This window comes from Lysinibacillus sp. FW301-JW8 (genome assembly GCF_058788755.1).
In genome coordinates this window covers 1-45747 of record NZ_JBYTBB010000046.1, presented here as the reverse complement: position 1 = coordinate 45747, position 45747 = coordinate 1, and the positions used below count along the sequence as shown (strand labels likewise).

At 37.9% G+C, this 45747-nt stretch carries 42 protein-coding genes, 1 pseudogene, 1 riboswitch and 1 other annotated feature; of the genes and pseudogenes, 34 read left to right on the top strand and 9 right to left on the bottom strand.

Annotated elements, in window-relative coordinates; translation table 11 throughout:
- Positions 1-373 precede the first annotated feature (373 nt).
- From AC3WOM_RS17805 to AC3WOM_RS17785, 5 genes are read left to right on the top strand one after another with little or no spacing between them, the layout of a single operon-like run.
- On the top strand, positions 374-1432 hold the full coding sequence (locus tag AC3WOM_RS17805; RefSeq protein WP_492447806.1) for an LLM class flavin-dependent oxidoreductase: 1059 nt from the start codon (positions 374-376) through the stop codon (positions 1430-1432).
- Between the two features lie 46 nt (positions 1433-1478).
- The gene (locus AC3WOM_RS17800; protein WP_492447805.1) at positions 1479-2303 is read left to right on the top strand and encodes a transporter substrate-binding domain-containing protein; all 825 of its coding nucleotides are present in this window, start codon (positions 1479-1481) and stop codon (positions 2301-2303) included.
- 25 nt (positions 2304-2328) lie between these two features.
- Positions 2329-3027: an amino acid ABC transporter permease gene (locus tag AC3WOM_RS17795; RefSeq protein WP_492447804.1), complete on the top strand. Its 699-nt coding sequence runs from the start codon at positions 2329-2331 to the stop codon at positions 3025-3027.
- A 16-nt stretch (positions 3028-3043) separates the two neighbouring features.
- Positions 3044-3751, top strand: coding sequence for an amino acid ABC transporter permease (locus AC3WOM_RS17790; RefSeq protein WP_492447803.1), 708 nt, complete (start codon positions 3044-3046; stop codon positions 3749-3751).
- 45 nt (positions 3752-3796) lie between these two features.
- Complete coding sequence (locus AC3WOM_RS17785; RefSeq protein ID WP_492447802.1) at positions 3797-4309, top strand: GNAT family N-acetyltransferase; 513 nt, start codon at positions 3797-3799, stop codon at positions 4307-4309.
- A gap of 231 nt (positions 4310-4540) precedes the next feature.
- On the opposite strand, the gene AC3WOM_RS17780 is transcribed toward AC3WOM_RS17785, so the two are convergent.
- Both AC3WOM_RS17780 and AC3WOM_RS17775 read right to left on the bottom strand, forming a co-directional pair.
- Positions 4541-5161, bottom strand: coding sequence for a hypothetical protein (locus tag AC3WOM_RS17780; protein WP_427548217.1), 621 nt, complete (start codon positions 5159-5161; stop codon positions 4541-4543).
- Positions 5158-5793 (bottom strand): hypothetical protein, encoded by a 636-nt coding sequence (locus tag AC3WOM_RS17775; RefSeq protein WP_492447800.1) that lies wholly within the window; start codon positions 5791-5793, stop codon positions 5158-5160. The genes AC3WOM_RS17780 and AC3WOM_RS17775 overlap by 4 nt, the downstream gene beginning before the upstream one ends.
- A 228-nt stretch (positions 5794-6021) precedes the next feature.
- Here AC3WOM_RS17775 and AC3WOM_RS17770 point away from each other — a divergent pair, with 228 nt between their 5' ends.
- The 5 genes from AC3WOM_RS17770 to AC3WOM_RS17750 are packed head-to-tail and all read left to right on the top strand — an operon-like array spanning position 6022 to position 10225.
- On the top strand, positions 6022-6654 hold the full coding sequence (locus AC3WOM_RS17770; protein ID WP_492447799.1) for a hypothetical protein: 633 nt from the start codon (positions 6022-6024) through the stop codon (positions 6652-6654).
- Positions 6651-7250 (top strand): hypothetical protein, encoded by a 600-nt coding sequence (locus AC3WOM_RS17765; RefSeq protein ID WP_492447798.1) that lies wholly within the window; start codon positions 6651-6653, stop codon positions 7248-7250. The genes AC3WOM_RS17770 and AC3WOM_RS17765 overlap by 4 nt, the downstream gene beginning before the upstream one ends.
- Positions 7250-8392: an ABC transporter substrate-binding protein gene (locus AC3WOM_RS17760; protein WP_492447797.1), complete on the top strand. Its 1143-nt coding sequence runs from the start codon at positions 7250-7252 to the stop codon at positions 8390-8392. Before AC3WOM_RS17765 ends, AC3WOM_RS17760 begins: the two co-directional genes overlap by 1 nt.
- Positions 8393-8405: 13 nt before the next feature.
- Entirely contained in the window at positions 8406-9407 is a 1002-nt protein-coding gene (locus AC3WOM_RS17755; protein WP_492447796.1) for a FecCD family ABC transporter permease, read from the top strand.
- Positions 9404-10225 carry an ABC transporter ATP-binding protein gene (locus tag AC3WOM_RS17750; protein ID WP_427548205.1) on the top strand — a complete coding sequence of 274 codons (822 nt, stop codon included), beginning with the start codon at positions 9404-9406 and terminating at the stop codon, positions 10223-10225. Before AC3WOM_RS17755 ends, AC3WOM_RS17750 begins: the two co-directional genes overlap by 4 nt.
- Before the next feature lie 48 nt (positions 10226-10273).
- Here AC3WOM_RS17750 and AC3WOM_RS17745 read toward each other — a convergent pair whose 3' ends face one another.
- Together AC3WOM_RS17745 and sspI are read right to left on the bottom strand one after the other, a co-directional pair.
- Positions 10274-11653, bottom strand: a complete 1380-nt coding sequence (locus tag AC3WOM_RS17745; RefSeq protein WP_492447795.1) for an FAD-binding oxidoreductase — start codon at positions 11651-11653, stop codon at positions 10274-10276.
- Between the two features lie 266 nt (positions 11654-11919).
- A complete protein-coding gene (gene sspI, locus AC3WOM_RS17740; protein ID WP_427548201.1) occupies positions 11920-12129 on the bottom strand; it encodes a small acid-soluble spore protein SspI in 210 nt (69 codons plus the stop codon).
- A gap of 235 nt (positions 12130-12364) precedes the next feature.
- On the opposite strand from sspI, the gene AC3WOM_RS17735 reads away from it, so the two are divergent.
- Together AC3WOM_RS17735 and AC3WOM_RS17730 are read left to right on the top strand one after the other, a co-directional pair.
- The gene (locus AC3WOM_RS17735; RefSeq protein WP_492447794.1) at positions 12365-12880 is read left to right on the top strand and encodes an RNA polymerase sigma factor; all 516 of its coding nucleotides are present in this window, start codon (positions 12365-12367) and stop codon (positions 12878-12880) included.
- Between the two features lie 253 nt (positions 12881-13133).
- A complete protein-coding gene (locus AC3WOM_RS17730; protein ID WP_492447807.1) occupies positions 13134-15242 on the top strand; it encodes a bifunctional diguanylate cyclase/phosphodiesterase in 2109 nt (702 codons plus the stop codon).
- A 596-nt stretch (positions 15243-15838) separates the two neighbouring features.
- Here the strand turns inward: AC3WOM_RS17730 and AC3WOM_RS17725 are convergent.
- The 3 genes from AC3WOM_RS17725 to AC3WOM_RS17715 form a co-directional block, all read right to left on the bottom strand.
- The gene (locus AC3WOM_RS17725) at positions 15839-16030 is read right to left on the bottom strand and encodes a small, acid-soluble spore protein, H family (RefSeq protein ID WP_492447793.1); all 192 of its coding nucleotides are present in this window, start codon (positions 16028-16030) and stop codon (positions 15839-15841) included.
- A 12-nt stretch (positions 16031-16042) separates the two neighbouring features.
- Positions 16043-16204 carry a YfhD family protein gene (locus AC3WOM_RS17720; RefSeq protein ID WP_427548195.1) on the bottom strand — a complete coding sequence of 54 codons (162 nt, stop codon included), beginning with the start codon at positions 16202-16204 and terminating at the stop codon, positions 16043-16045.
- Positions 16205-16584: 380 nt separating this feature from the next.
- On the bottom strand, positions 16585-18000 hold the full coding sequence (locus tag AC3WOM_RS17715; protein WP_492447792.1) for a LysM peptidoglycan-binding domain-containing protein: 1416 nt from the start codon (positions 17998-18000) through the stop codon (positions 16585-16587).
- A 222-nt stretch (positions 18001-18222) separates the two neighbouring features.
- On the opposite strand from AC3WOM_RS17715, the gene AC3WOM_RS17710 reads away from it, so the two are divergent.
- Both AC3WOM_RS17710 and AC3WOM_RS17705 read left to right on the top strand, forming a co-directional pair.
- The gene (locus AC3WOM_RS17710) at positions 18223-19572 is read left to right on the top strand and encodes an FAD-binding oxidoreductase (protein ID WP_492447791.1); all 1350 of its coding nucleotides are present in this window, start codon (positions 18223-18225) and stop codon (positions 19570-19572) included.
- Between the two features lie 141 nt (positions 19573-19713).
- Positions 19714-19977, top strand: a pseudogene (locus AC3WOM_RS17705) (GGDEF domain-containing protein); the annotation flags it as partial.
- Positions 19978-20024: 47 nt separating this feature from the next.
- Here the strand turns inward: AC3WOM_RS17705 and AC3WOM_RS17700 are convergent.
- A complete protein-coding gene (locus AC3WOM_RS17700; RefSeq protein ID WP_427548185.1) occupies positions 20025-20417 on the bottom strand; it encodes a (deoxy)nucleoside triphosphate pyrophosphohydrolase in 393 nt (130 codons plus the stop codon).
- Positions 20418-20606: 189 nt separating this feature from the next.
- On the opposite strand from AC3WOM_RS17700, the gene AC3WOM_RS17695 reads away from it, so the two are divergent.
- From AC3WOM_RS17695 to AC3WOM_RS17680, 4 genes are all read left to right on the top strand, one after another.
- Complete coding sequence (locus AC3WOM_RS17695) at positions 20607-21371, top strand: TrmH family RNA methyltransferase (RefSeq protein ID WP_492447790.1); 765 nt, start codon at positions 20607-20609, stop codon at positions 21369-21371.
- A 626-nt stretch (positions 21372-21997) separates the two neighbouring features.
- Complete coding sequence (pheS, locus tag AC3WOM_RS17690; RefSeq protein ID WP_427548181.1) at positions 21998-23035, top strand: phenylalanine--tRNA ligase subunit alpha; 1038 nt, start codon at positions 21998-22000, stop codon at positions 23033-23035.
- Between the two features lie 13 nt (positions 23036-23048).
- The gene (gene pheT / locus AC3WOM_RS17685) at positions 23049-25466 is read left to right on the top strand and encodes a phenylalanine--tRNA ligase subunit beta (RefSeq protein ID WP_492447789.1); all 2418 of its coding nucleotides are present in this window, start codon (positions 23049-23051) and stop codon (positions 25464-25466) included.
- Between the two features lie 106 nt (positions 25467-25572).
- Positions 25573-25743: a hypothetical protein gene (locus tag AC3WOM_RS17680; RefSeq protein WP_492447788.1), complete on the top strand. Its 171-nt coding sequence runs from the start codon at positions 25573-25575 to the stop codon at positions 25741-25743.
- A 231-nt stretch (positions 25744-25974) separates the two neighbouring features.
- On the opposite strand, the gene rnhC is transcribed toward AC3WOM_RS17680, so the two are convergent.
- Positions 25975-26898, bottom strand: coding sequence for a ribonuclease HIII (gene rnhC / locus AC3WOM_RS17675; protein ID WP_492447787.1), 924 nt, complete (start codon positions 26896-26898; stop codon positions 25975-25977).
- A 136-nt stretch (positions 26899-27034) separates the two neighbouring features.
- Between rnhC and zapA the strand changes: the two genes are divergently transcribed.
- The 16 genes from zapA (at position 27035) to AC3WOM_RS17595 (ending at position 45640) form a co-directional block, all read left to right on the top strand.
- A complete protein-coding gene (gene zapA / locus AC3WOM_RS17670) occupies positions 27035-27295 on the top strand; it encodes a cell division protein ZapA (RefSeq protein ID WP_286924560.1) in 261 nt (86 codons plus the stop codon).
- Positions 27296-27300: 5 nt separating this feature from the next.
- Positions 27301-27840 carry a CvpA family protein gene (locus AC3WOM_RS17665; RefSeq protein WP_427548175.1) on the top strand — a complete coding sequence of 180 codons (540 nt, stop codon included), beginning with the start codon at positions 27301-27303 and terminating at the stop codon, positions 27838-27840.
- A gap of 59 nt (positions 27841-27899) precedes the next feature.
- The gene (polX, locus tag AC3WOM_RS17660) at positions 27900-29609 is read left to right on the top strand and encodes a DNA polymerase/3'-5' exonuclease PolX (protein WP_492447786.1); all 1710 of its coding nucleotides are present in this window, start codon (positions 27900-27902) and stop codon (positions 29607-29609) included.
- A gap of 18 nt (positions 29610-29627) precedes the next feature.
- Positions 29628-31994, top strand: a complete 2367-nt coding sequence (locus AC3WOM_RS17655) for an endonuclease MutS2 (protein WP_492447785.1) — start codon at positions 29628-29630, stop codon at positions 31992-31994.
- A 21-nt stretch (positions 31995-32015) separates the two neighbouring features.
- A complete protein-coding gene (locus AC3WOM_RS17650; RefSeq protein ID WP_010860124.1) occupies positions 32016-32429 on the top strand; it encodes a DUF350 domain-containing protein in 414 nt (137 codons plus the stop codon).
- A gap of 659 nt (positions 32430-33088) precedes the next feature.
- Positions 33089-34039 (top strand): nuclease-related domain-containing protein, encoded by a 951-nt coding sequence (locus AC3WOM_RS17645; RefSeq protein ID WP_492447784.1) that lies wholly within the window; start codon positions 33089-33091, stop codon positions 34037-34039.
- Positions 34040-34072: 33 nt separating this feature from the next.
- Positions 34073-34387: a hypothetical protein gene (locus AC3WOM_RS17640; RefSeq protein WP_492447783.1), complete on the top strand. Its 315-nt coding sequence runs from the start codon at positions 34073-34075 to the stop codon at positions 34385-34387.
- Between the two features lie 273 nt (positions 34388-34660).
- Positions 34661-36352 carry an AMP-binding protein gene (locus AC3WOM_RS17635; protein ID WP_427547812.1) on the top strand — a complete coding sequence of 564 codons (1692 nt, stop codon included), beginning with the start codon at positions 34661-34663 and terminating at the stop codon, positions 36350-36352.
- A gap of 200 nt (positions 36353-36552) precedes the next feature.
- Positions 36553-37134 carry a fatty acid metabolism transcriptional regulator FadR gene (fadR, locus tag AC3WOM_RS17630; protein ID WP_427547810.1) on the top strand — a complete coding sequence of 194 codons (582 nt, stop codon included), beginning with the start codon at positions 36553-36555 and terminating at the stop codon, positions 37132-37134.
- Between the two features lie 14 nt (positions 37135-37148).
- Positions 37149-37922, top strand: coding sequence for an enoyl-CoA hydratase (locus tag AC3WOM_RS17625; RefSeq protein ID WP_427547808.1), 774 nt, complete (start codon positions 37149-37151; stop codon positions 37920-37922).
- A gap of 117 nt (positions 37923-38039) precedes the next feature.
- Complete coding sequence (locus AC3WOM_RS17620) at positions 38040-38813, top strand: electron transfer flavoprotein subunit beta/FixA family protein (protein WP_286926016.1); 774 nt, start codon at positions 38040-38042, stop codon at positions 38811-38813.
- Positions 38814-38864: 51 nt separating this feature from the next.
- Complete coding sequence (locus AC3WOM_RS17615) at positions 38865-39842, top strand: electron transfer flavoprotein subunit alpha/FixB family protein (protein WP_492447782.1); 978 nt, start codon at positions 38865-38867, stop codon at positions 39840-39842.
- Positions 39843-39985: 143 nt separating this feature from the next.
- Positions 39986-40219: a binding site (T-box leader), on the top strand.
- Between the two features lie 57 nt (positions 40220-40276).
- A complete protein-coding gene (locus tag AC3WOM_RS17610; RefSeq protein ID WP_492447781.1) occupies positions 40277-41626 on the top strand; it encodes an amino acid permease in 1350 nt (449 codons plus the stop codon).
- 141 nt (positions 41627-41767) lie between these two features.
- Positions 41768-42079 carry a thioredoxin gene (gene trxA / locus AC3WOM_RS17605; protein ID WP_053592451.1) on the top strand — a complete coding sequence of 104 codons (312 nt, stop codon included), beginning with the start codon at positions 41768-41770 and terminating at the stop codon, positions 42077-42079.
- 192 nt (positions 42080-42271) lie between these two features.
- A complete protein-coding gene (uvrC, locus tag AC3WOM_RS17600; protein ID WP_492447780.1) occupies positions 42272-44062 on the top strand; it encodes an excinuclease ABC subunit UvrC in 1791 nt (596 codons plus the stop codon).
- Between the two features lie 39 nt (positions 44063-44101).
- A riboswitch (Lysine riboswitch) is annotated at positions 44102-44280 on the top strand.
- Between the two features lie 133 nt (positions 44281-44413).
- Positions 44414-45640: an aspartate kinase gene (locus tag AC3WOM_RS17595; protein WP_492447779.1), complete on the top strand. Its 1227-nt coding sequence runs from the start codon at positions 44414-44416 to the stop codon at positions 45638-45640.
- Positions 45641-45747: the final 107 nt, after the last annotated feature.

The following is a 45747-nucleotide window of genomic DNA, read 5'->3' as shown; positions in this document are numbered from 1 at the left end:
GCGGCTCATCGGACGCCCCCAGGAAAGCACTCAGTCGGAACGGAGATCAACCCCTCGTTTTGAAAAAGGGCTATACTATTTAATTTGTCACCTTGATTTCATTGACATAATAGTATTTCAACAACATGACTTGCAACTGTTGTTCTAACAGTTGCAAGTTTACTTATTGCAGTAATTGTAGGTATTACACTTAGCTGGGTTCATCGCAAAACAATTATTAATTATATCGTATGTTTAGTTGGCCTATTTGGGATATTCAAGTCTATATTTTGGTCGAGAATTTTACTAATCTTAATTTTCGCCATTTCGTTAGGCTGGTTTCCTGCGATGGGCTCAGGTGGTTGGCGCACTTTTACCCATAAGGAGAGGAACTATGAAATTTATTGTTGGTAATTTGATTAATAATCTACCAAATATAAAAACTGGGCGTGTATTAACAACACAGGAGGTTTTTACAAATTTGATTGAGCAGGCTGTGCTTGCTGAAAATTTAGGGTTTGATGGATACGGAGTAGGAGAAAGACATGGTGCACCATTTTTATCCTCTTCTCCTACTGTGTTATTAAGTGCACTAGCAATGAAAACCTCTAAAATTCGACTGTTAACAACAGTAACTGTGCTGAGTGTTCTTGATCCTATACGAGTTGCTGAGGATTATGCAACGCTGGATCATTTATCACAAGGACGATTAGAAGTCATTATTGGCAAAGGTAATGATCCTAGACATTATCCATTATTTGATGTCAAAGATGAGGATCAATGGGCAGCCTTAGCTGAAAAATATGAGCTTTTAAAACGCTTATGGAATGAAGAGAATGTAAGCTGGCAAGGTAAGTTTCGTTCAAAAATTGATCATGTAACGACTGAGCCTCGACCTTTTCAGCAACAAATACAGATTTGGCATGGGAGTGCTTCAAGTGAGCTATCAACAGAACTAGCAGCAAAAAATGGAGATCCTATTTTTTCCTCCAATACCTTCCATGAATTAGAAAAATATCAAGACCTTATAGATCATTATCGCAGACGTTTAGAGCATTATGGCTTTGATTCACAGCAGGCTATTGTAGGTGCAGGAGCGAGAGGTTTATACATTGCTAATACAAATGAAGAAGCGATTGAAAGGTATCGACCTTATTATGAAGGCTTTATGAGCACTGAAGCCTCAAAGGTGAATAATTCGCCATTTAAAAATTTAGAGGATCATATTGAGCGTGGCTCCGCATTAGTTGGTAGTCCAGATGCAATTATTGAAAAAGTCATCAAGTATCATCATGCATTTAAGCATCAAGTCCAGATGCTGAGTGTAGAAGGGCTTGAATTGTCTGAGCAAAGTGAACAATTAGAGCGTTTTGCAACAGAAATCATGCCTGTACTCAAAAAAGAGCTTCCAAGCACGATTTGGGACAAAAACGAAGCATTCACACTGCAATAAATAATACTATTCAACTAAGTTTACATTGATAAAAGCGAGGGATATTATGAAAAAAATAACATTTTTAAGTTTGCTATTGTTAACGTTGGTTCTAACAGCTTGTGCAGGTACTGAAAAGCTTGAGGGAGATACAAGTAAAAATGATACGGCACAGAGTGGAAAGGAAGTTAAAAAAATTATTGTTGGTACAGGTACACAATTTCCAAATATCTGCTTCTTAGATGACAAGGGAAATTTAACTGGTTATGATGTGGAGCTTGTTCGTGCTATTGATAAGAAGCTGCCAGAATACGAGTTTGAATTTAAGACAATGGAATTCTCCAATTTATTACTAAGCTTGGAAACAAGAAAAATTGATTTTGTTGCGCATCAAATGGAAGTCAATAGTGAGCGCGAGGAGAAGTTTCTATTTAATAAAGAGCCCTATAATGTATTTCCATTAAAGGTAACCGTTAATGCAAAAAATAAAGATGTTCAATCTATTGATGATTTAAAAGGAAAAAATGTGAGTGTTTCCCCAACTAGTAATTCAGCAGTCTTTATTGAGAAATACAATAAGGAGCACGATTTAGGTGCTAATATCGTCTATTCATCAGGCTCAGTAGATGTAAATAATCAACTTGCGACAGGTCGTGTGGATGCAATTATAACAACACCATTTGCTGTGAAGTATTATAACGAAAACAATGAAGCACAGCAAAAGGTAGTGGGAGACGCATTATTAAATTCAAAGGTGTATTTTTTATTAAATAAAGATGAGGTTACCCTACAGCAGCGCCTTGATGATGCTATTCGTGAATTAAAGGAAGATGGTGTTATTAGTGAGCTAAGTAAAAAGTGGTTAGGTGATGATTATACGGTGGACTTTTAAATAAATCAGAGAGGATGAAGGAAGTATGGCAAATGACTTTGACTTCGCGCTTATAGCAAAAGTACTTCCAATATTACTTCAATATTTACCAGTAACACTTGAAATTTTAGTGTTTTCTATTCTTTTTGGCATGCTGCTTGGTATAGGTATAGCTATACCAAAGCTGCTTCATATCAATGTTTTGAGGCAAATAATAACCATCTATATTTCGTTTATTCGTGGCACACCGATATTAGTACAATTATTTTTAGTGTTTTATGGCATACCAGCTTTATTAAAGATTGTGCATATTGATGTAACAAGAATGGATGCCATGTATTTTGTCATTATTACCTACACGTTAAGTAATGCTGCTGCATTTGCAGAAATCTTTAGAGCCTCGATTTTAACAGTGGATCGAGGGCAAATAGAGGCTGCATATTCAGTAGGCTTAAATGGTACACAGGCCTTTGTGCGGATAATCCTCCCTCAGGCCCTCCGTGTTGCCTTTCCCAATATTGCAAACACGATAATTAGCTCCTTAAAAGACACATCTCTCGCATTTTCAATTGGTGTCATGGATATGGTCGGGAGGGGAGAGACGCTTATTGCCTCTACCACAAGAGCGCTTGAAATTTATTTGGCACTATCTATCGTCTATTATGTCATTGTGATGCTGCTAGAAAAGGTACTAAAGAGTAATGAGCGCTATCTTAATCGCTATATGCCAAAGGAAGCTGTCTAGCTAGGAGGTAAGAGTTATGACCATAGATTTTGCATTTATTTTCGAAGCTTTTAAAGAAATTAGTAAGGTATTGCCGTTAACCTTGTTTATGACAATTACACCAGTCTTATTGGGTATTCTCATCGGTGTCATTGTTGCCTTTGTTCGAATCCAGCAAACTAAAATTTTCGCACCGTTGTTAAACTTTTATGTATCTTTCTTTAGAGGAACACCCATTATTATGCACATAATGCTCGTTTATTTTGGGGTACCTATCATAGTGGATGTTCTTGCGAAAGCATTAAAACTAAATGTCCAATCAAGCTCTATCCCTATATTATTATTTATTTTACTTGCATTGACATTGAGTGCAGGTGCCTATGCCTCCGAAATAATTCGATCAGGGATTTTAAGTGTACCTAAGGGGCAGTTAGAGGCAGCTTATGCAGTTGGTTTAACATTTTCGCAGGCAATGCGACGGTATATATTACCTCAGGCATTTAGTAAATCAATTCCTAATTTTACGAATATTTTTATAGGCTTTTTACATGCCACATCGCTAGCTTTTTTTCTTTCAGTGAAAGAATTAACAGGTGTAGCAAATATTGTAGCCTCTATAAATTTAAAATTTTTGGAGGCATTTATTGCTGTCGGTCTTATCTATTGGTTCGTTTCAGCCATCGTTGAATGGCTTGCCCATCGTCTTGAAAAAAGAGTGACTGCCTATAATAAGGGAGGCATTTGACGAAATACTTGTAAATTATGGTCTGTAAAGAAAGGGGAATATACAATGACAGTAGTGGAAATAGTGATTGAACAGTTAAAAGTGAAAGATTATGCACGTTATTTAGAGGTTCTTGTAGAGAGCTATTCACAATATGAGAAAGAATATAATAATCCAGAGGATTGGGCTTCATATTTAAGTGCTATTCGTGCATCCGTAGGCAACCCTGATGCAGAAACAATTTTAGTGGCAAAGCAGGGGGATGAGATTTTAGGAGGGCTTCAGCTATTTACGGATTCTGAAAAGGCTTATGGTTTGCCAGAGCTTACTATACATTCTACCATTGTACGTTTACTTGGCGTACATCCTAAGGGAAGGGGATTAGGCATTGCGAAAAAATTATTACATGAAAGCTTTGCCTTCGCACGTGCTCGTCAGGATCAAGCTTTATATTTACATTCGGGCGATATCATGCAGGTTGCCATCAATCTTTACTTATCATTAGGCTTTGTACGTGATGAATCTAAGGATTTTCGCAAGGGAGATAAGCTGGTAAAAGGCTTCCGTTATGATTTGTAAAATAGAGTAAAGTATATTTAGTAGCTTTCAGTTCAAATATCCAATTAAAAGATTATTGATTGGCACAGCGGTGCTCTGATTCCCCCTAGAGTGTTAAATACTGCTGTGCCACTTCATTTATCAAGGCAATTCATGGCTCTCAAGGAGTTGCTCATCACCTTACATACACGTTTTGCACATAGTCATAGGGAAAGGAACCAAGTTAGTTTCTTTCCCTATGGCATTTTTCATTTAAGCTTCTACCTTTAGTTTTCCATAGGCTAAATAAGGGAAAAATCTCTCAAAAAATCGTTCAGTGGCAGGCATAAAATAAGAGCCGAAATGGAAATCAGGATCTAGTGTTGTAATAATCCATGTCCCGTTAGTAGAAACAGAATCCATGTAAAGTACAGCACCGCCATCCTCTGTTGTTATTAAAATATCTGCATTCTTAGGAGGCCAAAATACGCCATGTTGATGCCAAGTGCAATCAGCCAATGTTAAATAGTCTGTAAACATTGGATGGGATGGTTTTTGTAACACTAAACCGCTAGAAGCACCCTTATCAAGCCACCACCAGAAATTGGTTGGCCTTTCCTCCCACTGCTGTTCCGGTAGCCAATTCCATGGCTGTGGTCCAAATGCTACGACAATACCACCTCTCTCTGCAAACGAATGGATTTTCTCCACACTGTTAAGTAGAAGTCTGTTATTTAATTGCGAGGGAACAATTAATACGTCCAGATCATCTATTTCTGTTTCAAGAAAATGTGGATGATAAATGATTCGCTCTATATATTGATTAAATTTTGGTTCATGGAATGTACGATAATGGGATTCATTACCACTATAGATAACACCGATTTTTCTCATAGTTGTGAGGGCTCCTTTAAAGTTTGTACTTCTTCTTCCAGCCATGCAATAAATTGAGGGCGAATGCAGTCGGTTGATTTATTTTCATTAGAGTATCCTAATAAATCTCGCCCTGCATGAACTAGAATAGTGCCCTTTGTTGTAGCTCGATCAACGTATGTAACAGGTTTACCATTTGCAAACGTAAGTAGTATTTCTGTATTTTCAGGTGGGTAATGATAGCCACGAGCAAAAAAGCCTGCTACACCTTGTTTAAACGTCATATCTTCGGTTGTTACTCCATTGAAGATGGCTGAATTTGCGGTTGGAAATACCTCATAGTCTTTATAATTTTGAATCAGCTGAGGCATGAATAGTCCACAACCAGGCAGCCATTCACGAAATAAATGTCCGCAATATACCACGATTTTACTTTGTGCTAAAAAGTTAGTAATCTTCTCCCGGTGGCTGTATAAAAATTCTTGATCGATGAAATTAGGAATCATGAGAACATCCACTTTTTCTAAATCTTCTTGCACAAAATCATATTGATCAATAGTTTTTGCTTCACTTCCAGTATCTTTTTGCATGCGACCATTTACTCCAAAAGCATGTCCAGGATCTAACTTTAATATGGTCATTAAGGCATTCATAGTCATTCCTCCTTGTTTATAATAGTTCAATGTTAAATGATATTAGAAAAATGTTTTATGTGCATTATAAAAGATGCATATGTCATTAATTTGACGTAAAAACCCTGTAAATAAAAGGAATTAAATAAATTATAATTGACATTGAAAATCATTATCAATATACTGTAGTAGGTATTTAAATGCAAATGATAATCATTATCAAAATATAGAAAGAAAGGTGAATGCTTTTTGAAGCCAATAGCTTATGTAGGTATTGATATTCAATTTTCAAGATTGACGGACGAGGATAGACGGCGCGGATTAACATTTTTATATTTATATGATTTACCCTATACAGATTTACGTGCCTATGCAGGATTAATTATTACAAATCTAGTAGAGGAGCAATTTTTGTTAGAACACAAACCTATTCTGGATCAATATTTATATCAAGGTGGCGTTATTTTTTCTCTCACGGAGACTTCATTACCATGGCTAGTTGGTGTGCCAGAATGGAAACGATCACCGATTCCACTAAAGGACCGTGAAATTATCATTAAAGAGCCTTTTCATCCTTTGTTTGCAGGAATAAATGCATATGATATTAACTACCGAAAAGGAGTTAGAGGTTTTTTCTCACGAGGATATTTTGAAAAAATTCCATTACATGCTGAGGTGCTTGTGACAGATCAAAGCGGTGCAACCATTATTTATGTTGATCGTGATTCAACAAATGGCACAATTTTTGCAGGAGCGGGAACGGATATTTATCGTGTTTTTATAGACGAAGAAAATTCCTCTCGTCAGTTAAGTTTACACATGCTGTCATGTATCCGAGAAGAGTATGAGCGCAATCAATTAAATGGGGTGAATACACAATGATTGGGATTGTGACAAATGGATTACCTTTTCAAAAACGCTTTTTTGCAGAGCAGGAATTTCATTATTTATATGATGATATTTTACATATTCGTGAATTACATCGGTATAATCTAGCGGATTATGACACTTTGATTTTATCGTGCCGCTTAGATCTTCCACATTTGAAGCGTTATCAGTCACAGCTAATTACATTTTTAGAATCTGGGAAGAGGATTATTATTTTTGGTGAGATTTTAGATCATTGGTTCCCTTCAATCGATTGGGAGGAATCGGAGGTTAATTTTAGCTGGTGGGTACGTGATGGCGGTGATCTTCCAATGAATGAGCAAAATACGACACATCCTTTATTTAAATATGTCACGCTACGGGATATGAAATGGCATTATCATGGATCATTTTTGCCGCCAAAGGGAGCAAAGTCATTATTAGATATACCAGGTGGTCGCTCTCTATTTTATATTGACAACGTAAGTTTTACTGGTGAGTTGGTAGTGACAACGCTTGATCCAATGTTCCATATTGGATTAGGCTTTATCGATCAGTCTAAGCCCTTTTTACATGGGATTGCAAAATGGTTAAGAGAGGAAGAAAAATAATGAAAAAATATGGTTATTTGGCAACTTTAGCATTAACAGCTATGCTAGTGGCTTGTGGCAATCAGGATGAAGCATCAGTATCTAAATCAGCTACTGAATCTTCAAAATCAGAGGTACAAACTACTGCAGAAGAAAAGGTTGTAACGGATCAGCTTGGACGAGAAGTAACTGTACCAGGTAATATCGAGCGAGTTGTGACAGGCGGTATATTACCTTATTTCTCTACATGGTATGTTGCTACAAATTCAACAAAAGAAATTGTTGGTATGCACCCTAACTCATATAATGCTGCAAAAAATTCAATTTTAGCTAAAATCTCACCAGATGTATTAAAGGCAGAAACCTCTTTCGTGCAAAATGGGGAAGTTAATGTTGAAGAGCTAATGAAAATAAACCCTCAACTATATGTTGAAATTTCTACTAATGAGGATTCCATTAATAAAATTACTGAAGCTGGTATTCCTGTTGTGGCTGTAAAAGCGATTGATGCAGCTGCTGCGGAGCCATTGGCAACATTTAATAGTTGGCTAACGTTAACGAGTCAAATGACAGGAACAACTGAGCGTGCGGATCGCTTCCTAGATGAGGGCAAAAAGGTTCAGTCTGAGCTTGATGCGAAATTAAAAGACGTAGCTGTTCAGGACAAGCCACGTGCTATGATGTTGTTTATGCATAATGATAAATCAATAACTGTGGGTGGCAAAAACTTTTTTGGTAATCAATGGCTTAATGCAACAGGTGCTATAGATGTTGCTGAAAATGATGTACAAGGAAAAAAAGAAGTGAATATGGAGCAAATTTACGCATGGAATCCAGATATTATTTATATCACGAACTTTACTGAAACACAGCCCGAAGATCTGCTTAAAAATAAGGTCAATGGGCAGGATTGGAGTCAGATCAAAGCAGTTCAAGAGGGTAAAGTGTATAAAATTCCTTTAGGTATTTATCGCTGGTTCCCACCAAGTGGTGATGCACCATTAATGCTAAAGTGGTTGGCACAAAAAAATCATCCAACATTATTTGATTTTAAAATAGAAGATGAGATTAAGACTTATTACAAGGATTTCTACGAATTTGATATTTCTGATGATGAAATTCATTCTATATTAAACCCCTCTTCAGACGCAGCGAAGTATTAAGGATGATGCAGTCATGAAGAAATGGAAAATAGCACTTTTATGGTTACTGCCATTTATGGTAGCAATCGTTTCTCTAGGTGTTGGACGATTTGAAGTTAGCCTTGAGCATATTATTAAAATTTTGACCTCTCAAGTACTCCCTGTAGAACAGACATGGACGCAGATGGAGGAAACAGTCGTATTGAACATTCGTTTACCACGAATTTTGCTAGCGTTATTAATTGGCGGTGGTTTATCTATAGCTGGTGCAGGCTTCCAGGGGATGTTTGGAAATCCACTTGTATCACCAGATATACTGGGAGTTTCTGCTGGTGCAGGATTTGGCGCATCTCTAGGCATATTATTATTTGGACAAAACTTTACGGCTCAAGTATTGGCATTAATCTTTGGGTTAGGGGCTATTGGTTTTACTTATTTAATTGCTGGTGCTAAGAAGAATGCGCCTATTTTTATGTTTGTGCTGGCTGGTGTGGTGACGTCAGCCCTGTTTAATGCGTTAATTTCATTAACAAAATTTGTGGCTGATCCAGAGGAAAAACTGCCTGCGATTACTTATTGGCTAATGGGTAGTCTTGGCACGGCAACCTATAAGGATTTATTTATTGGAGGACCATTAATATTAATAGGAATTTTAGTGTTGTACTTATTACGTTGGCGTTTGAACATTTTAACATTGCCTGAAGATGAGGCAAAATCAATGGGTGTGCCAGTGACACGGTTAAAATGGTTAGTGATTCTTGGGGCAACTTTAATTACAGCAGCATCTGTAGCAGTTGCAGGAATTGTCGGTTGGGTAGGCTTAATTATTCCACATGTGGCGCGTATGCTTGTAGGGAATAACAATCAATATGTATTACCAGTATCCGTCGCAATCGGCAGTATTTATTTATTAATCATCGATGATTTAGCGCGCTCATTAACAGCAACGGAAATACCACTGTCTATTCTAACAGCCATTATTGGCGCCCCATTTTTCGCTTATTTATTACGCCGTTCAGGAGGTGGCTGGGCATGAAAATTGTAGTGGAAGGCGGCAATTTTCATTACGAAAAACGACGAAAAAAATTACCGAATTTATATGCGCAAGATATCCATTTTTCCTTGGAGCCCGGTGAAATAATGGCAATCTTAGGTCCCAATGGGGCAGGGAAAACAACACTATTAAAGTGCATTACAGGACTTCTTGAATGGAAGAAGGGGAAAACTTTAATAGATGGTCATCCACTAGAATCATTCAATCGTAAAGAACTTTGGAAGCGTATTGGCTATGTACCTCAAGCCCATAAAATGGTCTTTGGTTTTTCTGTAGAAGAGCTTGTTATCATGGGTAGAGCACCTTATATTAGTACACTTGCACAGCCGACTGCTAAAGATTTGGAAGCTGCTCATCAGGCATTAGAGACGATAGGTATAGTACATCTTGCTAAAAAATCATGTAATGAAATCAGTGGCGGTGAGCTACAATTAGCCTTAATTGCAAGAACGCTTGTTTCCGAGCCAGAGGTTTTGATTTTAGATGAACCAGAATCTCATTTGGATATTCAAAAACAAATGATTATTTTACAAACCATTAAACGATTAGCCAGGGAGCGGGGGATTTCTTGTATAATCAATACCCATTACCCTAACCATGCATTTTATCTAGCGGATCGAGTGTTAATGACGGCGAAAGAAAAAGGGGTCGTCTATGGAAATGTACAGGAAGTCATGACAGAAGTCAGGATGAAGGAATACTTTGGAATTGAATTAAAAAAAATAATAGTTGAAGAGGAAGATTACCTTGTTGAGACGATGATACCTCGTGCATTAGGTACAGAGCGTGGTAATCTTTAATAAAAAACACGATCCCGTCTTAATGACGAGATCGTGTTTTTTGCAAGATTACATAGTGAAAATTTTCCCTGGGTTCATAATATTATGGGGATCAAGTGCTGCCTTTATGCTTTTCATCACCAAGAGGGATGTACCATGCTCTGTCGATTGGTATTTCATTTTGCCAATTCCCACCCCATGCTCACCCGTACATGTTCCACCACGCAGTAAGGCATATTGGACAATATGCTCATTAAAGCGATCTGCTTGTGCACGTTCAGCAGAATCATTTGGATCTAGCATTAGCAGTGCATGAAAGTTACCATCTCCGACATGACCAACAATGCCACCTGCTAGTCCAACCTCTTCAAGTTGCACCCGTGCATATAAAATGGTTTCAGCTAATTTTGAAATTGGTACACATACATCAGTCGACATAAGCTTTTTCCCAGGATAGGCATGGATATATGCATAGGCTAAGGAATGGCGTGCCTGCCAGAGCTTATTACGTGCTGCTGTATCATGCTCGAATTCAACTGAAAGACAATCGAAATCCTGGAAAATTTCTGTTGCGAATTCTATGTCAGCATGCATACCAGCTTCATTGCCGTGGAATTCTAAAAATAATGTAGGTTTTTCTTCATAAGATGTTTCATTATAAATATTTGCCTGTTTAATAGAGGCTTCATCGACCAGCTCAACACGGCCAATTGAAATTCCGACCTGCAATAATGCAGTTACTGCACTAACAGCATCGCCAACTGTTGCAAAAACTGCACGCCCTGCAGTTATAAATTCAGGAATTCCAAAGATCTTCAATGTTAATTCTGTAAAGCAGCCAAGTGTACCCTCTGAGCCAACAAATAGGCTATTTAAATGATAACCAGAAGATGATTTAGCAGCAAGGCTCCCAGTGTGAATAACAGAGCCATCCGCTAGCACAACCTCTAAGTCACGAACTTGATCTCGCATAACCCCATAGCGCACTGCGGTTGTCCCACTGGCATTGGTAGCAGCCATACCACCTAATGTTGCATCAGCGCCAGGATCGACTGTAAATTGGAGTCCGTGTTTTTTTAATTCTTTATTCAATTGATCTCGAGTTACACCAGGTTGTACTTTTACCAACAGGTCGTCTGGCCGAATATCTAAAATAGCATTCATTTCAGAGAAATCGATAGAAATACCATTGGCAATGGGAATTGCATTTCCTTCTAAGCTTGAGCCAACACCGAAAGGTACGACTGGTACACGTTCTGCATGCGCGATTTTCAAGATGGCACTGACATCTGCTGTGGAACGGGGAAAGACAACGATATCTGGTAAGCTCATTGCATGATGAGACTCGTCCTTTCCATGAAGCTGTCGCACCGTTTCGTTTGTTGACACTTGTTCTTCTAATAAAACCTTTTTTAGTTGATTGATGATTAAATCTACAGCAACAGTCATTCCAATCCCTCCAAATTTTCTGATAAGTAAAACTTTATCATGCATTTCTTGGAAATGGAATGAAATGTTTAGCAATTTTGCTTTGGCGTAGTTGTAGCTGCAGAAAACATTTGCTACTGTCGTACAGATAGATAACCAATGCGTCAGGATTTTGAATTCTTTGCAGGGGACTATGGGCAAGTCTCCAAAAAATATAGATGTCTAACCCCTGTATTACAGTAAGTGTTTGGTCACCTAAACCGCACTATCTGAACGGTTTACAGAAATCAGTGAGCAAATGCTTTTTCTAGCTTTTGTACAAATGCGTCCTGCTCAGCTGTACTAGATTGCTGCCACCACTTTTCAAAAAATACACCAAGCCCTGGTAGTAAATGCTCTTCACCACGACTGATCGCATCTTCAACAATATCTTTAAATTCAGCCGCTGTTTGACCATGTACGTTTGTCGTAATCGCATCTCTTATTTGAAAATTCATCTATTTCGCCTCCTTAGTGATAATTTGTCCAGCCTTTGAAGAAATATGTATAGAATGACAGATAAAACATACGATTTTTTATTATTCTATAAGAATTCTCAACAAATATCGGTAGAGATTTATACAAAATTTCTAATCATATCAATAAAAGAGGTATTCGCCTCCTGCATAATATAATAAGTAAGATAGAGGCACCTAGGAATAAAGGACTGTGCATAGTCGTTAGGAAAATAGGATGCCACATTGTAATAAGCTATCATCTGAACAGCCATTTGAAGAGGTATTGGAAAAAGTCCAGCCAATGATAACGTCAATCTTTTTAAAGCTCCATATCTATAAAGATTATGAATATTACCGCCACATTGCTTCGATAGCGGTATGGGAGGCTTGGTGTAAAGCAGATCCATTGAAAGGAATATTTTCGGCTTATATTTATACAACGGTTAAGGGAGAGCTGTTGAAGGAGCTGAAAAAAGAAATGACATTCGAAGAGCTTCATGTACCTATGGATGATGAAACAATAAATTATGTTCGAGGTTTTGAAATAAATCAAAGAAGCCCTGCGGATTTAGAAACTTTATTGGCTGAATTAAAGGAGGAAGAAAGAGCTATATTATTGCTTTTTTATATAGACGGTTATAATTATGCGGAGATCGCACAAGCATTACATTTATCAGTATCAACTGTTAAAAAAAGACGCACTAGAATCATGACAAAACTACGTAATCTGAGGTCCACTATAGTAAAATAAAGGGATAAAATAGCAAAAGTATGCTAATATCTAAATAAAATGAATATTAGCATACTTTCAATACTTGCATACAACTTCCAATAAAAATGCTATGATTTGTAAGAAGTCAAAAAAATATACAATTTTTAAATTGATTTTTTAAATAGGTAGATAAATTTACCTATATAATTTATTGATATATATTTAGTATGGAGGGTTTGGATTGGAAAATTGGTTTAAGCATTTAGAAATTGAAAAGAAGGAGTTTTGGTATATAGTTTTGCCGTTATTGCTAGTAATACCCCTATTAGGTTTTAGTAATCAGGTCTATGGTATTTTTAAGGAAGATAGTTATCTTTATTTGAATTTAGTTATAAAAATACTCATTATTGTTTTTACTATGGCAATTGCCATTCAATCTTGGCTTGTTTTTTCACATCTACCATCAAATCAAACATTATACATAGGTAATTTGTTTTTTATCACTGCATTATTGGAATTAGCAGGTTTAGTTATTCATCAAAACTATTCCGTTCATTCACAGTATGCGGTAATAAGTATACATATCATAATGCGTTTATGCTTGGCAATTGGCTTTTTATTTATTATTGTAAAGCCAAAACAAAATATAGCGATGAGTTATCGTTATTATACATATGGAAGTTCCGTATTGTTGGTATTATTCAGCCTTTTTCTAGTGTATTTATCTTCAAGGCAATTATTGTTTGAAAATCAGTTGAATAAAATAAATGATTTTGTTCATTTAATGTCTGCTGTTTTTCAGATTGTCACAATAGTTATTCTAAGTAAATATTTTAAAAAGATACCAAAGCGTGTAATGTGGCTTATTAGTGCTGCCATCTATTTAATTTTTAGTGATATTTTCTTTGTCATCAGTAAGGATTGGCAATCTATTTGGGGATTTTCAGCACTGATTTATCAATTTTTTGCATTCTATTTTTTCTTAAAGGCCATTTATTATACAACTGTAGAAAAACCTTACCAGCAGCTTTTGAAAATCAAACAGGATTTGGAGCATTCACAGCAAGAGCTTCATTTTCAAGCCTATCATGATGATATTACACAGCTTCCAAATGAGCATTTATTATTGAAAACCTTAAAGGAAAGTTTGCATGAAAATAACTATCAAAAGGCAATTATTGCCATCGAAATTGATCGATTAGCAGCTATTCGTGCATCAATAGGGATCAGCTATTCCAATAAGATGATGAAACTTGTTGCTGAAAGGATACAAGCGATATTACCTCCTCATTATTTTGCAACAAAACTTAATGAAGGTCAGTTTATTATTTATATTAATCATGTTAAAACAAGAGAAGAGCTATTACAATTCTGTTTAAATTTAAGAAATGTAATGAAAAAGCCCTTACAAGTACAGCTATTTTCACTTAATGGTAATCTTAATATAGGCATTGCCCTGCATGAAGAAGATTGTACAGGTGAAGAACTTTTAATGCATGCACAATTAGCAATGAGAGAGGCTAGTCATCTACCTCAAAGATGTCTGTTTTATAAACCTTATATGTCAAACGGAGTTGCTGATCGTATTCTTATTGAACAAGAGTTACATAAGGCACTGGTTAATCAGGAATTTTATTTGGATTTTCAGCCGCAGGTAAATTTAAAAACAGGAAAAATTGAATCTGTGGAAGCACTTGTACGCTGGCGTCATCCAACACGTGGGTTTATGGCTCCAGATCAGTTTATATCAATTGCTGAGGAATCAGGGCTTATCATTCCATTGGGAAAATGGATTTTAGAAACAGCTTGTGCTCAAGCTAAGGCTTGGGAGGAGCAAGGATTACCACCTATGAAGGTAGCAGTAAATCTTTCACTTGGACAATTGTTCCAGCAGGATTTAGTGCAGATGGTACAGGAAATTTTGCAGCGTACACGTTTAGAACCGAAGTATTTACAATTAGAAATCACGGAAAGTATGACGATGAATATTGATCAAATGACACAGCTACTGTATGAATTAAAGGCGTTGGGTATTCAAATTGCTGTGGATGATTTTGGAACTGGCTATTCTTCACTTTCCTATTTAAAGGATTTTCCTATTGATTGCTTAAAGATTGACCGAGCATTTGTTCGAAATATTCAGCATAATCCAAATGATGAAGCACTTGTGTCCATGATTTTATCGATGGCGAAGCATTTGCGACTGAAGGTTGTTGCAGAGGGAATTGAGGAAGCCGAGCAGCTTGCTTTCCTTATTGAAGGAGATTGTGATTATATTCAGGGTTACTTATTCAGTAAACCGATTTCAGCTGAACAAATCTCTAATAACTTTAAAGATTTACACAGACATGCCTTTGATATTTTAACACAATTTACATATGTAGAAGATTACATTATTTGAGGTAAAGAATATGAAGAAAATTATATTAGCACTAGGCTATATAATATTTAGTACAACTTTTTTGTACGTGTCTTTAAAAGCTTTGATTTTATCTACAATGAGTATTTCTTTTCCGAATATTCCATTTATTTTCATAGGAATTCTAATGATAATAATTACAGTAACAGTAGGATTATTTTTACGGAGATTTGCCAGTGATAGTAAAAATCTGATGCTAGTCTCAACAGTTATTTCGTGGATTTTAGTGTTATTCCTATTTTGGTATTTTTAAAATTTTATTGGTAAAAATCCGCTAAAGTGTTATTGTAATGCACATTCATAGCGGATTTTTTTTTCTATTCAGCGGGTGTTTGAACACCCACTGAAATAGAGGAACTCAGACTAAGAACGCCACGTCCTGTGGCAATTTATCTGTGCGAAAGCGAAGCGACAGCAACACATGACTGAGTGACCAACATCACGTTGGCCCAAAGCCCCCGCAAAATGTCACGGATTTTGAGAAGGAGCTTTTCGAATGAGCTCGAAAAAATCCGAACGCATTGTTTATCTGTAGCGAAAGCAAAGCGGCAGCTACAATTATGCTGGGGTTTAATTTATTAATGCATAAGGTACTCTTCCTTTAATTCTCCTATATCCACCTCAGATCGCTCCTCTAAAGAACGCCGTAAATGGACAGTTGCTGTTTTCCCATCGTCATGAAGCTTATCAATCCAGATAGATACGCCATTATAACTGACTTCATATTCTAATGGTGAGGCGACTATTTCTTGTGCACGTTTAAGATCCACTTGAAGTCCCCCTTATTTTTTTGACTTACCCTCTTTAGTAACCGAATGAATAATTTCCATAAATTCTTTAGAAAACTCTTCACTCACTTTATTGGGCGCTATTTTTTGGTTTTTTGGCGTTTGAGGCAAAGCTCCTTTATTGGCGCTTTTCCCTTGTTTATTGTCTCTTCCCATGTTAGTTTCTCCTTTCGTTTTGATATTTCTTAATATGGCTTTTGCATCGAATTTTTATCAAGGGGAAATTTAGGGAACGTAAAAATGTTAAACAGCTACGAATTATTTTGGGAAAATAGGTAACCTTAAAGAAAACAGATTCTAACTTACAATGTTCAAAACAATTTCTTCCATTCTATTAATGTGATAGGAGCTTTCCGCTCTGGCACTCGCTTTCCGCAGGCACAGCGTAAGCCGCAACCCTCGCTCCGCGCGGTTTGTTGCATCTTACGTCTTGTGTTGTTCCTGCTGGAGTTTCGCGCCGCGGCTACAAGCTCCTTCTAGCAGAATGGAAATATAAGTAATCATTTTTACTCATTTAGAGTTCTAAAAGAAAGTCTTTATAGTGAGAGCTTTTTTATGGAAAAATCATTATTTAATAGTACCCAATTTTGTGGGAAAGGAAAACCTAATGCCCAATAGCTAATCCCTCTGAGATTATATTGTCGCACCATATCAAATTTAGCTTGTGCACTTCGAGCATCTTCAAACCAAACTTCATGTTGTTTCCCATGTTCATCAACATAGCGAAAATACGGTGATTGTGCAACTCGGTCATATTGAATGGTTGCGCCATATTTTATTGCCCGATTCACAGCCTCTTGAGGACTGAAGGTTTCTGCTTCTTGCCCTTTCACATGCGGTAAAAGCCAATCACGAGCATAAAGCTCAAAGCCTAAAAGTATTTTTTCAGCAGGCATAACAGATAATGCATATTCCACAACTTTCCTCATTTCATTAATGGGAGATATTGCTTGTGGCGGGCCAAGTCGATACCCCCATTCATAAGTCATCAATACTACAAAATCTGCAATTTTTCCATGTGCTTCATAATCATGTGCCTCATACAATGTTCCTGCCTGTGTTGCACTTGTTTTTGGTGCAAGTGCCGTAGATACTAAATAACCTTTAGGATGAAGACGGTCAACAGCTAGTTGAAGAAAGGCAGTATAATTTTCTCGATCTGCAGGAAGAACGTTTTCAAAATCAATATTTAAAACTTTATAGCCCTTCTCCTGCATTACTTGCAGAGTATTCGTAATAACCTTTTCACTTAATGCTACGCTGGATAAAATAACATGTGATAGGTTGGAGCCGGCTTGAGTAGAAGAAAAGTTTGTAAGTGTTAGCATAGGTGTAATGTTTTTAGCATTGGCAGCTGCGATCATTTCTTGATCATTGAGCGGCTCTAAAGTTCCATCCTCCTTTATCATATAAGCAAAAGGACTGAAATAAGTAAGAAGATGACCGATGGCGTTTATAGATTGAACAGCTTCTTCTGGTTTTTCATACGTATAGGCGTTTACCTCAATTAAAGGCTTTGCTCTTGGGATTATTAAGTGTGTACCTACATAAATCAGATTTGGATTTGAAATGCCATTTTCAACGGTAATGGCTTGAACAGTCGTACCATATTGATGAGCTATTTGGGATAATGTCTCTCCAGGTTGTACGATATGAATAATAGGTGGAATTACTAACTGAGTGCCAGGCGTTAATAAATCAGGATTGGTTAAATGATTGACAGAGACAATAGATTGAATCGATACGTTATATTGTTGTGCAATCGACCATAAAGTTTCTCCTTTTTTGACTGTATGAGTTGTATAGGGAGAGGGAATAACGAGTGATTGTCCGATTACTAATTGGTCTGGATTAGATAATCCATTTAATTGAATAATCTCCTGAATAGGTACGGAATAGTGGTTTGCTATTTGCCACAGTGTTTCACCTGCACTTACCACATGTATAATCATTGGACACCTCCAAAGTAGTTTTCATATTGCATCATATGTATAAAGGAAGAGAATGAGTATTTTTCTGAAAAAGCCTTAGCTCTTTTCTGTGGATTCAATGAAGCTACTTGAGTCTCTTCATAACCCAATTACCTTATAAAATATTTTATAGTTCATATTCTTTCCAAGTGATTTGCATAGGATAAAGCATATGCATTGATTATTTGAGAAAGGGGCTGCCTTTTGAAGAAAGTAAAGCTCACTGGAAGAATCGTTACCCCTGATGATCCGGGATATGATCAGGCAAGAACTAATAATAACTTAAATAATTCCAAATATCCGAGCATCATTGTGTTTTGTCAAAATACAAAAGACGTAATAAATGCATTAAGCTGGGCAAGGGAAAATAATGAACCATTTCGAATAAGAAGTGGCAGGCATAGCTATGAAAATTATTCATTATTAAATAAAGGTCTTGTTATTGATATTAGTGACATGAATGGCATTCATCTCAATCTTCAGGAGATGACAGTTAAAATTGAAGCAGGAGCAAATCTTGGAAGCGTGTATCGTATATTAGGGGAACAGGGTGTGACAATCCCGGCCGGAACAGAAAGCAGTGTGGGTGTCGTGGGCTTAACACTTGGAGGAGGTATTGGGATGCTATCTCGTCCATTTGGGTTAACTTGTGACAATTTGATTGACATTGAGATGGTGGGTGCAAGTGATCATGAAGGAGCAACAATTATTCAAGCAAACAGGCAGAAAAACAGTGATTTATTGTGGGCTTGCTGTGGAGGTGGTGGTGGCAATTTTGGTATCGTAACTGCACTTACCTTTAAACTACATCCAATTAGTGATGTTGCTATTTTTTCCATTACGTGGGGTTGGGAGGATTTTGAACGTGCCTTTGACACATGGCAAAAATGGGCACCATATACAGATGAACGCTTGACGTCCCAGATTGAGCTTAAATCAAAGGAGATAGGTGAAATTGTTGCGCAAGGAGAGTTTGTCGGTTCTGCTTCGGAGTTAAAGAAATTACTACGTCCTTTAAGGAAAACAGGAACACCCATTAATATATGGATAAAGGAGATCCCATATTTAAAGGCTGTAGAATTTTTTGATATACCAAGTGGTAACCAGCCAGCCTTTCGTAAAAGATCTGGTTCTTTTATTGAAAGACCATTTCCACATGCCGCCATTGCACAAATGAAAGAATTCTTAGCTAAACCACCAAATAGAAATACAACTATATGGCAGCAATCTTTAGGAGGTGCTGTAGGTCAAGTTGCACCCAATCGTACTGCCTATTATTATAGAAATGCTTTAATGGCACAGGAGTACAATACTTCTTGGAAAAAATCTAAAGAAGAAGAGAAAAACATAAGGTGGGTAGAAAATGTCAGACAGGCTTTGTCTCCATACACTACTGGGGATTATGTCAATTTCCCTGATCACTATATTAAAGATTGGTTGACTGCCTATTATGGTCGTAATATACGTAGATTAAGAGAGATAAAGACGAAATACGATCCTTTGAATGTGTTTCATTTTCCTCAAAGTATCCCGCCTAATCGAAAATGGCTTTAGGTAGTGAATCAATTACGCCCCAGCATAATTGTAGCTGCCGCTTTGCTTTCGCTACAGATAAACAATGCGTCCGGATTTTTTTCGAGCTCGCCTCGAAAAATTCCTCTTCAAAATCCGTGACATCCGCCACGTTATGGTGGGGAGGAATTTGTTGTTATTTTACCTGAAACTAATCAAGACGAGGCAAAAGCTATTGCAGAACAATTGCGGCAAGCTGTAGAGCAAGCAGAGTGGCAAACTGGCCGAATCACAGTGAGCGTCGGTATAGCCACAGTTCACAAAACGGATAATGAGACTACTATTTTACAAAGAGCTGACAAGGCTTTATATGCTTCTAAGGAAAATGGTCGAAATCGCATAACACATAGTATGGATTTAACAAATGGGGATTTTTTTAAACAATGAAAAAAGATGGCGATTAAGAAAATTACTTAATTGCCATCTTTTTGTTGTTATTCTGCCAGCAATTTTTTTATTGATGGGACGTCTGCTGGAGCAAAATTTAATTCTAAAAGCTGGTGTCGAGCTACCCATCTGATTTCAGTATGTTCTAAAGCAAGTGGTTCTCCGCTAATTATAGTAGCTTTATATGTCTCTAATCGCACAGTGAATTCCCGATATTCATAAGTGGTATCCTCTACTTTGTCGTTCACCTCTATAGAACAATTAAATTCCTCTAATATTTCACGAGCTAATGCCTGTTTTGATGATTCCCCTGCTTCTATTTTACCACCAGGAAATTCCCAATAGTTAGCGAGTACCATTTGAGGATTTCGTAATGCACAAAAAATTTCATCCTTGTCATTTTCAATAATTGCGCCCACTACGTGTATATGTTTTTTCATTTTATTCATCCTAAAGTTTTTTATAGTCAGTATATGAAATACTGTAGATTATAACATGTAGCTTTATACTTTTGTTACTAAAAAATAAAAGCTATCTTCACTTAAACAGTTTTTCCACGACTATGTAAATTGTTATTTTCTACTGTATAATAATAATCAGTAAATAGGAAAAAGGCGGTACGAGGTACGATGAAAAGAATTGAATCTACGCAAAATGCATTAGTGAAATACTGGAAGAAGCTAGCGACGACACGTAAAGAGCGTGAACGATCTGGAGAATTTATCATAGAAGGATTCCATTTAGTAGAGGAAGCATTAAAAAATAAGGAGCAGGTAATGCAACTCATCGTGTGTGAAGGTGTAGATTTACCAATGCTTTGGCCGATTGACGATATTGCCATCATTGAAGTGACTGTAACTGTTGCGAAGGAATTTGCTGAAACGGAGACCTCTCAGGGTGTATTTGCAGTTTGTAAGCAACCTTTAATAGTGGAAGATGTAATGGCTTCGTGGCGAAAGGTATTATTGATTGATGCTGTACAAGATCCTGGAAATATCGGAACAATGATTCGTACGGCTGATGCTGCGGGCTTGGATGCAGTTATACTAGGCAAAGGCAGTGCGGATATATATAATCCTAAAACACTTCGTTCTGCACAGGGCTCACATTTTCATATTCCAGTGCTTCGTGGCGATTTGGAGGACTGGATAGAGCATCTTCAGGAAAATGGTGTACCTGTATTTGGAACGGCTTTAGATGAAGATGCGGTTGTCTATAGCGATATTCAGCATACTGGTGCTTTTGCCATCATTATGGGCAATGAAGGCAGTGGTATCCATCCGCAATTGCTTGCTATGACCGATCAAAATATTATGATTCCTATTTTTGGACAGGCAGAATCATTAAATGTAGCGGTGGCAACAGGAATTGTATTATATGGTTTTGTTAAATAAACGGATAGAAGTGTCAAAGTAGCTGATAGAACTATCGAACAGATGGATAGAACAACAGAAGTGAGGGTTAGATTCCTTAAATCGACGGATGCATTGTCATAAAAAGGGTTATGACTACTTTCGAATCATTAATATCCGCAATAATGGGGAGATGCCCCTTGATTTGCATTAGTATAGTATTGTATAATCACTTTTAAATTGTAAACTTGAATATGAAAATGCTTTGACCGGGAAGTAGTAAAGATTGTGAATGGACGACAGGGAGCGAGGGCCAGAGATTGAGAGCCAGCGCCGAACCAATGCAATTTTGAATTCATCCTGCGAGCAGCTACCGGGACCAGCAAAATGCTGTAAAGGTATGCCGGCTTTAATCTAGTCGTTATGTCAATGAAGTGATTGCTTGGCGTTTGCCCTGCAATAACTAGGGTGGTACCGCGAATATGTCCTCGTCCCTTTTTTAGGGGCGAGTTTTTTTATGCCATCAAAAAGCTGACATTTATTTTGTAGTGGAAGTGAAACATCAGTTACAAGCTTGGGAACAATCAAAATCTAGACGCATTGTTTACCTATAGTGATAGCTGCAATGACACCAAGGCGAAATTGATTTGAACAAGGAGGATTTACACATGGAAGAGCAATTAAAGCAGTTAGAGCAAGAAGCACTTGCTAAAATTGAAGCAGCAGCAAATTTAAAAGAATTAAATGATGTGCGTGTAGCCTATCTAGGAAAAAAAGGACCTATCACAGATTTATTAAAAGGGATGGGGAAATTATCAGCAGAGGAACGCCCTAAAATGGGTGCCTTAGTAAATACAGTTCGTGAAAAGGTAACAGCAGTTTTAGAAGAAAAGGCAACTGTGCTAGAGGAAGCAGCTATTGCTGAAAAATTAGCAAGTGAGTCGATTGATGTCACTTTACCAGGTCGAGAAATTAAAGTAGGAAATCGCCATCCTTTGACACGTGTTATTGAAGAAATTGAAGATTTATTTATCGGAATGGGCTATGAAATTGCAGAAGGTCCTGAAGTGGAGAAGGATTACTATAACTTTGAAGCACTAAACTTACCAAAAGGACACCCTGCCCGTGACATGCAGGATTCATTCTATATTTCCGAGGAAATATTACTACGTACACAGACATCACCTGTGCAAGCCCGCACTATGGAGGCAAAAAAAGGTGAATCGATTCGCATTATTTGCCCAGGGAAAGTATTCCGTCGTGACAACGATGATGCTACACACTCTCACCAATTTATGCAAATTGAAGGGCTAGTTATTGGCGAAAATATTCGTATGAGTGATCTTAAAGGTACTTTAGATTCTCTAGCGAAGAAAATGTTTGGTGCTGATCGCGAAATTCGATTACGTCCGAGCTTTTTCCCATTCACAGAGCCGTCTGTTGAAATGGATATTTCTTGCTTCAAATGTGGTGGTTCAGGCTGTAACATTTGTAAAGGCACAGGCTGGATTGAAATTTTAGGAGCAGGTATGGTACATCCAAGAGTACTTGAAATGTCTGGCTATGATCCGAAAAAAGTTTCAGGCTTTGCATTCGGTATCGGTGCAGAACGTATCGCAATGTTGAAATACGGTGTCGACGATATTCGTCATTTCTATACAAGTGACACACGTTTCTTATCACAATTCGAGCGAACAGAGGCGTAAGGGGGATTAAAAAATGTTAGTTTCATTAGAATGGTTAAAAGATTATGTAAATACACAGGATTTAGTGCCTGAGCAGTTAGCGGAAAAAATTACGCGCTCTGGAATTGAGGTAGATGCGATAATTGATCGCGCTAACGGAATGGATAAAGTTGTAGTGGGCTATGTCGTATCAAAAGAAAAACACCCTGAAGCGGATAAATTAAATATTTGCCAAGTGGATGTTGGTGAAGCTGAGCCACAGCAAATTATTTGTGGTGCGCCAAACGTTGATGCGGGACAAAAGGTTATTGTGGCTCGTCCAGGTGCACATTTACCAGGCGGCATTAAAATTAAAAAAGCGAAACTACGTGGACATGAATCAAATGGTATGATTTGTTCATTACAAGAGCTAGGCATCGAAGGGAAGCTTGTTCCTAAAGCATATTCTGAAGGAATTTATGTACTTCCTGCTGATGCTGAAGTTGGTTCAGATGCCCTTGCTATTTTAGGTTTACGAGACACAGTACTAGAGCTCGGTTTAACACCAAATCGTTCAGATGCACTGTCAATGCTGGGTGTGGCATACGAAGTTGGTGCAATTCTTTCGGAAGAAGTGAAGTATCCAGAAATCGCCTACAACACATCTACTGAAAAAGCAGAAGACAAATTAAAGCTTCGAGTAGAAGATTTACAAGCAAACCCAATGTACGTAGCTAAAGTTGTGAAAAATGTAAAAATCGCAGAATCACCAATGTGGCTACAAAATCGTTTAATGGCTGCGGGTGTACGTCCTCACAATAATGTTGTCGATGTAACGAACTATATCTTAATGGAATACGGTCAACCGCTTCATGCCTTTGATTATAATAGCCTTGCAACAGGTGAAATCGTTGTACGTAAAGCGACAGAGGGTGAACAAATTACAACTTTAGATGACCAAGAGCGTACATTAAAAGCGACTGATTTAGTGATTACTAATGGTAAAGAGCCAGTAGCTATCGCAGGTGTTATGGGAGGCGCAAATTCTGAGGTAACAGAGTCTACTACAACAGTTGTTATTGAATCTGCTTATTTCGATGGCTTAACTGTACGCCAAACTTCACGTCGTCTAGGCTTGCGCTCAGATGCCTCTGCACGTTTCGAAAAGGGCGTTGACCCTAATCGCGTTTTACCAGCAGCAGAACGTGCAGCAGCATTATTAGCTGAACTTGCTGGTGGAGAAGTGCTAGAAGGAACATGTCTTGTCGATGAACTGGATAAAACACCAGCTCGTGTTGTTGTATCGCCAGACTTTATTAATGAACGTTTAGGAATGAAAATTTCATTAGAAGATATGCTTTCTATTTTAGAACGTCTGAAATTCGGGGTAGAGGCAGCGAACGGCCTGTTAATAATTGATGCACCAACTCGTCGTCAGGATATTAAAATTGAAGAGGATATCGTTGAGGAAATTGCTCGTTTATTTGGTTATGATGAAATTCCAATGACATTACCAGAGGGTGCTACTCAAGTAGGTAGTTTAACACCATATCAAGCAAATCGTCGTGTAGTTCGTAATTTTATGGAGGGAGCAGGGCTTTATCAGGCTGTAACCTATTCATTAACATCTGAGACATTGTCACAGCGTTTCGCATTAAAGGCTGAGCCAGTTACTCGCTTGCTAATGCCTATGAGTGAAGAACGTTCAACATTACGTCAGAGCCTGATTCCTCATCTAATTGAAGCAGCTGCTTATAATGTAGCTCGACAAGCTGAGAGTGTTGCACTTTATGAGGTTGGTTCTGTGTTCCTTGGTCAATTAGAAGAAGGGCAGCCATATGAGGAAGAGCATGTAGCAGCAGTTTTAACAGGAAAATGGTTAGATCATGCTTGGCAGGGTGAGAAGAAAGCAGTTGACTTCTTTGTCTTAAAAGGCATTATTGAGGGCGTTATCGGTAAGCTTGGTTTAGGGGGACGCGTTTCATTTGTGCAAGCACAAGTCGATGGTTTACATCCAGGACGTACGGCTAGCATTCTTTTAGATGGTGAGCAAGTCGGCATTATTGGCGGTTTACATCCTGCAGAGCAAAAAGCGTGGGGTGTTAAAGACATATATGTCATGGAAATGAATTTAGTAGCATTATTAAATGCCACTGCACAAGAGGAACCACTTGCCTACACATCAGTGCCTCGTTTCCCAGCAATGTCTCGTGATATCGCTCTAATCATGAATCGCGCTACAACTGCAGGGGAAGTTATCACAGTTATCCGCTCAGCTGGCGTAAAATTATTGAAAGACATCCGTGTATTTGATGTTTATGAGGGTGAAAAAATGGAGCCAGGTAAAAAATCTGTTGCGTTCTCACTCACTTACCTTGATCCAGAGCGTACTTTAACAGATGAAGAAGTTGTTGCAGCTCATAATAAGGTACTAAAAGCAATTGCAACAATTGAAGGTACAGAAGTACGTTAATATTATTTAGGAAGACTGTCTTACGGGGCAGTCTTTTTTAATTTGGGAGAGGTAATTTGTAGAGAGTGGTTATTGTACTTGAAAGGAGTTGAAGGGTGATAAGTGAGTGAAAGATGATCAAAAAAAATTGCTTCGCTCAAAAGAGTTGAAAGATGATAAAAAAAGTGATTGCTTCGCTCAAAAAAGTGTGAAAGGTAATCAAAAAAGTGACTACTCTGCTCCAAAAAGTGTGAAAAGTGATCAAAAAAGTAATTGCTCTGCTCAAAAGTTTTCGTAAGGTGATCGAAAAAGAGGTTGCTCCACTGGAAAAAGGATGGAAGTTATCGAAAAAATGATTCCCCGCTAATTTTATAAACGAGTTGCTAAAGTAAAATAGGTTCGACTAAGCAAGGAAATATCAAATGTATCAATAATGTGTCATAAATGATTCTCTGTCTGCTCAAACAAAGCACTCAATAATTTGAACGACCCGATTAGTTGTGAAATCGAGTCGCTCAAACTACTTCCTTTAAATCATTTTTCTTGCTTTTTCGGTATTTGCAAAATGCCATTTCGTAATGGAACGTAAAAAATCTTCACCTTGACCTCGCCAAATACGTGCTGCTAAAGCATCTACTTTCGCAGAAGCTCCCTTTAATAATTCCAATCCAGCAAGCTTACTTAGTTGATCCATTTCCTTTAAGAAAGCCGCACGAGCTAATATGGAGGCCGTTGCGACTGAAACATGCAATTGCTCTGCTTTCGTTGAAAAAAGCACATCCTCTCGAACAATTTCTCGCTCAGTCTTTAAGTAATTGTAATAAACGCCCCGTTCTGCAAATTGATCGATTAAAATATGCTGTGGTTTTTCTGGCGCCATTTTTAGTAGAGTGTTTTTAAGTGCTTTATTGTGCATCATTGCCTTCATTTTTCCCTGTGAATAGCCCTTCGCCTGTAAAATATTGTATTTCTCATTCCGCAGTACCAGTACACTATGGACACAGGCTGCACGTAAATCTGGTGCTATTTTACGCATATAGTCATCTGTTAGCATTTTTGAATCTTTTACTCCAAGCTCGTTTACCAGCTCAATTTTTGTTGAGGGGACATAAACAGCTGCTACTGTAATCGGTCCGAAAAAATCGCCAGTGCCAGTTTCATCTGAGCCAAGTACTGACATTGTAGCAAATCCATTTGGCAAAACATCTCCCTTTGCACCAATGGCTGAAGCTTTTGGCGGAGTAGGTATACTACTGCCCCAGCGAGCAGCTTCCCGTTCAGCTCCTCCCCCTTGAAACATTAATTTACCTGATTTATACATGGTGATTGCCGTATCTGGAAGCTTTGCAGCAAAGATAACACCAGGTGCATTTCGTTCTACATAATGGCTTGCATAGAAGTCCATCACTTCTTTTTGTATATTTGTTGATATTGATAGCACAATATTTGACATTTAATCGTTCCTTTCTGTCCTCATTGTTCACAATTTTATATCTTTCATGGTATGATAATAAATAGCTTTTTTGTGTGATGCTGTTCACAAATAAAAAAATCGTGAACATAAAGATTTAAAAAAGGAGGGTGCGACTATGGAAAATCAAGAGAAGAATAAAATTTCCGTGGAAATATATGGTCACACTTATAAAATGGTTGGCTCTGAATCCATTGGACATATGCGACTTGTCGCTTCAATTGTTGATGACCGTATGCGCGAAATGAATTTACATAACCCCTCACTTGATAGCACAAAACTTGCCGTTCTAACAGCAGTAAATACTGTTCACGATTATTTACTATTAAAAGAGCAGATGGAGAGACTAGAAGAAGAATTGAAAAAATTAAAGGGTTGAAGTGAATGCTAGATTTAATCATATTGGCGGTGCTATTAGCTGGAATTATTACTGGTGCAAAACGAGGTTTCATCGTTCAGATGATGCATATCGTCAGCTTTATAGTTGCCCTCATTGTTGCGTATATTTATTATAAGCCATTAGCACAAAAATTTGTGTTTTGGATTCCGTATCCAGGTGTAACGGATTCAGGTAGTCTTGGCGTAGTCATAGATAGTCTGGATTTAGACAGCACATTTTACCGTGTCATTGCCTTCGCTGTTATTTTCTTCGCTGTGAAAATTTCATTGCAAATTATTGCGTCGATTTTTGATTTTATAGCGTATTTACCAGTGTTAAACACTTTAAATCGCTGGCTTGGAGCATTGTTTGGCATGATTGAAAACTATTTAATTATGTTTATTTTGCTATACATTCTTGCCTTATTGCCAGTTGATTTTATTCAAGGGTTAATGTCGAAGTCACTGTTAAGTGGTCTTATTTTGGAGCATACACCGATTATTACGAAGATGTTCCAAAACTGGTGGTATATTTATATGCAATAGTAAACTTTGCACTTCTCTCGGCTGTGAGAGAAGTGTTTTTACGATAGGAGGAACTTCTGTTGAACAAAAAAACAATTATTCGCACACTTGAAAAAATCGCATTATATATGGAATTACAGGGGGAAAATCCATTTAAAGTGTCAGCCTTTCGAAAAGCGGCTGCGGCCCTTGAAGGGGATGAACGTTCATTAAGTGAGATGGAGGATGTAACGAAGCTAAAAGGAATTGGTAAAGGAACTGCTGCTGTTATTGAGGATTTATTGGCAACTGGACAGTCCAGTCTATTAAAAGAATTAGAAGAAATTGTTCCTAAGGGCTTATTACCATTATTAAAATTACCTGGATTAGGTGGTAAAAAAATAGCCAAGCTTCATCAGGAGCTAGGAATTGATTCGGCAGAAAGTCTAAAGGCGGCATGTGAGGCATGTAAAGTTCGTGAGTTGGCAGGCTTTGCGGCAAAAACTGAAGAAAAAATATTGAAGGAACTTGCCAATTTAGCTAATCGTTCAGAGCGTTTACCAATTTGGCAGCTGGAGTCTGTTGTTTTACAAATAGAGGCACTTCTAGGTAGTATGAAGGAAGTAGAACGTTTTTCAGTTGCTGGAAGCTTCCGTCGAGCTACAGAAACAAGTAAAGATATTGATTTTATCGTTGTGACTGAAGCAGTTGAGGCTGTTCGTGAACAACTGCTGCATGAGCTCTCCATACAAGAAGTGGTAGCAGCTGGTGATACGAAAATCTCTGTCATTTTAGATTTAGACGAGCCAGTAAGTGTGGATTTCCGATTAGTAAAGGATGCGGAATATGCAACTGCCCTACATCATTTTACAGGCTCAAAGGATCATAATGTTCGTATGCGTCAAATTGCTAAAGCTCGTGGTGAAAAGATTAGTGAATATGGTGTTGAGCAGGCGGATGGCACCGTATTGACCTTTACAGATGAAGCAGCATTTTTTGCCCATTTTGATTTACCGTTTATCCCTCCAAGCCTACGTACAGGTACAACAGAGTTTGACAAAACCGGTGATATTCAAACCTTAGTAAAACTAGAGGATATCAAGGCAGATTTGCATATGCATACAACTTGGTCAGATGGAGCCTATTCTGTGGCAGAAATGGGCGAGGCTTTAATCGCACGAGGCTATCTATATAGCGTTATTACAGATCATTCGCAATTTTTAAAAGTAGCAAATGGTTTAACGCCTGAGCGTTTAGTAAAGCAGCGTACTGAAATAGAGGCATTTAATAAAGCACATTCGAATTTTCATTTATATGCAGGGACAGAAATGGATATTTTGCCAGACGGGTCACTTGATTTTGAAGATGAAGTATTAAAAGAGTTAGATTTTGTGATTGCATCCATCCACTCTAGCTTTACACAGTCTCAGGAGAAAATAATGACACGCTTACTAACGGCGATGCAAAATCCGTATGTGCATATGATTGCGCATCCTACAGGTCGCATTATTGAGGATCGTCAGGGTTATAATCCTGATATGGAGCAATTAATTGCTTGGGCGAAGGAATATGGTAAAATTTTAGAGTTAAATGCCAATCCATATCGTCTTGATTTATGTGTGGAGCATTTAGAAATGGCTATGGCAGCCGATGTGCCTGTAGCCATTAATACAGATGCCCATGATATTGCTCATTTGCGTTTTATGGATATTGGGGTCCGTTATGCAAATAGAGCATGGCTGAAAAAGGATATGATTGTGAATACATGGACGCGGGAACAATTTGAGGCGTTTATTCGACGAAATAAATAGGTTGAGGAGGTGTTCTCAGTGATCGCAGAACGCGCATTGAAAACACTAGAATATGATAAAGTACGTCAGCAAGTGGCTGCATATTGTACTTCATCAATTGGCAAAACAGCTATTGATGAGCTTGTACCACAGACAGACTATGAAAAAGTTGTACAATTATTAGAGGAAATGGATGAGGGACTTTCCATTTTACGTGTAAAAGGCAATGTACCAATGGGTGGAATTTTTGATGTACGCCCAGCTGCAAGACGTGCACAAATCGGTGGTATGCTTTCAGCGATGGAATTGATGGAAGTTTCAAGTACGATTCGAGCTAGCAGAATTCTTCGCAATTTCATTGAGGATATTGAATCAGAAGCAGTGATTGAGATTCCTCATTTCATTACGAAAAAGGAAGCAATGCCTGTTTTAACTGGCTTGCAACATGAAATTAACAATTGCATTGATGACAACGGTTCAGTGCTAGATTCAGCAAGCCAAACTTTGCGTTCCATACGCCAGTCCTTACGAGCTGAGGAGGCTAAGGTACGCTCGAAGCTTGAGAGCCTTATTCGTGGGAGTAATGCCGCAAAAATGCTGTCAGATGCACTCGTAACTATCCGTAATGATCGCTTTGTTATTCCCGTTAAACAGGAGTATCGTCATCATTATGGTGGGATTGTTCATGATCAATCATCTTCGGGTCAAACATTATTCATCGAGCCAGATTCGGTTGTGCAGGCAAATAATGAAATTCATCGACTCAAAATGAAGGAGCAAGCTGAAATTGAACGCATTTTACTTGCTTTAAGTGCTATGGTAGAGGAAGTAGCCCCTGATTTATTTAACTTAGTAAAAGTACTTGGTGAAATAGACGTTATTTTAGCAAAGGGGAAATATGGTCAAGCAAATAAATGTACAATGCCAAAAATGAATAACGATGGCTATATTCGCTTAGTACGTGCACGTCATCCACTTTTACCGATTGACACTGCAGTTGCGAATGATATTGAATTCGGTAAAGACATTACGGCAATTGTTATTACAGGACCAAACACTGGCGGTAAAACAGTAACATTAAAAACTGTTGGATTATGTACATTGATGGCACAGGCTGGTTTACCAGTACCTGCTCTTGATGGCTCAGAATTAGCGGTCTTCAAGCAGCTATTTGCAGATATTGGTGATGAACAATCCATTGAGCAATCACTATCAACATTCTCCTCTCATATGGTTAATATTGTAGACATTTTACAAAAGTTTGATCATGAGTCACTAGTTCTCTTCGATGAACTAGGAGCTGGAACAGATCCTCAGGAGGGTGCAGCTCTTGCTATTTCTATTTTAGATGAAGTACATGGAAGAGGAGCTCGTGTGATGGCAACGACTCACTACCCAGAACTAAAAGCTTATGGTTATAATCGTCCTGGTGTTGCCAATGCAAGTGTGGAGTTTGATATTGAAACTTTGAGTCCAACATACCGTTTGCTTATTGGTGTTCCTGGTCGCTCCAATGCATTTGAAATTTCAAGTCGCCTTGGCCTACCAGAATCCATTATAGATAGAGCGAAAGACTTTACAGGTACAGATCGACATGAGGTTGAGTCAATGATTGCTTCACTTGAGGAGACACGTCGCCAATCCGAGGATGATGCAGAGCGATCTCATGAATTACTGATAGAATCTGAAGCCTTACGTAAAGAGCTACAGGAAAAACTACAAGCTTATGAAGAGCGTAAAGAGGCACTTGATAAAAAAGCGAAGGAAAAAGCTCGAAAAATAGTCGATGAGGCGAAAAGAGAAGCAGAATCGATCATAGCTGAGCTACGTGAAATGCGTAAAAATGCGGACCAGGTCGTGAAGGAGCATGAGCTTATAGAAGCTCGTAAGCGCTTGGAAGAAGCGACACCTCTCGATAATAATAAAGTGCTAAAGAAAGCAGCTCAAGTTAAGGCTCGCGCTCAAAACCTAGTTGTCGGAGACGAGGTAAAGGTGTTAAGCTATGGTCAACGGGGTACTTTACTGGAAAAAGTGTCCGATTCCGAATGGATTGTGCAAATGGGCATTTTGAAAATGAAAATTTCGGATAGTGACCTTGAATATATCAAGCCAGAGAAAGAGCCCGTGCAACGTATTGCAGGTGTTAAAAACCGCAATAGCCATGTGAAATTAGAATTGGATTTACGTGGTGAGCGTTTCGAGGACGCGATTTTACGTACTGAAAAGTATATTGATGATGCCTTACTAGCCAATTATGGGCGTGTATCCATTATTCATGGTGTTGGTACAGGTGCATTGCGCCAGGGAATTCAAAACTATTTGAAAAAGCATAAGCGTGTAAAATCCTTCCGTTTTGGTGAAGCCGGTGAGGGAGGCTTTGGTGTCACGGTTGTGGAATTGAAATAAGCAGTAAAGGGGACGGAGAAAATGCTGAATTCTAGCTTTTGGCGATATCCGATTATCGAAACGGCAGGATACTTTAGTGTTGTTGTGTTATGTTTAGTCGTCTCGATGGCATTGTTCGAAGTCGTTACGAAATATAAAAATTGGGAAGAAATAAAAAACGGCAATGTTGCTGTAGCACTCGCAACTGGAGGGAAAATTTTAGGGATTTGCAATATTTTCCGTTACTCCATTGCTCGACACAGCACTTTGAGTGAAATGATTGGCTGGGGTCTTTTTGGCTTTACATTGCTGATTGTGGCATATTTTTTATTTGAATTTATGACTCCACGTTTTAATGTAGACCAAGAAATTGCGAATGATAATCGCTCAGTTGGCTTTATTTCCTTCACCATTTCAGTAGGTCTATCGTTTGTGATTGGGGCAAGTATTGCATAGGAGTGTCATGACATGGAAAAATTAGCAAAAGTACTAATCGTTGTCTGCATCGCATTTTTGGCAGTCGGTGTCTACTATATGATGACCCTTTAAACAAGTAACGCATCCTGTTTGTGAGGATGCGTTTTTGTTATGTCTATGGCTGGCGTGAAGAATTGCTCAACTTGAGAGTGGAATCGTTCGGGTAAGGTTGAGAACTGCTCAGATAGAGAGTAAGGTTGCACGGGCAATGTCGAGGGCCGCTCAGGTAGAGAGTGAAGTCGCTCGGGCAAGGTCAAGAAACGCTCAGGTAGAGAGTGAAGTCGCTCAGGCAATGACGAGGGCCGCTCAGGTGGAGAGTGAAGTCGCTCGGGCAATGACGAGAATCGCTCAGGTGGAGTAAGAAGTCGCTCGGGTAAGATCGAGAACCGCTCAAGTGGAGAGTGAAGTCGCTCGGGCAATGTCGAGAATCACTCAGGTAGAGTATGAAAATGCTCGAAAAGGGTGAAAAACGACTCAGGTCAAAAATAAAATCAACTAAATTGGGCCAAATATTCACAAATTTTCTTAATATTAATCTTTTTCGCAAACTTAAGGTGATTAAATTTTTAATTTAAAAAAAGCTATTTGCAAAGGTGATAAAACTTGCTATAGTCTAGGCAAAAAGAAAGGAGAATTTCATGATATTAAAACCATTTGAACAAGCAACAATTATACCAGGATTACGTGCATTGGTTCATCGATTGGATTCAAATCATTCGCTGCATTTAAAAGTTTCGCAAGAGTTACAGCAATTAGAAGCAGGCGATTTTGGAGAACAATGTATAATAAGTGAATTGCAAAAACTATCACAGACACTGGAAATCTATGTTTTGCATAATATTACTTTGTTTGAGCCTGTTCCTATTCAGCTTGATGTTGTAGTTATTACTCCTTATGATGTAGTTGTTATTGAAAGTAAAAATATACGTGGGAGGATTGAATTGAAGCATCATCCAAGACAAATGGTCCGTATATTAGAAAATGGTGACAAACATATTTTTAATCATCCAGAAATTCAACTCGAAGAATATATTTTTGGATTAAATTCTTTTTTTAAACAATTTAAGGTCCAAATAGAAGTGACAGGGATTATCGTTTTTCCTTTTAATAACGCTGAAATTTATTATGAACAAGGAAAGTTTCCGATTTTAATGAGGCGTGAACTGTCCTATTTCCTAAGACAACATTTAAATAAAAATAAATCACAACGAACGATTCCAAAATCACAAATAGCTAATCTCTTACTAAAGCATCATCGTGCTTTTCAGACTTCCCCATTATGCACCTACTACAATATTAATCCAAAAATTCTTCAACAGGGTATATTCTGCAGACATTGTAAGCAGTCAAAAGTAATCCGACAAAAGCATAGCTGGTTTTGTCCGGCTTGTAAAAAGTATGACAAATTAGCTCATCATCAGGCATTGCAGGATTTTTGTTTATTGATTGATGAGAAAATTAATACACAATCCGCACGTTATTTTTTAGCATTATCAAATCGACATCTTACAAAAAGGCTGCTACAGGAATTTTCTAAGAAAAAGGAAGGATGTAACAATAAGACATTTTATTATTTAAAGGACGATTAAAAGAGCTTGCTTAGGGGATGTGAAAATTTATTCGTGACTGCTCAAGAAAGGAGAGTAGTCGCTCGGGTAGCACCGAGATTTGCTCAGGTAAGGAAAGAAGTTGCTCAAGTAGCACCGAGATTTGCTCAGGCAAGGAAAGAAGTCGCTCGGGAGGCACCAAAACTTGCTCAGGTAAGGAGAGAAATCGCTCAGGTAGCACCAAAAACTGTTCAGGTTGATATCGCATTTCGCCCCCCACTCAAACAGCATAAATTATCCCCCAATCTTCGACAAAATCAAAAATTTCATCATCATAAAAATTCTCTCGAAATCACTCTTGCACAAAATTCTACTGAAATCTATCAATAATCTTTCATTCTTCCAAAAAATATCCCTCACAATTTATTTTTGAGATATAGAAATATTGCTTCACTTGTTTGCATAAAAAAACAAAGAATGAATGAGTATTCATAAGGTCTTGCAATATAAAACCCTATAAAATACAGTCATATAAATGTTGTGAAATGCATAATAATTAATCGAAAATGCATTTATTTTCTATTTTGTGTTTGAAACTGTATTTCTTTTTCATTATAATTAATATAAGAATTTACAAAGTTTGGGACAAAGGGGAGAGGACATATGACAACAAAACCATGGCTAGCAAATTATCCTGAAGAAGTACCATCGTCTTTAACGTTTGAGGAAATTCCGGTGCAAGAGTTTTTGACACGTGCCTATAAAAAGAATCCATCGAAAGTGGCGATTCATTTTATGGGAAAGGATTTGACGTACACAGAGTTATATGAATCGGCGCTTAGATTTGCAAACTATTTACAGGTCCTAGGTGTAGAAAAGGGCGATCGTGTGGCAATAATGCTACCAAATTCGCCGCCAAGTGTAATTGCTTACTACGGTGCAATGTTTGCTGGGGCTGTTGTCATACAAACAAATCCACTTTATACTGAACGTGAGCTACAATATCAAATGGCTGATTCAGGTGCAAAGGTTATATTAGTGATGGATATTTTATATCCACGTGTCATGAAGATCATGAAGGAAACGGCACTTGAAAATGTGATTGTTACAGCTATAAAAGATTACTTACCATTTCCGAAAAATATAGTTTATCCTTTTATTCAAAAAAAGCAATACGGTTTTAGTGTGAAAGTGGAACATAGCGGTCAAAATCATCTATTTACTGAAATTATGCGCTCTTCGCCAATCAAGGTACTGGATATTCCTTTTGATTTCGAGGAGGACATTGCCTTGCTCCAATATACTGGAGGTACAACTGGCTATCCTAAAGGTGTAATGCTGACTCATAAAAACTTAATTGCCAATACAACAATGTGTGATGCATGGATGTATAAATGTGTGCATGGGGAAGAAACCATAATGGGCATTTTACCGTTCTTCCATGTTTATGGTATGACCACAGTTATGCTATTATCTGTTTTTACACAAAATAAAATGGTGTTATTACCAAAGTTTGATGCGGAAACGGCACTGAAAACCATTGATAAGCAAAAACCGACACTATTTCCAGGGGCACCAACATTATATATTGGTCTATTAAATCATCCAGAGATTACAAAATATGATTTGTCATCCATTAAAGCTTGCTTAAGCGGCTCGGCATCACTTCCAGTTGAAGTGCAAGAGAAATTTGAAGCAGTCACTGGCGGAAAGCTTGTAGAGGGTTATGGATTAACAGAAACTTCCCCTGTAACACATTCAACACCTATTTGGGGTAAACGCAAAATTGGTTCAATTGGTTTACCATGGCCTAACACGGATGCAGTTATTTTACGTACCGGTGATACGGATATACTTCCAGTTGGTGAGGTTGGAGAGATTGCTGTAAAAGGTCCACAGGTGATGAAGGGCTATTGGAATCGTCCAGAGGATACGGCAGCAACGTTCGCAGATGGCTGGTTTTTAACTGGGGATTTGGGGTATATGGATGAAGAAGGCTTTTTCTATGTAGTGGATCGTAAAAAGGATTTAATTATTGCAGGCGGTTTTAATATATACCCTCGTGAGGTAGAAGAAGTTTTATATGAGCGAGAGGAAATTCAAGAATGTGTAGTTGCAGGTATTCCAGATCCTTACCGCGGAGAAACAGTAAAAGCTTATATTGTATTAAAAGAAGGATATTCGATAACAGAAGACGAATTAAATAAATATTGCCGCCAACATCTAGCAGCATTCAAAGTTCCACGCTATTATGAATTTAGAGAGGAGCTTCCGAAAACAGCTGTTGGGAAAATTTTACGTCGTTCATTAGTGGATGAAGAAAAAACAAAATTAGCGAATAAAGAAGCAAAATAAATACGTCATAAAGTATTGACAAGCAAAGTTGTAAAATATAATATGAAAATATGAATGAATGACCATTCATATTTTCGTATTTTTTTAAATTAACATGTCATATCCTTACTATTTACCAAATAAGGATTACATCATGTCAAAAATCGTTAATGAAACATGTATGTAGACGTCTGTAAGTTTTTTTAGGTGGTGATATATAAGTGAAACGTGATAAGCCGAAATATAAGCAAATTATTGATGCAGCTGTCATCGTTATAGCAGAGAATGGGTATCACCAAGCGCAAGTATCGAAAATCGCTAAACAGGCTGGGGTGGCTGATGGAACAATCTATTTATATTTTAAAAATAAAGAAGATATCTTAATTTCTGTCTTTAATGAAAAAATGGCTGTTTTTGTTGAGTCATTACAAGATATAATAGAAAATGGAAGTACGTCCAAGGACAAACTTTCACGCATGATAGAAAATCATTTTAATGTTCTAGCGACAGATCGATACCTAGCAACCGTCACACAATTAGAACTACGACAATCGAATAAGGATTTACGATTAAAAATTAATTCGGTGTTAAGAGAGTACTTACAATTACTTGATCAAATTTTAATCGAAGGTATGCTTTCAGGTGAGTTCAATCAAACGATGGATGTACGCTTGGCACGTCAAATGGTATTTGGAACAATTGATGAAACCATTACGTCGTGGGTCATGAATGACTATCGATATGATTTGATAGAACAGGTTCCAAAGGTTCAGACATTAATTCTGAACGGCATTAAAGCTTAAAAGGATGTGGAGAAATGGAATTTCTAAGTTGGAAAGTTGAAGATGGAGTAGCAATTATTACAATTGCACGACCACCAGCAAACGCATTATCTCGCGGAATCATTACCGAAGTCAATGCAGTACTAGATGCTGTAGAAAACGATGACGCAGTACGTGTCCTTGTACTTCACGGTGAAGGCCGTTTCTTCTCAGCAGGTGCAGACATAAAGGAATTTACAGAAGTTGAATCTGGCGAAGAATTTACAAAGCTTGCGAGCAATGGACAACAAGTATTTGAACGTGTTGAATCATTCTCCAAACCTGTTATTGCTGCAATCCATGGCGCTGCACTTGGCGGTGGTCTGGAGCTTGCGATGAGCTGTCATTTGCGCTTTGTAACAGAATCTGCAAAATTAGGACTGCCTGAATTACAATTAGGCTTAATTCCTGGTTTTGGTGGCACACAACGATTACCACGCTATGTTGGTGTTGCAAAAGCTGCAGAAATGCTGTTTACCAGTGAGCCAATTTCAGGTACAGAAGCAGTACAATGGGGTTTAGCGAATCGAGCATATACAGATGAAGTATTGCTTGAGGAAACGTTAAAGACTGCTAAGAAAATTGCGAAGAAGAGTCCAGTCGCCTTAAAGGCAGCTATTCAAACTTTGCAATTTGCGAAGCATGCTTCATTCTACGAAGGTATTGAAGCAGAGGCAAAATCGTTTGGTACTGTATTTATAACAGAAGATGCTAAAGAAGGAATTCAAGCATTTATTGAAAAACGTGAACCTGTGTTTACTGGTAAATAATTTTCCATTAGTGTCGATAGCACTTGTCAAGTTTATTATCGACGTTATCCAAACTGAAAATATATAATATTTATAAGTTTACTTAGAATTAAAAAACGTTCCAGGAGGTATGGATATATGAACATTTTTGCATTAATTAAACGTACGTTTGATACGGAAGAAAAAATTGTTGTATCTGGTGGTAAAATTCAAGAAGATGGTGCTGAATTCATCATCAACCCTTACGATGAGTATGCCATAGAAGAGGCAATCCAAGTTCGCGATGCTGCTGGTGGTAAAGTAACAGTAGTAACAATTGGCGGCGAAGATGCAGAAAAGCAACTACGTACAGCTCTTGCAATGGGAGCGGACGAAGCGGTTCTTATTAACACTGAAGATGATTTAGATGAATTAGATCAAAATGCAGCTGCTTTTATCTTAGCTGAGTATTTAAAAGATAAAGATGCTGACTTGATTTTAACAGGAAATGTAGCGATAGATGGCGGCTCTGGACAAGTAGGTCCACGTGTTGCAGATTTACTTGGCATTAACTATGTAACAACAATTACAAAACTTGAAATTGATGGAACATCTGCGAAAATTGTACGTGATATTGAAGGTGATTCAGAGGTTATCGAGTCCTCTTTACCACTATTAGTAACAGCTCAGCAAGGTTTAAATGAGCCCCGTTACCCATCTTTACCAGGTATCATGAAAGCGAAGAAGAAACCGCTTGCAGAACTTGAATTAGATGATTTAGATATCGATGAAGATGATGTAGAAGTGAAGATTGAAACTGTAGACATCTTCTTACCAGCGCAAAAGGCAGCAGGACGTGTTCTTGAAGGCGATCTTTCTGCACAAGTAAAAGAACTGGTAAATCTACTTCACACAGAAGCAAAAGTAGTTTAAAAAATTTGATGATGTCAATCGAATCTTAAAGGGTAACGGAGGGAATATACTATGTCAAAAAAAGTATTAGTATTAGGTGAAGTTCGTGAAGGAAGCTTACGTAATGTTTCTTTCGAAGCAATTGCAGCTGCAAAACAAATCGCTGATGGTGGCGAGGTTGTTGGCGTACTTTTAGGGGACGCTGTAGCAGATTTAACAGGTTCATTATTTGAATATGGGGCTGACCGAGTTGTAACAGTAGAGCATCCACATTTAAAACAATATACATCTGATGGATATGGTCAAGCGTTATTAGCTGTCATCGAGCAAGAAAATCCGGCTGGAATTGTATTTGGTCATACGGCTAATGGCAAAGATTTATCACCAAAGATTGCAAGTAAGTTACAGGCAGGTCTAGTATCTGATGTCACTTCAATTGAAGGTGCTGGCGATGATATCGTATTTATCCGTCCAATTTACTCTGGTAAAGCTTTCGAAAAAATAAAAGTAAAAGACGGCGTTATTTTAGCTTCTATTCGTCCAAATAATATTGCACCTTTAGAAAAAGTAGAAGGCAAATCAGGAGACGTATCTTCCATTACGGTAGATATTACAAACCTTCGCACAATCATTAAAGAGGTTGTCCGTAAATCTTCTGAAGGTGTCGATCTTTCAGAAGCAAAAGTAGTTGTAGCAGGTGGACGTGGCGTTAAATCAGAAGAAGGCTTTGAACCATTAAAACAGCTAGCAGATTTACTTGGTGGTGCAGTTGGTGCCTCACGTGGTGCATGTGATGCTGAATACTGTGATTATTCACTTCAAATTGGTCAAACAGGCAAGGTTGTAACACCTGATCTTTACATTGCAGCAGGTATTTCTGGCGCAATCCAGCACTTAGCAGGTATGTCAAACTCTAAAGTAATCGTTGCGATTAATAAAGATCCAGAGGCTAATATTTTCAAAGTGGCAGATTACGGTATTGTAGGAGATTTATTCGAAGTAGTGCCTCTTCTAATTGAAGAATTTAAGGCATTAAAAGTAAATGCATAGTAAATGATACAGGGGGAATTCATTCTCCCTGTTTTTTTGTATAATGCTTTATTTTAAGAATTATCGCAAAATAAAATATTGACATAATGATTAATAGCCCTTATAGTGGTGGATAATCATTAAATTTTTCAATAAAAAAGTTATGAAACGCAAAGATTAGGAGTAGTAGAAGCTCATTATTTGGTAGAGAGAGCTGCGGGGTGGTGCAACGCAGTCCATTAAGACTTTGAACTTGCCTAGGAGTGGTAAAATAAATGGAATTGACAGATTATTCTATTTGTTTGACGATTAACCTTCGTTACAAGGTTTTAAAGTAGGGTTCGTATCGAATCAATTAGAGTGGTACCGCGGTTTGCTTATGGCATATCGTCTCTTCTTTCATTTAACGGTGAAAGGATAGACGATATGTTTTTTTGATTTTAGGAGGAAAGAACATGGAAAAAGACAACCATACATTAAAACGCACAATGTCCTCACGACATATTACGATGATGGCTTTAGGTGGTGCCATTGGTGCAGGATTATTTAAAGGAAGTAGTGCTGCCATTGATATGGCAGGGCCATCAGTGCTCATTGCCTATTTATTAGGTGGTATTATTCTTTTATTTGTTATGCAAGGTTTAGCGGAAATGGCAGTTCGAAATAGCGAAGCTAGAACGTTTAGAGATTTAGTTCAATCGATATTAGGAAAGTACCCCGCTTATTTCTTAGATTGGATCTATTGGAAAATGTGGGTTTTAAATATTGCGGCGGAATCTGTAGTTGCAGCTATTTTTATCCAATATTGGTTACCAGGTTACCCAATTTGGATTCTGGCATTGTCAGTCTCGGTGTTAGTGACAGCGATTAATTTATTATCAGTGAAAGTTTTTGCTGAAACAGAATATTGGTTAGCGTTAGTTAAAATTTGTGTAATCGTCGTGTTCATTATCGCAGGTTTAATTTTATTACTTGTTTCTTTTGGTCAGCATACAGCTGTTGGTTTTTCAAATTTAACGGAGCATGGCGGCTTCTTCCCTAACGGATCAACGGGATTAATTGCTGCAATGCTTGTGGTTATTTATTCTTATGGTGGCACTGAAATTATTGGTATTACATTGGCGGAAACAAAAAATCCTGAAAAGGTAGTTCCGAAAGCTGTACGCAGTACATTAGTCCGTATTGTGACGTTCTATTTACTGCCTTTCTTTATTATCGTAAGCTTAATTCCTTGGAATGAAGTAAATGGTGTGCCAGAAAGTCCGTTTGTGATGGTTTTTAAAATGATTGGGATTCCTGGTGCAGACCATATTATGAACGCCGTTGTTATACTGGCAATTATCTCCTCCATGAATTCAGGGCTTTATGGCTCATCTCGCGTGTTATATACTCAGGCTGTGGATGGCCGTGTTCCAAAAATCTTTGCTCATTTATCGAAAAGAAAAGTTCCAGTATATGCGATTTTAATGTGCACGTTAGCTTTATATGTTGGTGTAATTATTTCCCTATATGCTGGAAGTAAGACTTTTGAGTTTCTAATGGGTTCTCTAGGATACACGGTGTTATTTATTTGGTTGATCATTGCGATTGCGCATCTGAAATCACGTAAAAAACAATCAGAAAAAACAAGTGCCTATGTAGTTAAATGGTTCCCTTACACGACATGGATTGCTATTATTGCGTTAAGTGCCATCCTGATTGGTATTATTTTTACAACTTCAATAATCGTAACAGGTATTACATTAGCTATATATATCTTTATTACGTTAACATACGTTTATAAAGGTCGTTATCATACAAATTAGGTTAAATATTAAAGTGATTTCATGATGTTTCGACTATTTTCATCTTGTTTTTCATAAATTATGCATTGCAGGCAGATTGTTCGCTCAAGGGAAATTATCCATGCTATACTACAAACATAGTAAGTTTAAGGAGGATTTCAAATGGCAATTGTACATGCAACAGATGCAACTTTCCAAGATGATATTAAAGAGGGGTTAGTGCTAGTAGACTTTTGGGCTGCTTGGTGCGGACCATGTAAAATGATTGGACCTGTACTTGAAGAAATGGATGCTGCAGGCAGTGCAGCTAAAATTGTAAAAGTAGATGTAGATAACAACCAAGGTACGGCAGCGCAATACCAAATCATGTCTATTCCATCTTTATTATTATTTAAAGATGGTGAATTGGTAGACAAAACTGTTGGCTTCCAACCTAAAGAAGCGTTAGAAGCATTTATCACAAAACATGCTTAATTTGTAAGAATCGAAAAGCTGAGCCATCATTTGATGTGCTTGGCTTTTTTTCGTTATATAATAAGCTAGTAGGAAACCTTATTCCGAAAATAGATAAAGGGGTACATTTTAAATTTTATCTTTTTATCTGCTCTATTTTTACGGGATAAAAATGGACGGGCACTATGTTTAACTAAGAGGGGGCAGGTTGCAATGAATGATTTAGTAAAACGAAAGCTGGATATTTTGCCCGATCAGCCTGGCTGCTATTTGATGAAGGATCGGCAAGGAACTATTATTTACGTAGGAAAAGCAAAAGTACTAAAAAATCGAGTACGCTCGTATTTTACTGGTACACATGAGGGGAAAACACAGAGGCTTGTAAGTGAAATAGAAGATTTTGATTATATTGTGACCTCCTCTAATATTGAGGCATTGATTTTAGAGCTTAATCTCATAAAACTTCATGATCCTAAGTACAATGTCATGTTGACAGACGATAAAACGTATCCGTATTTAAAAATTACGAATGAAAAACATCCTCGTCTTATCACGACACGAAAAGTGAAAAAGGATAAGGCAAAGTATTTTGGACCCTATCCCAATGCATATGCAGCAAGCGAAACAAAAAAGCTGCTGGATCGCTTATATCCGCTTCGAAAATGTGTACAATTACCTTCCAAGGTTTGCCTGTATTATCACATGGGTCAATGTATGGCACCTTGTGTGAAGGAGATTGATGCTCAAATTTATCAGAATATGATTGAGGATATGACCAAATTTTTAAATGGTGGTGTGGAGGCAGTCAAAAAGGAACTAGAGGTAAAAATGCTAGCCGCTGCTGAAAATTTAGAGTTTGAACGTGCAAAAGAATTCCGTGATCAGATTGCACATATTGATACAGTTATGCAAAAGCAAAAAATTGTCACAAGTGATACGACGAATCGTGATGTATTTGGTTATGCAGTAGAAAAAGGTTGGATGTGTGTCCAAGTATTCTTTGTTCGTCAAGGTAAGCTGATTGAGCGTGATGTCTCCATTTTCCCGATTTATCAGGAAGCAGAGGAGGAGTTTTTAACATTTGTTGGCCGATTCTACGGAAAGCTAGAGCATATTAAGCCAAAGGAAATTTTTATCCCACAAGCGATTGATGCTGCGATTTTAACAGAATTATTAGGTGTAAAGGTATTAACGCCAAAGCGCGGGCAAAAACAAGAGCTTGTTGACCTAGCTACAAAAAATGCTGAAATTGCAGTAGCTGCTAAGTTCCAGCTCATTGAACGTCAGGAAGAACGAACAATTGGTGCATGTGAGGCACTTGGTGAAGCGATGGGAATTTCTACACCTCTACGAATTGAGGCTTTTGATAACAGTCATATGCATGGAACAGATGCTGTATCTGCAATGGTGGTGTTTATCGATGGTAAGCCTGCAAAGAAAGAATATCGAAAGTATAAAACTCGTACAGCTGCTAAGCACGATGACTATGGGGCGATGCAGGAAGTAATACGTCGTCGTTACATACGTGTACTAAAGGAAGGATTGCCCTTACCAGATTTAGTTTTAATAGATGGTGGGAAGGGACAAATGGAAGTTGCACGAGAAGTATTAGAGGATGAGCTTGGGCTGGTCATTCCAATCGCCGGCTTAGCGAAGGATGAAAAGCATAATACATCACAGCTTTTATTTGGAGATCCGCCTGAAGTCATTGCGTTAAAGCGCACAAGTGATGGATTCTATCTATTGCAACGAATTCAGGACGAAGTACACCGCTTTGCCATTACATTCCTACGGCAGCAGCATGAAAAGCATGCCATTCAATCTGTTCTCGATCAAATTGAGGGCATCGGTCCAAAGCGAAAACAGCAATTACTAAAGCACTTTGGTTCTGTCAAAAAAATACGAGAGGCAAGTGAGCTAGCATTACAAGAGGCTGGGATGCCTGCTAACCTTGCTAATCATATATATACCTATTTTCAGCAACAGACATTGTCAAAGGATTAGACATATGCTAATGTTTAATAAAATACATTCACTATTTTAAGTGATGATAGAGGTGCAAGATTCAAAAGTAGTACATTAGAGGATGAACAAATCCTATGAAGATGTATGAAAGGGGAGCTTGCCGAAGTGGAGCATCGTTGTTTCCGATGCTGTGCTGGTTTTGCATTTAAGAAATGTAAGACTGTCGATTCTAAACGTTTCGGAGAGCTATCACACATGCGCAAGTTATTTTTATTGTACATGTATAGGCAGCTTTCACGTTATGTGAAAGCTGCTTTTTTGGTTTTCTAGCAGATACTCCGATTAGAAATGGCGTTAAATTAGGGATAGATGAAAAGGAGAAGAATCAGGATGGCAAGAATTGTAATGAAATTTGGCGGTGCTGCATTAGCTTCAACAGCACATATTTATGAGGTTGCGAAAAAGGCGATTAATGAAAAAGAAAAAGGTCATGATGTGGTAATTGTCACTGCAGCAATGGGGAATTCAGCGAAAGAATTAACGAAAATGGCACGAGATTTATCCGATGATGCGTCTAAGCGTGAATTAGATGTGTTGCGATCAACGAGCTCACAGTTAGCCAGCGCCTTAGTGGCCATAGCCTTACAGGAAAAAGGCTATGAGGCAGTGTCATTAACAGGCTGGCAGGCAGGTGTTCAGACAGATGCAATGCATGTTAATGCACGCATTGAGTATATAGACGATAGTCGATTAGAAGAGCATTTGGCACAGAGGCAAATAGTCGTAGTTGCTGGGGAGCAGGGGATTGATCATTTACAAAATATTACGACTCTTGGTAAAGGTGGAGCAGAAACGGCAGCTGTGGCCATCGCGGCAACACTGGATGCGGAGCGTGTTGATATTTACACGAACGTGGATGGTGTTTATACTGCTGATCCAAATTATGTAAACGGTGCACAAAAGTTAAAGAAAATTTCCTATGATGAGATGTTAGAGTTATCAAACTTAGGCGCACATATCTTACATCCACGAGCTGTAGAATTAGCAAAGAAGTTTCAAATACCAGTTATTATTCAATCATATGAAATAGATACAGTAGGTACTTTATTGAAGGAGGAAGTTGAAATGGAAAAAAATTTAATTGTACGAGGTGTTGCCTATGAATCAGATGTTATTCGTTTAACAGTAGGCTATGATGCTTATTCGGATGCTTCGTTGGCAGATATATTTACGATACTTGCAGATCATCGCATTAATGTGGATATCATCGTGCAAGCGATAATCGACGGTCTAAAACCGACTGTATCTTTCACGATTTTGAAAGAAGAGTTTGCAGAAGCTTTGCGTGTTCTAGAAGAAAGTAAACTGTCGCTCGGGTTTAGCTTTGCTGATTTTGAAGTTGGCTTGGCAAAGATATCTATTATTGGATCAGGAATGGCGTCTAATCCAGGCGTTGCTGCCAGAATGTTTGATCGTTTACGACATGAAGGCATCCCTGTTAAGATGGTCAGTACATCTGAAATTAAAGTGTCGGTTGTAGTGCCTCAAGACGACATGATTCATGCAGCTAATGCTTTACATGATGAATTTAATTTAGAGCAAGCACTTTATATGTAAGAATGAAAGGATGTGCCAATAGCCACATCCTTTCATAGTGTTGAAAAACTAAATGGTCAAGGGACTCTTTGTGAACACTACTAAGTCAAATGAAGGTGATTTCCGTT

Coding starts and splice junctions, on each gene's coding strand:
- AC3WOM_RS17795 (WP_492447804.1), top strand. CDS start 2,329: ATGGCAAATGACTTTGACTTCGCGCTTATAGCAAAAGTACTTCCAATA.
- AC3WOM_RS17790 (WP_492447803.1), top strand. CDS start 3,044: ATGACCATAGATTTTGCATTTATTTTCGAAGCTTTTAAAGAAATTAGT.
- AC3WOM_RS17780 (WP_427548217.1), bottom strand. CDS start 5,161: ATGAGAAAAATCGGTGTTATCTATAGTGGTAATGAATCCCATTATCGT.
- uvrC (WP_492447780.1), top strand. CDS start 42,272: ATGAATGATTTAGTAAAACGAAAGCTGGATATTTTGCCCGATCAGCCT.
- AC3WOM_RS17775 (WP_492447800.1), bottom strand. CDS start 5,793: ATGAATGCCTTAATGACCATATTAAAGTTAGATCCTGGACATGCTTTT.
- AC3WOM_RS17625 (WP_427547808.1), top strand. CDS start 37,149: ATGGAATTTCTAAGTTGGAAAGTTGAAGATGGAGTAGCAATTATTACA.
- AC3WOM_RS17750 (WP_427548205.1), top strand. CDS start 9,404: ATGAAAATTGTAGTGGAAGGCGGCAATTTTCATTACGAAAAACGACGA.
- sspI (WP_427548201.1), bottom strand. CDS start 12,129: ATGAATTTTCAAATAAGAGATGCGATTACGACAAACGTACATGGTCAA.
- AC3WOM_RS17635 (WP_427547812.1), top strand. CDS start 34,661: ATGACAACAAAACCATGGCTAGCAAATTATCCTGAAGAAGTACCATCG.
- AC3WOM_RS17805 (WP_492447806.1), top strand. CDS start 374: ATGAAATTTATTGTTGGTAATTTGATTAATAATCTACCAAATATAAAA.
- AC3WOM_RS17745 (WP_492447795.1), bottom strand. CDS start 11,653: ATGACTGTTGCTGTAGATTTAATCATCAATCAACTAAAAAAGGTTTTA.
- AC3WOM_RS17800 (WP_492447805.1), top strand. CDS start 1,479: ATGAAAAAAATAACATTTTTAAGTTTGCTATTGTTAACGTTGGTTCTA.
- AC3WOM_RS17615 (WP_492447782.1), top strand. CDS start 38,865: ATGTCAAAAAAAGTATTAGTATTAGGTGAAGTTCGTGAAGGAAGCTTA.
- AC3WOM_RS17715 (WP_492447792.1), bottom strand. CDS start 18,000: ATGATTATACATGTGGTAAGTGCAGGTGAAACACTGTGGCAAATAGCA.
- AC3WOM_RS17765 (WP_492447798.1), top strand. CDS start 6,651: ATGATTGGGATTGTGACAAATGGATTACCTTTTCAAAAACGCTTTTTT.
- AC3WOM_RS17720 (WP_427548195.1), bottom strand. CDS start 16,204: ATGGGAAGAGACAATAAACAAGGGAAAAGCGCCAATAAAGGAGCTTTG.
- AC3WOM_RS17650 (WP_010860124.1), top strand. CDS start 32,016: ATGCTGAATTCTAGCTTTTGGCGATATCCGATTATCGAAACGGCAGGA.
- zapA (WP_286924560.1), top strand. CDS start 27,035: ATGGAAAATCAAGAGAAGAATAAAATTTCCGTGGAAATATATGGTCAC.
- AC3WOM_RS17735 (WP_492447794.1), top strand. CDS start 12,365: ATGCCACATTGTAATAAGCTATCATCTGAACAGCCATTTGAAGAGGTA.
- AC3WOM_RS17695 (WP_492447790.1), top strand. CDS start 20,607: ATGAAAAGAATTGAATCTACGCAAAATGCATTAGTGAAATACTGGAAG.
- AC3WOM_RS17645 (WP_492447784.1), top strand. CDS start 33,089: ATGATATTAAAACCATTTGAACAAGCAACAATTATACCAGGATTACGT.
- AC3WOM_RS17785 (WP_492447802.1), top strand. CDS start 3,797: ATGACAGTAGTGGAAATAGTGATTGAACAGTTAAAAGTGAAAGATTAT.
- AC3WOM_RS17595 (WP_492447779.1), top strand. CDS start 44,414: ATGGCAAGAATTGTAATGAAATTTGGCGGTGCTGCATTAGCTTCAACA.
- AC3WOM_RS17760 (WP_492447797.1), top strand. CDS start 7,250: ATGAAAAAATATGGTTATTTGGCAACTTTAGCATTAACAGCTATGCTA.
- AC3WOM_RS17700 (WP_427548185.1), bottom strand. CDS start 20,417: ATGAAAAAACATATACACGTAGTGGGCGCAATTATTGAAAATGACAAG.
- AC3WOM_RS17610 (WP_492447781.1), top strand. CDS start 40,277: ATGGAAAAAGACAACCATACATTAAAACGCACAATGTCCTCACGACAT.
- pheS (WP_427548181.1), top strand. CDS start 21,998: ATGGAAGAGCAATTAAAGCAGTTAGAGCAAGAAGCACTTGCTAAAATT.
- AC3WOM_RS17665 (WP_427548175.1), top strand. CDS start 27,301: ATGCTAGATTTAATCATATTGGCGGTGCTATTAGCTGGAATTATTACT.
- AC3WOM_RS17755 (WP_492447796.1), top strand. CDS start 8,406: ATGAAGAAATGGAAAATAGCACTTTTATGGTTACTGCCATTTATGGTA.
- rnhC (WP_492447787.1), bottom strand. CDS start 26,898: ATGTCAAATATTGTGCTATCAATATCAACAAATATACAAAAAGAAGTG.
- trxA (WP_053592451.1), top strand. CDS start 41,768: ATGGCAATTGTACATGCAACAGATGCAACTTTCCAAGATGATATTAAA.
- AC3WOM_RS17620 (WP_286926016.1), top strand. CDS start 38,040: ATGAACATTTTTGCATTAATTAAACGTACGTTTGATACGGAAGAAAAA.
- pheT (WP_492447789.1), top strand. CDS start 23,049: ATGTTAGTTTCATTAGAATGGTTAAAAGATTATGTAAATACACAGGAT.